Annotated in this window: 41 protein-coding genes and 1 other RNA gene (1 of these 42 running past the window's edge); 28 read left to right on the top strand and 14 right to left on the bottom strand. The window is 46.4% G+C overall.

Annotated features, from left to right (window positions below):
* On the bottom strand, window positions 1-1,325 hold the 5' end (the start) of the coding sequence (locus QUA45_RS05825; RefSeq protein WP_333219911.1) for an EAL domain-containing protein. The gene continues 1,573 nt to the left of window position 1, outside the view; the window shows 1,325 of its 2,898 coding nt (coding positions 1-1,325); the start codon lies at window positions 1,323-1,325; its stop codon lies beyond the left edge, outside the window.
* A gap of 790 nt (window positions 1,326-2,115) precedes the next feature.
* Here QUA45_RS05825 and QUA45_RS05820 point away from each other — a divergent pair.
* The 5 genes from QUA45_RS05820 to QUA45_RS05800 all read left to right on the top strand — a co-directional run bounded on the left by QUA45_RS05820 (window position 2,116) and on the right by QUA45_RS05800 (window position 8,875).
* A complete protein-coding gene (locus QUA45_RS05820) occupies window positions 2,116-2,694 on the top strand; it encodes a hypothetical protein (protein ID WP_333219909.1) in 579 nt (192 codons plus the stop codon).
* Between the two features lie 351 nt (window positions 2,695-3,045).
* Window positions 3,046-4,083 carry a M28 family peptidase gene (locus tag QUA45_RS05815; RefSeq protein ID WP_333219908.1) on the top strand — a complete coding sequence of 346 codons (1,038 nt, stop codon included), beginning with the start codon at window positions 3,046-3,048 and terminating at the stop codon, window positions 4,081-4,083.
* 168 nt (window positions 4,084-4,251) lie between these two features.
* Window positions 4,252-5,991, top strand: a complete 1,740-nt coding sequence (locus tag QUA45_RS05810) for an ABC-ATPase domain-containing protein (RefSeq protein WP_333219906.1) — start codon at window positions 4,252-4,254, stop codon at window positions 5,989-5,991.
* 77 nt (window positions 5,992-6,068) lie between these two features.
* Window positions 6,069-8,429, top strand: a complete 2,361-nt coding sequence (locus tag QUA45_RS05805; protein ID WP_333219905.1) for an FHA domain-containing protein — start codon at window positions 6,069-6,071, stop codon at window positions 8,427-8,429.
* Window positions 8,426-8,875 carry an EVE domain-containing protein gene (locus QUA45_RS05800; RefSeq protein ID WP_333100060.1) on the top strand — a complete coding sequence of 150 codons (450 nt, stop codon included), beginning with the start codon at window positions 8,426-8,428 and terminating at the stop codon, window positions 8,873-8,875. Before QUA45_RS05805 ends, QUA45_RS05800 begins: the two co-directional genes overlap by 4 nt.
* Window positions 8,876-8,959: 84 nt before the next feature.
* Here the strand turns inward: QUA45_RS05800 and QUA45_RS05795 are convergent, their stop codons facing one another.
* Together QUA45_RS05795 and QUA45_RS05790 are read right to left on the bottom strand one after the other, a co-directional pair.
* On the bottom strand, window positions 8,960-10,000 hold the full coding sequence (locus tag QUA45_RS05795) for a glucokinase (protein ID WP_333219903.1): 1,041 nt from the start codon (window positions 9,998-10,000) through the stop codon (window positions 8,960-8,962).
* Between the two features lie 35 nt (window positions 10,001-10,035).
* Window positions 10,036-12,096, bottom strand: coding sequence for an amylo-alpha-1,6-glucosidase (locus tag QUA45_RS05790; RefSeq protein WP_333219901.1), 2,061 nt, complete (start codon window positions 12,094-12,096; stop codon window positions 10,036-10,038).
* A gap of 317 nt (window positions 12,097-12,413) precedes the next feature.
* Here QUA45_RS05790 and treZ point away from each other — a divergent pair, with 317 nt between their 5' ends.
* The 7 genes from treZ to QUA45_RS05755 all read left to right on the top strand — a co-directional run bounded on the left by treZ (window position 12,414) and on the right by QUA45_RS05755 (window position 27,133).
* Complete coding sequence (gene treZ / locus QUA45_RS05785) at window positions 12,414-14,237, top strand: malto-oligosyltrehalose trehalohydrolase (protein ID WP_333219899.1); 1,824 nt, start codon at window positions 12,414-12,416, stop codon at window positions 14,235-14,237.
* 174 nt (window positions 14,238-14,411) lie between these two features.
* Window positions 14,412-17,207: a malto-oligosyltrehalose synthase gene (treY, locus tag QUA45_RS05780; protein WP_333219921.1), complete on the top strand. Its 2,796-nt coding sequence runs from the start codon at window positions 14,412-14,414 to the stop codon at window positions 17,205-17,207.
* A 538-nt stretch (window positions 17,208-17,745) separates the two neighbouring features.
* The gene (gene dnaK / locus QUA45_RS05775) at window positions 17,746-19,653 is read left to right on the top strand and encodes a molecular chaperone DnaK (RefSeq protein WP_333100045.1); all 1,908 of its coding nucleotides are present in this window, start codon (window positions 17,746-17,748) and stop codon (window positions 19,651-19,653) included.
* 197 nt (window positions 19,654-19,850) lie between these two features.
* Window positions 19,851-20,363 (top strand): DUF4112 domain-containing protein, encoded by a 513-nt coding sequence (locus tag QUA45_RS05770; RefSeq protein ID WP_333219897.1) that lies wholly within the window; start codon window positions 19,851-19,853, stop codon window positions 20,361-20,363.
* Between the two features lie 722 nt (window positions 20,364-21,085).
* Window positions 21,086-21,694 carry a PadR family transcriptional regulator gene (locus QUA45_RS05765; protein ID WP_333219895.1) on the top strand — a complete coding sequence of 203 codons (609 nt, stop codon included), beginning with the start codon at window positions 21,086-21,088 and terminating at the stop codon, window positions 21,692-21,694.
* A gap of 270 nt (window positions 21,695-21,964) precedes the next feature.
* Window positions 21,965-23,746: an efflux RND transporter periplasmic adaptor subunit gene (locus QUA45_RS05760; RefSeq protein ID WP_333219893.1), complete on the top strand. Its 1,782-nt coding sequence runs from the start codon at window positions 21,965-21,967 to the stop codon at window positions 23,744-23,746.
* Between the two features lie 183 nt (window positions 23,747-23,929).
* Complete coding sequence (locus QUA45_RS05755; RefSeq protein ID WP_333100049.1) at window positions 23,930-27,133, top strand: efflux RND transporter permease subunit; 3,204 nt, start codon at window positions 23,930-23,932, stop codon at window positions 27,131-27,133.
* Window positions 27,134-27,176: 43 nt separating this feature from the next.
* On the opposite strand, the gene QUA45_RS05750 is transcribed toward QUA45_RS05755, so the two are convergent.
* On the bottom strand, window positions 27,177-27,311 hold the full coding sequence (locus QUA45_RS05750) for a hypothetical protein (RefSeq protein WP_333219891.1): 135 nt from the start codon (window positions 27,309-27,311) through the stop codon (window positions 27,177-27,179).
* Between the two features lie 116 nt (window positions 27,312-27,427).
* On the opposite strand from QUA45_RS05750, the gene QUA45_RS05745 reads away from it, so the two are divergent.
* Window positions 27,428-28,456 (top strand): hypothetical protein, encoded by a 1,029-nt coding sequence (locus tag QUA45_RS05745; RefSeq protein WP_333073773.1) that lies wholly within the window; start codon window positions 27,428-27,430, stop codon window positions 28,454-28,456.
* A gap of 60 nt (window positions 28,457-28,516) precedes the next feature.
* Here the strand turns inward: QUA45_RS05745 and QUA45_RS05740 are convergent, their stop codons facing one another.
* The 3 genes from QUA45_RS05740 to QUA45_RS05730 form a co-directional block, all read right to left on the bottom strand.
* Window positions 28,517-28,765 (bottom strand): transporter suffix domain-containing protein, encoded by a 249-nt coding sequence (locus QUA45_RS05740; RefSeq protein ID WP_333100051.1) that lies wholly within the window; start codon window positions 28,763-28,765, stop codon window positions 28,517-28,519.
* Window positions 28,766-28,960: 195 nt separating this feature from the next.
* Window positions 28,961-29,779 carry a carbohydrate ABC transporter permease gene (locus QUA45_RS05735; RefSeq protein WP_333100052.1) on the bottom strand — a complete coding sequence of 273 codons (819 nt, stop codon included), beginning with the start codon at window positions 29,777-29,779 and terminating at the stop codon, window positions 28,961-28,963.
* Between the two features lie 235 nt (window positions 29,780-30,014).
* Entirely contained in the window at window positions 30,015-30,212 is a 198-nt protein-coding gene (locus QUA45_RS05730; RefSeq protein WP_333067170.1) for a hypothetical protein, read from the bottom strand.
* 64 nt (window positions 30,213-30,276) lie between these two features.
* On the opposite strand from QUA45_RS05730, the gene QUA45_RS05725 reads away from it, so the two are divergent.
* The 7 genes from QUA45_RS05725 (at window position 30,277) to rdgB (ending at window position 38,001) form a co-directional block, all read left to right on the top strand.
* Complete coding sequence (locus QUA45_RS05725; RefSeq protein ID WP_333100053.1) at window positions 30,277-30,969, top strand: aldehyde oxygenase (deformylating); 693 nt, start codon at window positions 30,277-30,279, stop codon at window positions 30,967-30,969.
* 170 nt (window positions 30,970-31,139) lie between these two features.
* Complete coding sequence (locus QUA45_RS05720; protein ID WP_333035377.1) at window positions 31,140-32,162, top strand: long-chain acyl-[acyl-carrier-protein] reductase; 1,023 nt, start codon at window positions 31,140-31,142, stop codon at window positions 32,160-32,162.
* Between the two features lie 551 nt (window positions 32,163-32,713).
* Window positions 32,714-33,694, top strand: a complete 981-nt coding sequence (gene accA, locus QUA45_RS05715) for an acetyl-CoA carboxylase carboxyl transferase subunit alpha (RefSeq protein WP_333073767.1) — start codon at window positions 32,714-32,716, stop codon at window positions 33,692-33,694.
* Window positions 33,695-33,936: 242 nt separating this feature from the next.
* The gene (locus QUA45_RS05710; protein WP_333100054.1) at window positions 33,937-34,662 is read left to right on the top strand and encodes an SDR family oxidoreductase; all 726 of its coding nucleotides are present in this window, start codon (window positions 33,937-33,939) and stop codon (window positions 34,660-34,662) included.
* Window positions 34,663-34,765: 103 nt separating this feature from the next.
* Window positions 34,766-35,500 carry a GTP cyclohydrolase I FolE gene (gene folE / locus QUA45_RS05705; RefSeq protein WP_333100055.1) on the top strand — a complete coding sequence of 245 codons (735 nt, stop codon included), beginning with the start codon at window positions 34,766-34,768 and terminating at the stop codon, window positions 35,498-35,500.
* Between the two features lie 274 nt (window positions 35,501-35,774).
* Window positions 35,775-37,199: a phosphoglucomutase/phosphomannomutase family protein gene (locus QUA45_RS05700; protein WP_333219889.1), complete on the top strand. Its 1,425-nt coding sequence runs from the start codon at window positions 35,775-35,777 to the stop codon at window positions 37,197-37,199.
* Window positions 37,200-37,413: 214 nt separating this feature from the next.
* Window positions 37,414-38,001, top strand: a complete 588-nt coding sequence (rdgB, locus tag QUA45_RS05695) for an RdgB/HAM1 family non-canonical purine NTP pyrophosphatase (protein WP_333219888.1) — start codon at window positions 37,414-37,416, stop codon at window positions 37,999-38,001.
* A 161-nt stretch (window positions 38,002-38,162) separates the two neighbouring features.
* Here rdgB and QUA45_RS05690 read toward each other — a convergent pair whose 3' ends face one another.
* Entirely contained in the window at window positions 38,163-38,501 is a 339-nt protein-coding gene (locus tag QUA45_RS05690; RefSeq protein ID WP_006633346.1) for a P-II family nitrogen regulator, read from the bottom strand.
* Window positions 38,502-38,851: 350 nt separating this feature from the next.
* On the opposite strand from QUA45_RS05690, the gene QUA45_RS05685 reads away from it, so the two are divergent.
* The 6 genes from QUA45_RS05685 to QUA45_RS05665 all read left to right on the top strand — a co-directional run bounded on the left by QUA45_RS05685 (window position 38,852) and on the right by QUA45_RS05665 (window position 46,916).
* On the top strand, window positions 38,852-40,150 hold the full coding sequence (locus QUA45_RS05685) for an MFS transporter (protein ID WP_333100058.1): 1,299 nt from the start codon (window positions 38,852-38,854) through the stop codon (window positions 40,148-40,150).
* Between the two features lie 434 nt (window positions 40,151-40,584).
* Window positions 40,585-42,420: a biosynthetic-type acetolactate synthase large subunit gene (gene ilvB / locus QUA45_RS05680; RefSeq protein WP_333219886.1), complete on the top strand. Its 1,836-nt coding sequence runs from the start codon at window positions 40,585-40,587 to the stop codon at window positions 42,418-42,420.
* A gap of 325 nt (window positions 42,421-42,745) precedes the next feature.
* Complete coding sequence (locus QUA45_RS05675) at window positions 42,746-44,173, top strand: serine/threonine-protein kinase (protein ID WP_333219884.1); 1,428 nt, start codon at window positions 42,746-42,748, stop codon at window positions 44,171-44,173.
* 26 nt (window positions 44,174-44,199) lie between these two features.
* A complete protein-coding gene (locus tag QUA45_RS29100) occupies window positions 44,200-44,319 on the top strand; it encodes a zinc-ribbon domain-containing protein (protein ID WP_445305237.1) in 120 nt (39 codons plus the stop codon).
* A 500-nt stretch (window positions 44,320-44,819) separates the two neighbouring features.
* Entirely contained in the window at window positions 44,820-45,311 is a 492-nt protein-coding gene (locus QUA45_RS05670; RefSeq protein WP_172190982.1) for a TerB family tellurite resistance protein, read from the top strand.
* A 330-nt stretch (window positions 45,312-45,641) separates the two neighbouring features.
* On the top strand, window positions 45,642-46,916 hold the full coding sequence (locus tag QUA45_RS05665) for an FGGY-family carbohydrate kinase (protein ID WP_333219882.1): 1,275 nt from the start codon (window positions 45,642-45,644) through the stop codon (window positions 46,914-46,916).
* Window positions 46,917-47,055: 139 nt separating this feature from the next.
* Here QUA45_RS05665 and pcrA read toward each other — a convergent pair whose 3' ends face one another.
* The 5 genes from pcrA to purD form a co-directional block, all read right to left on the bottom strand.
* The gene (gene pcrA / locus QUA45_RS05660) at window positions 47,056-49,422 is read right to left on the bottom strand and encodes a DNA helicase PcrA (protein WP_333219881.1); all 2,367 of its coding nucleotides are present in this window, start codon (window positions 49,420-49,422) and stop codon (window positions 47,056-47,058) included.
* Between the two features lie 209 nt (window positions 49,423-49,631).
* Complete coding sequence (locus QUA45_RS05655; RefSeq protein WP_333097965.1) at window positions 49,632-50,015, bottom strand: YkvA family protein; 384 nt, start codon at window positions 50,013-50,015, stop codon at window positions 49,632-49,634.
* 101 nt (window positions 50,016-50,116) lie between these two features.
* The gene (locus tag QUA45_RS05650; RefSeq protein WP_333219879.1) at window positions 50,117-51,313 is read right to left on the bottom strand and encodes an NF041680 family putative transposase; all 1,197 of its coding nucleotides are present in this window, start codon (window positions 51,311-51,313) and stop codon (window positions 50,117-50,119) included.
* 225 nt (window positions 51,314-51,538) lie between these two features.
* The gene (locus QUA45_RS05645; protein ID WP_333100946.1) at window positions 51,539-53,704 is read right to left on the bottom strand and encodes an ATP-binding protein; all 2,166 of its coding nucleotides are present in this window, start codon (window positions 53,702-53,704) and stop codon (window positions 51,539-51,541) included.
* 170 nt (window positions 53,705-53,874) lie between these two features.
* Window positions 53,875-55,155, bottom strand: coding sequence for a phosphoribosylamine--glycine ligase (purD, locus tag QUA45_RS05640; protein ID WP_333100947.1), 1,281 nt, complete (start codon window positions 55,153-55,155; stop codon window positions 53,875-53,877).
* Window positions 55,156-55,492: 337 nt separating this feature from the next.
* Between purD and QUA45_RS05635 the strand changes: the two genes are divergently transcribed.
* Together QUA45_RS05635 and ssrS are read left to right on the top strand one after the other, a co-directional pair.
* Window positions 55,493-56,755 carry a 5-(carboxyamino)imidazole ribonucleotide synthase gene (locus QUA45_RS05635; RefSeq protein WP_333219877.1) on the top strand — a complete coding sequence of 421 codons (1,263 nt, stop codon included), beginning with the start codon at window positions 55,493-55,495 and terminating at the stop codon, window positions 56,753-56,755.
* A gap of 50 nt (window positions 56,756-56,805) precedes the next feature.
* Window positions 56,806-56,992, top strand: a non-coding RNA gene (ssrS, locus tag QUA45_RS05630) — 6S RNA.
* 296 nt (window positions 56,993-57,288) lie between these two features.
* On the opposite strand, the gene QUA45_RS05625 is transcribed toward ssrS, so the two are convergent.
* Window positions 57,289-57,414 carry a hypothetical protein gene (locus tag QUA45_RS05625; protein WP_333100951.1) on the bottom strand — a complete coding sequence of 42 codons (126 nt, stop codon included), beginning with the start codon at window positions 57,412-57,414 and terminating at the stop codon, window positions 57,289-57,291.
* Window positions 57,415-57,671 lie beyond the last annotated feature (257 nt).

Raw genomic sequence — 57,671 nt, 5'->3', positions numbered from 1 at the left:
TCGTTGAGTTTATATCCAAAAACTTTTTCAAATTCTTCGCTCAACCAATACTCATTTTTTAACAAATCAAAATCCCATACGGCGTCATTTGTCGCCCGCGTCAGCAGGTGAAAACGTTCTTCACTTTTGCGGAGTTTTTCTTCGGATTGCACCCGTTCCGTTACATCCCGAAAACTGAATACTCGACCAGTAATTTTGCCTCCGGTGCGCTGGGGCAACGAGTAGCGCTCGAAGATTCTGCCATCTGTCAACTCAATGAGATCGTAACTTTCTTCTGTGGGGCTATTAGACAGTTCTTTAGCACGGTTGAGAAATATTTCCGGATATTTTAACTGGTTGATTCCAAACCCCACAATTTGGTGGTTATCTCTCGAATCAACCAGCAGATCCGGCAACTGCCACATTTCGGCAAATTTGCGGTTAAAGGTGAGCACTGTGCCCCCACTGTCAACCGCCAGAATACCGTCAGCAGTAGATTCAATGGTTGCTTGAAGCAATGAAACAGATGTTTCTAGTTCTAACTCTGCTAATTTGCGATCGCTGATGTCAAATGCTGTGATTAAGATGGAAGCTTTTTTTTCAAATTTTATAATATCTACAGTTGCTTCAATCCAGCGCATTTTTCCGCTTTTCGCGACTATTATTAATTCATATTTTGACTCTGCATTTGAGCGTGCGTGGCTGGATTTACCCCAGTTTTTAACTATTTCTATAAAATCTCGATGAATTATGTCGTATAAATCCAATGCTAGTAATTCTTCGCGAGTATATCCTGTCAGAGCTTCTGTCTGAGCATTGACATAGCGGAACTGTCTGCGGTGATAGATAAACGCAACAGCATTAACAGTTTCTATCAGTTGGCGAAACTTTTTTTCACTGCGCCGCAAATTTCTTTCAGCTCGCTTGCTATCGGTAATATCTTGTGCTATGTATAACTTGCCGCTGACCTTGCCTTGACTGTCGCGAATAATTAAAATAGAAAGGTGTACAATTATTTTTTTTCGGTGTTTAGAAAGATAAACTTTTTCGACGTGGCGGACAGAACCTTCGACTGTTAAACTTGCTAACTCTAACTCGGGTGGCGGTGATTCAGTTTTCTTAAAAAGTCCAGCTATTGGTTTGCCTAACAACTCTTTTTTAGAGTATCCCAGAAGTTGACAGGTAGCTTGGTTTAACGACAGGATATGGCCGCCCGGGGTGGTCGCAATTATAGAGACGTTCATTTCCTCGCAAATATCGAGAGCATATTCGGCAGTTTGCTGCAAATCGTGGGTCATTTGGGCAATAGTATGCCAGATATCCAGTTCTTTTTTTGGATACAACACTTTTTCTCCTTTTGGTAGCTTGTCCTTATCTGTTTCAGACTTCGTTTTAATTAACCTCATAGTCTTGGATAATATATTTACTGTTTTACCCCTAATCAATAATGAGATTAATAAAAAAATAAAAACCAGATAATTACCGATTATTTTTAAGCTAAAATTAGGTTCTTTTATCTGGCTTTCGTGAGATTGTATATAATTGTAAGTCGGTAATTGTAGTGGCTCAATGGGGGATAATTTATCCAAAAATAATGGGGCGCTTGCAGAAGTAAGGGGGGGAGATGCCGAGCGCAAATAGCTATGTTTCTGAGACCTAATCAAAATCCATTCTACAAGGAGAGTGCCATGCCCATCTCCTAGACTTGTCGGTAACATTTTTGGATTTATGCCACATTCCACACCAAAAATAGCAACCGTGAAATATCCCAATATTAATTGAAAAATTATTTTCATTTGCTCTATTTCCTAATTTTAAATATTTTTTTTAGCTCTCATAAATCTCCAAAATTTTAGGAGAACTTTATCTACCATAGGAAAACCCAGCCACCCGGAATTTATGTGGATTTGTAAATTAAGTATTACAAAAATAATAATTTAGCTTTATAACTAATTACAATTTTAATCTTAATCTAAAATATGTCATCAGCCATTGTGCCACAAATTATCCGCCATTCTGCCTAGACACCGGGTGGGAGCGCTAAAATTAGATAATTCCCGCAAGGAGGCGACCGGGACTTGTTAGAAAAATAAACAATTAGCTTAAAATCTATGCAGAGGTCCACTAATTGAACCCATGAGTCAGACCATCCCAGAACTCCAAAAAGAAGTCCGCGCGCTGCAAGCAGAAGTTGCCACCCTGCAAGAGGCGCGGGAAAAACTTGCCGTACAGCGCTCAGAGTGCCGAGTGGCAGTCAGTTTTCCCAAAAATAATACTCCTGAAGCCATTGCCGAGTTCCACAAGCAAACTGCTGCTTTTGGGGAGCAGTGGTTACAGCAAATCCAGGAAATTGACCGAGAGACTAAAAATATTGAAAAGCAACTGCAACAAAAACAGGGTTTACTCAATTACAAGCAAGGTGAACTAGAAAAATTGCTTGCCGGACAGCACTGGCAAGAAGTGGAAAACCACGTTCAAACCGGGGAAAAACGCTTGCAAGCACAAGCTCGTAGAATCAATCAAGCAGCAGCGCATCTAGAGGCAGAAATTCAAGCTTTGAAAGCACTGTACGACCAACTCAACCCGAGTTATTCCGAGTGGTTTCAACAACCAACTCAAATAGTTGAATTTTCTGCAAAAACTATTCCTTATGCTTTTCCCAGTAGCAGTGGCTTAATCTTGGATAATAAGGAGATTGAGTGGGAAAAAAAGTAGTTTTGACTTGTAATTTTTAAAGGTAAATTAGTGACTTGAATGTCGCCGTCGAATGCCCAATAAGCAAGACAGATTCGACGGCAACATCCCAAGACTTTTACCTGTTTGTTGAAAGCAAAAATACAAAACTGCCTCTGGCACACCTAATTTTAATATTTTTGAGTTTCATTTTTTGAAACAGGTTTATTTGTAGCTCTGGTGTCAACCTACAATCTAAAATATAACAGTTCTGGACCCATCAACCGGGTTTGACAAAAAGACTTTGTTGCAGCCCTCGCTTCTGCTAAAACACCCGGTTGATGAGAGCAAGGAGTACGTAAGCTCTGTCTAAAATCTCACATAGACTTACTGATGAAACAATTGATTTGGATAGCGCTATTTATTCTAGTTGCGGTGGTAGCTGTGGGTTGGCATTCTGACTCGTGGCAGCGGTTGTCGGCTGTACCCGAAGTTGGGATTGATCGCAATATCCACACTTCTCAAAACCCGTCTCCCTTAACGCTTCCGGCTGAAAAAAATACTTTTTTTCAGCCGCAAATTGACCCGTCCAGGCTGTGGAAACACGTCGAGACTTTAGCAGGAGAACGCGATGGAGAACGATCTCGCTCCTTTACTAGAGACTACATTTCCCAGCAATTGCAAACATTAGGATTTTCCGCAGATTTGCAGCGGTTCGATCGCGGAATCAACGTCTTCGCTGAGAGAAAAGGCACTGACTCAAACGCCGGTGCAATTTTAGTCGCAGCACACTACGATACTGTACCCAACTCGCCCGGGGCTGACGACAATGCGACGGGAGTCGCTGTAGTTTTAGAAGTAGCAAGATTGCTGGGTTCTCGGCCCACGCCTCGGACGCTGCAATTAGCATTTTTCGACCGGGAAGAAATGGGACTTTTAGGCAGTTTAGCATTCACAGGTAGCGACGCGCGGTTAAAAAATTTGCAGGGAGCGATCGTCCTGGATATGGTAGGTTATGCCTGCCGCACGCCCGGATGCCAGCAATATCCCGAAGGATTAACAGCGCAACCTTTTTTAGAAGCATCGGGGGTAAAATCTCCCGACAAAGGTGAGTTTATCGCTGTGATTGGGGATGCGGAACATCCGCTGCTATTGAAAAGTTTTGCAGATTCTGGAAAAGCCGATTTACCTGCGGTGGTGGCGCTGCCGGTTCCCCTCAAAGGGTTGCTGACTCCCGATGTTTTACGCAGCGACCACGCGCCTTTCTGGTATAAAGGAATTGGTGCTGTGTTGGTGACGGATACTGCAAATTTGCGATCGCCCCACTATCACCAATCTAGCGATACATTAGCAACTATCGATCGACCTTTTTTCGCCGGTTCTGCTCAAATTGTTGTTAATGCCACGGCTAAATTATTGGAAATTAGATAATTGGTAACTACTCGTTACCAGGCAGAGCCTGGTAACGCATATCCGGAGGATCTGCCTCCAATTTTCCCACGCCAAGCAAGCGAGGCAGATCCTCTGAAAATCGGTTCCTAGGCTCTGCTTAGGAACTAGGTAAATAACTAATAACTAATAACTAATAATTAATAACCAATGATTAAGAAAGAAAGCCTGCAACGGCATTTACTGCAACTAGACAATCGAGGCTACAAAGCCTACAAAGACATTCAAGGTAACTACGACTTTTCTGAATTCACATTAATTATTGATTACGTGCAGGGAGATCCGTTTGCTTCTCCCAGTAAATTTAGAGTCATAGTTCCCCCCAACATTGCTCAAATTCCCCGCGAACTTTTCAACTCTCGCAGTCGAGAAATAGCCCTGCGAGATTACCTGACTCGGCAGTTTGACCGAGCAGCACACAGCATCAGCAGCAAACGTGGCACTGGGAAAAGTGGTATGATTGCAGTGACTCGCTTCGGACAAGAAGTTTTAGAGCGAACTTCCGCATTTATCATTTCGTCAAATACATCCGATATGGCAGATTTAGGAGGAGTTGAACTGCGGTTTGCCGTCGGACTTCCAGCGGGAGGGCGCAGTATCTTAGGGCGACAAGCTGCTGAAATGCTGTGCGAAGATATTCCCCAAATTGTTAGCAATTCTCTCAAATATTCTCACTTAAATGCGGCTGAATGTCGCCGTCACGTTGAAACTGTAGAAGATGCTGACTGGCTGCGGGAACAGTTAGCTGAAAAAGGATTAGTTGCGTTTGTGGCTGACGGTTCTATTTTGCCCCGCCGCACGGGTGTTGACGAGCGCCCTTTGTTAAATAATGCTGTGGCTTTTCAGTCGCCGCCGTCATTAAAAGTTGAGTTTAATTGTCCGAATCGCGGTTTGATTTCCGGTATGGGTATTCCCGCTGGCATTACTTTGGTTGTTGGAGGCGGCTATCACGGCAAATCTACTTTACTCAGGGCCATCGAGTTGGGAGTTTACAACCGAATTCCGGGAGATGGTCGGGAATTTGTGGTGACTAATCCTGCGGCGGTTAAAATTAGAGCGGAAGATGGCAGAAGTGTGGCGGGAGTTGATATTTCGCCTTTTATTAACCACTTGCCGCAAGGTAGAGATACTGCACAATTTTATACTGAAAATGCGAGCGGTAGCACGTCGCAAGCTGCTAATATTATTGAGGCTTTGGAAGTGGGGAGAATGCCTATTTTATTGGTGGATGAGGATACGGCGGCGACGAATTTCATGATTCGCGATCGCCGAATGCAGGAACTCATCGCTAAGGATAAGGAACCGATTACACCGTTTATTGATAAAGTGAGAGAATTGTATGCAGATTATGGCGTATCGACTATTTTAATAATGGGGGGAAGTGGCGATTATTTTGATGTGGCAGATACTGTGATTTCAATGGATAACTTTCACGCATATAATGTGACGGAAAAAGCTAAAGAAATTGCTAAAAAATACTCGACTAGCCGTGCTGCTGAAGGGGGAGAAAATTTTGGTGAGATTACTCAAAGAGTGCCGATTCCTGCTAGTTTAGATCCGAGTCGGGGACGGCGAGATGTGCGGGTAAAGGTGCGGGATGTTGATAAATTGGCTTTCGGAACTGAGGATATTGATTTGGGTGCTGTTGAACAAATTGTGGACAGCGGACAGTTAAGGGCGATCGCTGCGGCAATGGTTTATGCTAAGCAGCAATACATGGACGGGAAACGCACTTTGTCGGAAATCATAGATTTGGTGATGGCAGATATTGACGCGGAGGGGATGGATATTTTATCACCTTTTCCTGAAGGGGATTTTGCCATGTTTCGACGGTTTGAATTGGCGGCGGCAATTAATCGGCTTCGCAGTTTGTCGGTTGTTGCCAAATAGGTTTGCTTAATATAAGTGTATTGTTGTCCTACTTTTGATATGCTGACCAAAGTGAGTGCAAAAACTGCGATTGAAGTATGACAGGCAATATAGGACAACTGACTGCTTTAAGCGATCGACCTTATATAGTATTAAGCAATCAAGGGGAGGTTTTACAGTTAGAGTTAAAACAGCAGCAGCACGTATTGGGGCGCGATCGCACTCGTACTGATTTAGTCATTCCCGAACCCTGGCGCGCAGTTTCCGGCGTTCACGCTGTTTTGCGCCAAATTGGGGATAATTACTGGATTTACGACGGTGACGGCCAGCGGCCGAGCACTAATGGCTTATTTGTCGATCGCACTCGCATCACTCCCAATGACGGTTATTGTCTGAAAAACGGTACAGAAATTAAAATCGGTCTCGATCATCAAAATCAAATTTTGCTGAGTTATTTTAATCCGCTGGCGAATCAGGTTGCTGTCCCTAGCAAGCAGTCACTTCTTCTTAAGAATCGGTCGGTTTTGTTGGGCCGCGATCCAAACGCTTCGCTGCAATTAGATGCGCCGCTGGTTTCTAGACGCCACGCCACAATCGACCAAGACAGCCGCGGTAATTATATTTTGCGAGACCACAGCGTTAACGGAGTTTTGGTTAACGGTCAGCGAGTGACAAATTCTGTACAGTTGTCCGAGGGAGATGCAATTCGGATCGGCCCGTTTACTCTAACTTACCGCAGCGGTGAGTTGCAGATGCAAGACTCCGGCCATCAAATTCGTTTGGATGCTGACAGTCTGGTGATTCCGAAGCGTTTGGATAACATCACTTTGGCGATCGAACCGGGGCAGTTTGTGGCTTTAGTCGGCGGTAGCGGCGCTGGCAAATCTACTTTAATGCGGACGCTTTTAGGCATTGAAAAAACTACTAACGGCGCTGTGTTTCTCAATGGCGACAACCTGCGCCAAAACTTCAATATTTACCGCAATCAAATCGGTTACGTACCTCAAGATGATATTGTACACGCAGATTTAACAGTAGAAGAAGTCTTGAGTTATGCAGCTCAATTGCGCTTACCTCCCGATACAGATGTCCAGCAGGTAGTCGCAAAAACTTTAGAAGATATTGAAATGACTCACCGCCGCAAGGCTTGGGTAAAACAGCTTAGCGGCGGACAGCGGAAGCGGGTCAGCATCGGAGTCGAACTGTTAGCAGATCCGAAACTTTTCTTTTTAGACGAACCGACTTCAGGACTCGATCCGGGTTTGGATAAGAAGATGATGCAACTGCTGCGAAAGTTGGCAAATCAAGGCCGGACGGTGATTCTGGTGACTCACGCGACGGCAAATATCACGATGTGCGATCGTATTGTGTTTATGGGTCGCGGCGGACGCCTTTGTTACTTCGGCCCGCCCAGGGAAGCGCTGGATTTTTTCGATGTCAAAACAAGTGATTTTGCAGACATTTACAACGAATTAGAAACAGGAGAAACTAACCTTCAAAGCTGGGCAGAAAAGTTTAACAAATCTCCCTACTATCAGCGCTATATTGTCAACCACTTCAGCACAGGCCAGGCTAATGCACAAATACCTTCAGCACCTTCTGCACCAAAATCTCAATCTTTTGTCAAACAACTCGTTTTGCTTGCCCAGCGCTATTTTCAACTCGTTTCCCGCGACTTAGTTAACTTGAGTTTAGCTCTTTTAACGGCTCCGATCGGCATTAGTTTGCTGCGGCTAGCGGTCAGAGATAAAGACCCGTTAATTGGCGCACCGGAGGCAACTTTAGCACCTTTAGCCCTCAGAGTTTTATTTGTATTTACTTGCGCGGCTATTTGGGTGGGGCTGGCAACTTCTCTCCAAGAAATTGTTAAAGAATCTGCTATTTATTTGCGCGAACGTTTGGTAAATTTAGGATTGTTTGCTTATTTGGGTTCAAAGTTTTTCATACTTTCTGGTTTGGCAGTATTGCAAACGCTGTTAATGGTAGGAGTTATTCTGAGTGCGTTTAAATCCCCAGAACCGAGTTTTATTTCCTGGTTTCTGGGAGCAAGTATTACCACATTCCTAACTTTAATGAGCTGCATAAGTCTCGGATTAGTCGTTTCCGCGATTGTTAAAAATAGCTCTCAAGCTAACAGCGCTTTGCCTCTCTTATTGCTGCCTCAAATTATTTTTTCTGGAGTTTTGTTTAAGATGGAAGGTGCGGCGAGCAAGTTTTCTTGGCTGATGTTAAGCCGCTGGTCTGTGGGTGCTTACGGCTCTTTAGTTAATGTGAATGGGATGGTTCCCGCGCCTACTACATTGCCGGATGGGGGTACCCTTCCTCAGCCGTTTGAGCCTACTCCGGTTTACGATCCAACATGGGAAAATTTGGGTTTGAACTGGGGTATTTTGTGCGTGCATATTTTTGTTTATTTGATGTTGACTCTATGGTTGCAGAAGCGGAAGGATATTTTATGAATTATTGGCTGATGAAGTCGGAACCGGATGTTTACAGTATTGCCGACTTGAAGAGCGATCGCACTTGTACTTGGGACGGCGTTCGCAACTATCAAGCTCGCAATTTTCTGCGAGCAATGAGTCGGGGAGATTTAGTATTTTTTTACCATTCCAATACTAAAATTCCGGGAATAGTTGGGTTGGTGCGCGTCGTTGAGACTGAGATTGCTGACCCGACTCAGTTCGATATAAATAGCGAATATTACGATACTAAATCGCAGTTAAATGCTCCTCGCTGGCAAACTGTGAAAGTGGAGTTTGTTGAGGAGTTTGCTAAATTAATATCTTTGGATGAACTGAAACAAAAGTTTAGCGCTGATGAGATTTGGGTGGTGAGGAAAGGTAATCGGTTATCGGTAATGCCTGTATCTGAAGGTGCTGCTGAGAAGATTTTGAAGATGACATAATTATAGCTAAGTAGGGTGCGTCAGCAGAGCATTATTTATTCAAAAATTTATAAGCTGAAAGCTGACGCACCATACAATTATTAACTAAAGACCTGCTGCACAAACCGCCGCTCCAATTAACCCTACATTATCATTCAAAACCAATCGAACTGGCATCATTTCTAACAGCGAATCCATCCGGCCTTTGTGCCTAAAAGCTCGCATAAAACCCCCTTCTAGAATCAGCGGCAAAATTTTAGCAGCAATGCCGCCAGCTACGTACAAACCGCCGTAAGGTAAAAGTGTCACAGCCAGATTTCCCGCCACAGCGCCGTAAGCTTCTACAAACATTTGCATTGTTTGTTCCGAAAGCCGATCGCACTTTTTGAGTGCCGCCTGTGCAATTGTCGCCCCCGGATCGACACTCTTCTCGCTTTTACCGATTTCTGACTCCCATTTTTTGATAACTTCCCCTACCTCCGGCGATTCAGGAGCGAACTTTCTGTCCCGCAAAAACTGGTAAATTGAAACAATCCCTTGTCCCGAAACTACACGCTCGATCGATATTCTTTGAATGTCGTGTTTTGCTAACAAATATTTCAGCAATTGAAACTCCAACTCCGAGCGAGGGGCAAAGTCACCGTGTCCCCCTTCCGAAGAAAAAACTCTGATGCCATTTGCTTCGGGAATTGCAAAACAATTTCCCAAACCAGTACCCGCACCAATCACAGCAATTGGATCGTGTTGGCGGGGTTTTCCTACTTGCAAAACGTGCAAATCTCGATCGTCCAAACCCCAAACGCCGTAGCCAACCGCAACAAAATCATTAATTAAACTGACGCGGGATATTCCTAATTCTTGTTCCAGACGCTTTGCTTCCAGCACCCAAGGCAAATTAGTCAGTTTTGCACTGTTGTTGACTACCGGCCCGGCGATCGCAAAACAAGCTTTTTCAGGTTGTGGTGCAAAATTTAACTTAATAGCAGCTTCCGTCAAAAACTGCCGCACCATCGGTACTAAATCAGGGAACTCCCCGCTCGGATAGCGAAACTCGTAAAGAGCGTTCATTTCACCGTTAACAGTCCTTTCCACCAAGCGCAAAATCGTCTTTGTTCCGCCAATATCGCCCGCTAATAATAATGCCATAAATCTCTTTTTCCACCAAACATAACATTCCCCATTTAAACACCCACAGTATTAATTGCCAACCAAGCCCGCAGCACCTCAGCCACAGTCCAAGCTTGAGCCGTGCAGCCTCGGGGCGAGTGGGGGGCGTCGCCCTCAAAAATTTCGCCCAGACTGCCAACTCCGCCGCTCATTATATGATGTGTCATCGGTTGGAGGAATTCGCGAGCTTGTCCTGGGTCTTTGTATACGTGCAAGTGCGCCAAGACAAACGGGCCAATCAGCCAGCCCCAAGCTGTACCCTGGTGGTAGGCACTGTCGCGCTGCAATTGGTTGCCTCCGTATGCGCCGCGATACTGCGGGTGCTGCGGCGAGAGGCTGCGGAGGCCGTGAGAAGTTAGAAGCTGTTGGGCGCAGCCGTCCACCACGCCGCGCTGCTGGATGGGCGTCAGTAACGGTGTATAGCGGGTTTCTTGGCGCATCCCCGCTGACAATGAGTTGGCGGAGTGAGGAGGAATCGAGTCTAGGGGCAAGGATACGGCGAATATTTGGTTGGGCCGCAGGGAGCTATCGTGTCCGTCGGGGCCGTCTAGAACGTCGTAACAGTAACCGGTTGAGGCGTTCCAGAAGCGAGGGAATCCGGCGGCTGTTCGATCGCCCAATTGCTGGTATTCATTGTGAGGCTTGCCCAGTTTTCGAGCAAAACTTGCCATAGCTTGTATAGCATTGTACCAAAGCGCGCTGAGTTCGATCGGCTTACCAATCCGAGGCGTCACCACCCAATCGCCGATTTTCGCATCCATCCAAGTCAGTTGCACCCCGGTTTCGCCCGCGTAGACTAAACCGTCATCGGGATCGACGCGGATGTTATACCGAGTACCCTGCAAGTGCCAGTCAACAATCTCACATAACACAGGCCAGAGTTCGGTCAAAAGTTCGTCGTCGCCCGTGGCATCGATATAAGCGCGGATTGCCTCAAAGTACCACAGCGTGGCGTCTGCGGTGTTGTATTCCGGTTCGCCGCCCGCATCCGGGAAGCGGTTCGGCAGCATTCCCCGATCGACATACCGTGCAAATGTCCGCAAAATCGATCGCGCAATTTCCCATCGCCCGGTACAGATTGTGAGGCCTGGCAGGGCGATCGTCGTATCGCGCCCCCAGTCGCTGAACCAGGGATATCCGGCGATAATCGTTTTGCCTTGGGGTTCCTCCGGTAGCGGGCGGCTGACGATAAATTGGTCGGCGGCGAGCACTAAGGTATTGATCCAGTCGGGAGATTCGCTCACTTTTGACCAGTTTTGCAGCAGTTCTCCCTCATAAGTGCGGCGCACTTCTAAAGCTTTACCGCCGTTGAGTTCGGGATTTTTCTCGGTGCTGGCTATCAATGTGAGAGAACTTCCCGGTGCGATCGTCATGTGAAAAGTCGCCGCGTGCAAGTGATCCTCGCAGCAATCCAATCCCCGGCGCTTTTCGGCTGCTAGATCCAATCCGTAATGCCAATTGTATAAGGGCGCAGAGACTCGAAATTTGGCTTCGGGTGTGGCATCTGTCAGCAGGTACAGGGGTGCAGCCTTGGGAAATGCAGTCACGCAAACCCCGCTTTCCAAGGGTTCTAGGCTCATCTGCCAGTCGCCGGCGCTCGTCGTGTGGTGGTAGTCGCGGTAGTTGACTAGGGCTTTGACAGCGAGGGCGATCGGTTGTGAGGCGCGGTGCAAGCGGTATTGAATATATGTTGTGTTAGCACCTTGCTGCATCCAAATCCGCTTTTCCAGGATAGCGTCGGCGAGAGCAAACTTCCAAACAGGCGTCGTGCCTTCTAGGTGAAAGCTTTCGATGTATTTGTAGCCGTGGGGTTCCATCGTCGCGTCGGCCCAGCGGTTTGTATAAAGCGGATAGGCGCGATCGTGATACACAGCCGTCTCGTCCAGCTTGGCCAGCATCAAAGTGCGTCCCAGCGGAGGTTTGAGGGCGGCTACCAGCAACCCGTGATAGCGGCGGGTGAGGAGATTTGCGATCGTCCCGCTAGCGTAACCGCCGATCCCGTTTGTGACCAACCACTCCCGAGACTCCGCCGAGTCGAGATTGCAGCAGATTTCCCGTCCAAAAGCCATAACCATACAGTCCACACTCGCGCTGATTTTTGACCTACCTTTAGGTAGATTTTCGACATGATATCAACCAGAAATATTAACGCTTCCAGACCGTTAATTTGGCGATCGCCCCCGTGCCGATTCCTGCTCTAATTTAGACACAACCAACCGCTAATTTTGCCCTTTACACAACTTTTGCTTTTGATGCCTCTGTCTAAAGTTAGTTGTTTGTTATATTAAGTAATATTACCGTCTAAACAGGCGCTGAACGTTAAGGGCAAAGCATTTGATGGCGCGTCGGGCGATCGAACTACCAACCTATTTTATAAGGAGAACAGCTCAAAGTGAAGATAGGAGCAAATTACCTCGGCAATAACCAATGTGAATTCACCGTTTGGGCGCCCACCGTCAAACAAATCGCAGTCCAAATTGTTTCCCCAAACAAACGCCTCATACCCCTGCAACAATCGGCAGAAGGTTATTGGCAAACCACAGCTACAGACATCGAACCAGGAACCCTTTACACTTACCAAATCGAAGGAAAAACTGAGCGACCAGACCCAGCGTCAAAATATCAACCCCAAGGCGTACACGCTCCGTCGCAAGTAATAGATGAAAGTATCTTTACTTGGACTGACAGAAATTGGCAAGGCGTGCCACTAGCCGAAATGATTATCTACGAACTGCACGTCAGCACATTCACCCAAGCCGGAACATTTGAAGCAATAATTCCCCAGCTAAAACAACTTAAAGAATTGGGAATCAACGCCATCGAAATAATGCCAGTATCCCAATTTCCTGGCGAGCGAAACTGGGGATATGACGGCGTATATCCCTACGCCGTTCAAAACTCCTACGGCGGCCCCCAAGGCTTCAAAACACTCGTCAATGCCTGCCACGAACATGGTATTTCAGTAATTCTCGATGTAGTTTACAACCACCTCGGCCCCGAAGGAAATTATCTCAGGGACTTCGGCCCCTACTTTACCTCAAAATACGGCTCGATTTGGGGAGACCCCCTCAACTTCGACGATGCCTACAGCGACGGCGTACGCAACTACTTTATTGAAAACGCCCTCTACTGGTTTCGAGACTATCACATCGATGCCCTGAGATTAGATGCAATTCAAGCAATATTTGAAGTAGGTGCAAGACCTTTTTTACAAGAACTATCCGATGCCACAGCCGATATTTCCCAAGAGCTAGGACGAAAACTTTACTTAATAGCCGAAAGTGACTTAAATGATGTCCGCACTGTACGTCCCAAAGAACTCGGTGGCTTCGGATTAGACGCTCAATGGTGCGATGATTTCCACCACGCACTGCACGCCTTGCTCACCGGAGAAGACGACCGATACTACCAAGATTTCGGCAAGTGCGAACACTTAGAAAAAGCCTTCAAAGAAAGCTTTGTTTACTCCGGCCAGTACGCCCCCCACAGAAAGCGGAGACACGGCAATTCTGTTAAGGATGAACCGGGTCATAAATTTCTGGTGTTTGCCCAAACCCACGACCAAATCGGCAACCGCATTTTGGGAGACAGACTATCCAAAATAGTTGACTTTGAAGGATTGAAACTTGCAGCCGGCACAGTCTTAATTTCTCCCTACATTCCCTTCTTTTTTATGGGAGAAGAATACGGAGAAGAAGCACCGTTTTTTTACTTCGTTTCCCACTCGGACGAAAACTTAATTGAAGCTATCCGCAAAGACAAACAACAAGAATTTAAAATCTTTGAAGGCAGAGGCGAGTTTCACGACCCCCAGAGTCCTGAGACTTTCCATAAGTGTAAGTTAAACTGGGAAAAACAAACCGAAGGCAAACACAAAATCCTTTGGGAATGGCATCAACATCTGATTCAACTGCGGCGGACAATACCAGCCCTTAAAAAACTCGACAAAAACAGTCTAGAAGTATCCAGCATTGAAGCGGAAAAAATCTTATTTCTACGTCGCTGGACAGATGACAGCCAGCTCTTCTGCATTCTAAACTTCAACACGCAAGATGTAGCTTTTACGGCTGCACTGCCCCAAGGCAACGGTCACAAAATTTTAGACTCGGCTGATGAAAAATGGATGGGTTCAGGTTCTAGCTTGCCTGAAAAAATAAATGCAGAGCAAAAATTGATCGTTAAACCGCAGAGTTTCGCACTTTACGAATTAGAATAATTAAAAGTCGAGGCAGAGCCTCAAATACAGGCGTTCCTAAGCTCTGCCTAGGAACAAGAAACGGGAGGCAGAGCCTCTCTCATTCCCAGGCTCTGCCTGGGAATGCAGTAGAGGAGGCTCTGCCTCCTATATTAAAAGAGAAAACCCTAAAAAACCAGGAGTAAAATTAACATGATGAGAATTCCCACAACAACTTATCGGATTCAATTTCATGGAGGTTTTAACTTTGAAGCCGCCAAACAAATCCTTAGCTATCTGGAAGATTTAGGAATTACCGACCTTTACGCTTCACCAATATTTAAAGCCAGAAAAGGCAGCTCTCACGGATACGATGTCGTTGACTCAAATCAGATCAATCCCGATTTGGGAACATCAGAAAATTTTGAAGCCCTCACATACGAAATCAAGAAACGGAACATGGGATGGTTGCAAGATATTGTTCCGAATCACATGGCTTACGACACTCAAAACTTGCTGCTGTTAGACGTATTGGAACACGGGCCGGATTCCGACTATTTCGATTACTTTGATATTGAATGGAATCACGCTTACGAACATCTCAGGGGTCGAGTGCTGGCTCCGCTGCTGGGCAATTTTTATGGAGAGTGTCTGGAAAATGGCGAGATTCAACTCAAATACAGCGAAATTGGGCTGACCATCAATTATTATAGCTTACAATTGCCAGTAAGAATTGAATCTTATGCTAAATTTATCAGTCATAATTTGGGGCATTTAGCCAGGGAATTAGGCAGACGCCATCCAGATTTTATAAAATTTTTAGGAATTCTTTATTTGATTAAAAATACACCTTCAGAAACTAAAGGTAAAACCCGATACGATCAGATAGCTTTTGTCAAAGGACTGCTCTGGGAACTCTACAATCAAAATCCCCTTGTACAGGAATTTATGGATGAAAATATCAAAGTTTTTAACGGAGAAAAGGGGAATGCCGAAAGCTTTAATTTGCTAGACGATTTGCTTTCCGAGCAGTTTTACCGTCTGTCTTTCTGGAAAGTGGGGGCAGAAGAAATTAACTACCGAAGGTTTTTTACAGTCAACGAACTTATTTCGGTAAAAGTTGAAGAGATTAAAGTTTTTCACAAAAACCATGCTCTGATATTCGACATGGTTGATGAGGGAAAGTTTACCGGATTGAGAATCGACCACATCGACGGACTTTACGACCCCACAGAATATTTGAAACGGCTCCGGGAGAAAGTCGGAGACACTTATATTACTGTTGAAAAAATTCTGGAACACGAAGAAGATTTGCCGTCATATTGGCCGATTGAGGGAACTAGCGGCTACGACTTTTTGAATTACGTAAACGGCGTTTTTTGTCGGTGCGATCGCGAGCAGCAATTTAGCGAAATATATCAGAGATTTACTCGCTTGAACGTTCCCTACGAACAGTTGTTTTTAGATAAAAAAGGACTGATTGTTGAGAAAAACTTGGCTGGAGATGTAGACAATCTAGCTCAACTTTTGAAGAATATATCAGGTCAATCGAGACAGGGAAACGACTTTACTCGTCCCGGTTTGGAAAAAGCACTGGCGGCAGTTTTGACGATTTTTCCAGTCTACCGAACTTACATCAATCAAGATGGTTTGAGAGAGTCCGATCGCACTTACGTAAAATATGCGATCGCCCATGCCAAAGAACAAGTACCGCGACTCCTCAAGGAACTTAACTTTATCGAAACGGTGCTGTTGCTCGAAGAAGAAGAAACTCTAACACCAGAACAAAAAGAGCAGCGCAGGCACTTCGTAATGAAACTCCAGCAGTTGACAGGCCCATTAATGGCAAAAGGCGTTGAAGACACGCTTTTATACGTCTACTATCGGCTTTTATCCCTCAACGAAGTGGGAGGAAATCCCAGTCAGTTTGGCGTGTCGCTGGGAGATTTTCACGAGTTCAACAAACAACAGCAAGTCGCTTGGCCGCACAAAATGAATGCCACAGCTACCCACGATACCAAACGCGGCGAAGATGTGCGAGCCAGAATAAACGTTTTGTCAGAAATTCCCGATGAATGGGAACAGCAAGTCAGGTCTTGGAGAGAGGTAAACTCTTCTAAGAAAGTCAACTTTGTGAATCGAATGGTTCCAGATACTAATGACGAATACTTCCTGTACCAAACTCTGCTAGGCAGTTTTCCGTTTGAGGGAATTGAAAACACCGATTATGTCGATCGCCTGAAAGATTATGTGATTAAAGCTGTCCGTGAAGCAAAAGTTTATACGGCTTGGCTGAGACCGGATAACGACTACGAAGCTGGTTTTATGACATTTGTCGATAGCGTTCTCGAACCTTCGGAACAAAATCAGTTTCTCAACAAATTTATACCTTTCTGCAAAAAAGTAGCTAATTACGGAATTTTCAATTCTTTATCTCAAACGCTGCTGAAAATCACGGCTCCGGGCGTTCCCGACATTTATCAAGGGACGGAATTCTGGGATTTAAGCCACGTCGATCCTGATAACCGCCGTCCCGTTGATTTTGAGCGCAGAATCGAGGTTTTGCGGGAAATTAAAGAGCAAGCTCAGACGGATATTTTGCAACTGGTTGAAGATTTGATTGCGACGCGAGAAGACGCTAGAATTAAGTTGTTTTTGACGGCAAGAGCGCTAGACGCGAGAAAAAAATACTTGCAAGTTTTTCAATCAGGCGACTATCTGCCCCTGCAAGCAGTTGGCACGTTTAAAGATAATGTTGTTGCCTTTGCCAGAAGCTTTGGAGAGACTACCGTTATTGTCATTGCTCCCCGGTTTTTGACGGGAATTGTCAAACCGGAAGAAATGCCGATCGGCAAACAAGTCTGGAAAGATACTAATTTGAAATTATCCGAGCAAATGCCGTCGGTTTGGAAAGATGCAATTACAAATCAGGCGGTAGAAAGTAACGGTACGTTGGCAATTGGTGAAGCTCTGAGTTACTTTCCGGCAGCTCTGCTGATCGGTAAAAAATAGCAATGAAAAGCGGGAAAATTATTGAATTTTCCGAGATTCCCAGGAGGTGGAATTGAGGCTCTCCCTCAATAAATATTCCTTCCCAGGCACAGCCTGGAAGTAAACGGGTAGGGACAGGGCATTGCCGTGTCCCTTTTCAGAATTGATATTAAACCTGATTTGAAGTCAAAAAACCGATCGCCCATACCAACCAAACAAAATTTATACAACAAAGACGGCAAATACAACACAACGTATACGGTTTGCCACAATACCCGAATCCATCGCACACCGTACATTGGGAAGAGTAAAGAAAAGCAGTCAACAACTGTAGCGGTGCAAGCCTCACGGATGCAACCGTCCCCCAACAGGTTCGGTAAATACCCCTTCATCGCAAGGTCTACCGCCCGCAGTATAGAGATCAGCACCCTATCGAAGACTGTATTAAAGCAGGACTCACTACCCGTAAACCGCGAGGTAAAATCGCAGTCCTGAATAACCAGACTATCGCACAGATAAAACACCAAAATTTTGTAGAGATTGGAGCCGGAACACCCCTATGGGAAAAGTAGTTGGAATTGACTTAGGTACGACAAACTCCTGCGTCGCAGTTATGGAAGGCGGCAAACCCACCGTCATAGCCAACGCCGAAGGGGGTCGCACCACACCTTCTGTAGTAGCATATGCTAAAAATGGCGATCAACTTGTCGGACAAATCGCCAAGCGTCAAGCCGTGATGAACGCCGAAAACACCTTTTACTCAGTAAAACGGTTTATCGGGCGTCGGGTTGATGAAGTAGCCCATGAAACCACTGAAGTTTCCTACAAAGTCCTCAAAGTCGGCAACAGCCTCAAACTGGACTGTCCCGCCCGCGGCAAGCAATTTGCCCCAGAAGAAATTTCTGCACAAGTTCTCCGCAAACTCGTAGAAGACGCCAGCAAATACCTCGGCGAAACTGTTACCCAAGCGGTAATTACTGTTCCCGCTTACTTCAACGACTCCCAGCGCCAAGCTACGAAAGACGCAGGAAAAATTGCCGGTATAGAAGTGCTGCGGATTATTAACGAACCTACAGCAGCAGCTTTAGCTTACGGGTTAGATAAAAAGAGCAACGAAACCATCCTCGTATTTGACTTAGGTGGCGGTACTTTCGACGTATCTATTCTCGAAGTAGGCGACGGCGTATTTGAAGTGCTAGCAACTTCTGGAGACACTCACCTCGGCGGTGACGACTTCGATAAAAAAATCGTAGATTACATCGCTAACGAATTCCAAAGAGCCGAAGGCATTGACCTTCGCAAAGACAAACAAGCACTGCAACGCCTGACGGAAGCAGCAGAAAAAGCCAAGATTGAACTGTCAAGCGTTACGCAAGCAGAAATCAACCTGCCGTTTATTACCGCGACTCAAGACGGGCCAAAACACTTGGACACGACTTTGACGCGGGGCAAGTTTGAAGAACTGTGCTCGGATTTGATCGATCGCTCCCGCATCCCCGTCGAAAATGCGATCCGCGACGCCAAATTAGACAAATCTGCAATTAATGAAGTCGTCTTAGTTGGTGGTTCTACCCGGATTCCTGCCGTGCAAGAACTGGTCAAAAAACTCCTTGGCAAAGAACCCAACCAAACGGTAAACCCGGACGAAGTGGTTGCAGTCGGTGCAGCAATTCAAGCCGGCGTACTCTCCGGCGAAGTCAAAGACATCCTGTTGCTCGACGTTACTCCGCTGTCTCTCGGCGTCGAAACCTTGGGCGGCGTGATGACCAAAATCATTCCCCGCAACACCACTATTCCTACCAAGAAGTCGGAAACTTTCTCGACTGCTGTAGACGGCCAAACAAACGTGGAAATTCACGTTTTGCAAGGCGAACGGGAAATGGCGAATGATAACAAGGATTTGGGAACCTTCCGCTTAGATGGAGTTCCACCAGCCCCCCGTGGCGTACCTCAAATTGAAGTTACTTTCGATATCGATGCTAACGGTATTTTGAATGTAGCTGCCAAAGATAAAGGTACTGGCAAGGAGCAATCGATTAGCATTACTGGTGCTTCTACTTTGCCCAGCAATGAAGTCGAGAAAATGGTCAAGGAAGCCGAGGCAAATGCGGCTGCTGACAAAGAGCGTCGCGAAAGGATCGATCGCAAAAACCAAGCTGATTCTCAAGCCTATCAAATCGAGAAGCAGTTGGCAGAATTGGGTGATAAAGTCCCCCCTGCTGACAAAACTAAGATTGAAGGGTTGCTCAAAGACTTGCGCGAGGCCATTGGCAGTGAAGATGACGATCGGATCAAAACCTTGACAACAGAGTTGCAGCAAGCATTCTACGCTGTCAGCAGCAACCTGTACCAGCAAGCAGGCGGCCCAACTGATGGCCCTGGCGGCCCCGGCGGCTACGGAGACGGCGGCCCAACAGGTGGCGGCGACGACGTGATTGACGCCGACTTCACTGAAGGCAACAAATAACAGGCTAAATTAAAAGCCCCCAGCTAGAAGCAAGAAACCCGGTTTTGAACAGAAACCGGGTTTCTTTGCATTCAAAAACAAACAAAAGGCGATCGGCCCAAATCAGTAAAAATCTGCTTGAGGCAGAGTGAAAAAACTTGAATATGGTTCAATAAATATCATAAACTAGCAGTAATATAGCAATCGAGAGCAATTAAATGTCACGTTCTCCTATACAGAATTCCTCCCCAAATACTCCCAGCCCATCTCAGGTAGCATCCTTGCGCCGACTCCGCCGCATCAGCCATTTACTAGACAATGCAATTCCGATTCCCGGCACAAAATACCGCATCGGACTCGATCCGATATTGGGACTGATACCGGGCGGCGGCGATTTAATCAGTTCAATCTTTGCAGGTTATGTTGTCTTTAAGTCCGCTCAAATGGGAGTGCCTCAAGAGACTTTAGTACAAATGGCTGCTAACATCGTGTTTGATACAGTTGCCGGCATGGTACCAGTGGCCGGAGACTTGTTGGATGTTGCTTGGAAAGCTAATGTCAAAAATATAGAATTGCTGGACGCTCATTTAGGTTCCCCGGAACAAGGCAAAAAAGCCGATTGGCTATTTGTGGCGGTGTTGCTGTTGGGTTTGATGTTAATTGTCGGAGGCGTGATATTCTTGAGTGTGATGCTTTTTGGCTGGCTATTTCAAGTGATTGCAGGACGTTGAGTTTTGGTTGGAGGAGCGAGATGAATCACTCTACCTGTGTCATGTCAAGAGCATCTTATTTGAGATAATTTGTGCTTAATAAAGTATATTTGATGATGATTGTTCGCAGGTAATAACATCTAATTTTAAGTGACGCATAGAGTGCATTCTTATTCTTTAATTACTCAATAAAAATCGACAATCTCACACACTCTAACCTTAGAAACAGGCTACCTTAAAATCCACTCAACAATTGTTTCGTAGCAAAAAAATACATAAATGATATGACTATCAGCTACGAAAAAACAGCGGTTGCGATAGCTCCTCAAGAAATACTAAAATATATGAGGGTTTTAAAATTCAACCAACCCATGCCAAGAAAAGTTCTGGTGCTTTTACCCAAAAGAGATATGTGGCAGAAATCGCACCTATTGAGCAGAGTCTATTAAATCATTTCGGAGACATCCAAGACCAGGCAGAATCTCACTTTGAACACAAGTGAGATTCTGCCCTTCCTGTGACCGAAATCGAGGTAAATCAGCACTATTGTGATTTCTCAAATGGATTCTATAATTATAAAGCGATCGCCCTTTATTGAAACACAAAAAATATATATTAAGGGTATTGACAAATATTAGTTTCCGTGCATCGTGATGTAATTTCTTTCAAATTAGCTATTGACCAGATCGCCCTTGAGTCAGATATAGTTATATAATTCAGACTATAATATCAATTTGATATAAATGCTTGAATTATCAGCCCTTGGGCTGCTACAGTTGCAACCCCTGCACGGCTATCGGTTAAAGCAACAACTGGAGCTGTTTATGAGCAGTTGCATCAGCGTCAACTACGGAGCAATTTACCCGCTGCTGAAGCGCTTGGAAGAGCGAGGGGAGATTTCGGTAATTGCCGAAGAAGCCGGAGATGCGGGCTGTCCGCGCAAAATCTACGGAATTACCGCCAAAGGGCGCGAACTCTGGCGGCAAAAAATGCTCGAACACCCTCAAGAAAGCTGGGTTAACAGTGGTTCCCGGTTCCAAATCAAGTTTTTCTTTTTTGGCGACTTAGAACCCGCAGAACGGCTGAAATTGTTGGAACACCGCTTGCGAGCCTGTTACACCCGACAAGACTACATCGAAAGCCTCAAGAGCGAATATCCACTAACCGACGACTATCAATTCGCCTCTCGCGATCGCTGCAAGTCAGTGCTGGCATCAGAGATAGAGTGGTTAACCGACCAACTAGCCAAGGAAAAAAGCGCGATCGCCGGAGTGCGTGAGTCCCCAACCTCCGCTGAATCCGCCGACTCCCAGGAAAAATCCTTCCAACTCACCCACTCAGGTGAGTCATAAGAAGGATGTGTAATCTTCCCTGCCATCGTAACTTTTGAGAGATAACAAGAAGCTTTCCTAAAAATAATCACTCCCTGGCTTGGCTAACTGCGATGAGACTAAAGCCCTGCACATACCCCAACCCCATTAAAAAGGGACTTTCCCGATTCCATCCTGTTTAAAATCGCTTGTCCTTATTCCCCCTCTGTTTGAGGGGAACGCCGGAGAATCAAATATTCCGCCCAAGTCTCAGTAAGTCAGAAGTTAAAAAAAATCTAAGTGGTGCTGCCCATGAGTTATTCTAAATCCCCAGAATCCGTCGTTGAAGCCCAAGAGCAAAAATCTCTCACACCGGAACTGCACCCAGCCGATGCAGACAGCGAGCAACTGCAGGATTCTGCGGCCGTTGCCGATCGCCCCCAACCTGTTGGTAAACCAGGATCGCGCTGGCCCCTAATTGCAGCGATCGCGATCGCCACAGGCGCAGCAGGTATCGGCTGGTACTCGTGGCAATCGGGTCATAATCGCGCACAGCAACCCGCAGCAGCAGCCCAACCCCCAGGCATACCAGTCAAGCTCGCAGCCGTACAAACCAGCTCAGTCCAAGATGCCTCAGAATTTGTCAGCAGCTTAGAAGCCAAGCGTTCGGTAGAGATCAAACCCCAAGTAGAAGGGCTAGTCACGGAGATTTTTGTCAAATCCGGGGACTTCATAAACAAAGGGCAAGCCATCGCCCGCATGAAAAGCGACAGCGCCCAAGCTGACTTGAGGGAATCCCAAGCCAACCTGATTCGCGCTCAATCCCATTTAGCCGAATTGCAAGCAGGAGCAAGGCCCGAAGAAATCGCTCAAGCTCAAGCCCAAGTCGCCCAAGCCCAAGCCAACCTCGCCCAACTGCGATCGGGCTCTCGGCCAGAAGAAATTGGTCAAGCCCAAGCCCGCGTTAGCCAAGCTGAAGCCGACCTCGCCGACGCCCAAACAGGTAGCCTCTTAGAAGACATTGCCCAAGCAAGAGCGCAAATAGAAGCAAGCACAGCCGAAGCAAAATTAGCCAGCCAGCAGCTTGCCAGATATCAGGCATTGGCAAAAGAAGGCGCAGAATCCGCCAACACCCTCGAACAATACGCCCAAAAAGAAGGCACAGCCAAAGCCAATCTCCGAGAAGCTCAAAGGCGGTTCGAGCAGCGGCAAAAGAACAGACAAGCCGAGATCGAGCGCCGGACAGCGGCATTGCAACAGCAGCGGCAAGCTTTGCGGCAATTGCAAAACGGTTCGCGCCCAGAGGAAATAGCCAAAGCGGAAGCAGAAGTCGCACAAGCCAAGAGCAGATTAGCGCAGTTAGCCAACGGTACGCGCCAAGAACAGCTCGATCAAGCGGAAGCGCAAGTTGCCGAGGCCGCCGCTCAAGTGCGCGGCTTTGAAGTACAACTGCAAGAAACTGCTGTCATCGCGCCTTTCGCGGGAGTCATCGGCGACATACCAGTGAAAGTAGGTGATTACTTGCAAAAAGGTAACGCCATTGCCACCCTGACAGAGAACCAATTGCTAGACTTGCGGTTATCAATTCCTTTGGAACGGCAGCCTCAATTACGCTTAGGGCTGCCAGTACAAATGCTCGACGCTCAAGGTAAGGCGATCGCCCAAGGTCAAATCAGTTTTATCTCCCCAAACGTCAGCGCGAATTCCCAAACAATTTTAGCTAAAGCCACCTTTCCCAACCCCGGTGGCGAACTGCTTAATCTCCAGTTTGTAAAAGCTAAAGTCATCTGGAAACAGAACCCCGGAATTTTAGTTCCAGTAACAGCAGTCACTCGCTTAGGCGGAGAAACTTTTGTATTCACAGCTCAAAAGCCGGAACAGCAAAAACCTGGAATGCCACCTTTAGTAGCGCACCAAAAAGCTGTGAAATTGGGAGCGATTGAGGGAAATAATTATCAAGTTATCGAAGGTTTGCAAGCCGGCGAAAAAATTGTCACCGCAGGCATCCTTAACCTGACAGACGGCGCCCCCATTATGGCTCAAGAGGAAGGGGAAGGAGCAGGGAAAAAATTACAAGTAGAAAGCAAAAAATAAGGTAGTTTGTTGCGCTTCAGCGCTCTTAAGATAGGAATTAAGAGTGCTAAAGCGCAACAACTACCTTACGTGAAACTACTTGATTGCTCCGCTCTCAAAAAGAGGGCTATTTTAATTTTTGACTGAAGTTCATGCAATTAGGAATTAGCAATTATCAACTAACAACTACCCATTACCCAAATAATGTTTGCAGATTTCTTTATTAAACGACCAGTCTTTGCTAGCGTCTGCGCCTTAATTATTATTTTGGTAGGCGCAATCAGCATTCCCAGCCTGCCGATCGAGCGCTTCCCCGACATCAGCCCTACCCAAATAAACGTCACAGCTAACTATAGCGGGGCTAGTGCTGAAATTGTCGAAAATGCCGTTACCAACATCCTAGAAAGACAAATTAACGGCGTTGAAGGACTCAAATATCTAACTTCTAGTAGTAGTAACGATGGCACTAGCACCATTACAGCTACCTTTGATTCCTCGCGCAACAAAGACATTGCCGGGGTCGATGTTCAAAATCGAGTTGCAGTTGCTCAACCCCAGCTACCCGATGCCGTACAACGCACAGGAGTTAGAGTTACCAAACAATCTACAAGTCTCCTACTAGCGATCGGTTTATTTACAGAAAATAAAGAATACGACACCATATTTTTAAGCAACTACGCTGACCTATATTTAGCAGATGCTTTAAAGCGGGTAAAAGGTGTTGGCGACGTGCGAATTTTTGGGGAAAGACGCTATGCAATGCGTTTATGGATAGACCCAAATAAACTAGCAGCTCGCCGTCTCACAATGCAAGATGTAACGACGGCTCTCAACGAACAAAACTTGCAAGTTGGTGCTGGGAGAGTTGGTCAAGAACCGGCTCCCCAGGGACAAATGTATCAAATTGACTTGCGTGCTGAAAGTCGCCTGAAAGAACCAGCCGAATTTGAAGAAATCGTCCTCAAAACAGAGACCAATGGAACGTTAGTTAAATTAAAAGATGTGGGGAGAGCAGAACTAGGGGCAGAGAATTACAGCTCATTTCTGCGATTTCGAGGCAACGATGCAGTAGGTTTAGGGATTTACCAACTGCCTGGAAGTAATGCTTTGAATGTTGCCCATGCCGTCAAAACAGAAATGGAAAAACTAGCGGTTGCTTTCCCTCCGGGTTTGATACATAGAGTAGCGCTGGACACGACTTTGTTTGTAGAAGAGTCGATGGCAGAAGTAGTCAAGACATTATTTGAAGCAGTCTTGCTAGTGGTGATAGTGATTTTTGTTTTCTTACAAGACTGGCGCACCACTATTATTCCTATCATCACAATTCCAATTTCTTTGATTGGGACGTTTGCCTTTATCAAAGTTTTCGGATTTACGATTAACAGTTTATCTCTGTTTGGTCTGACATTAGCGACGGGATTAGTGGTTGATGACGCTATCATTGTAGTAGAAAATATTGACCGCCTCATCCGCCAAGGAATGAATGCCCGCGAAGCAGCTTTTGAGTCGATGCGGGAGCTTTTTAGCGCTGTAATTGCGACTTCTTTAGTGTTGATGGCAGTGTTCGTACCTGTGGCATTTTTCCCCGGAACTACAGGAGCGCTTTACAAACAATTTGCACTGACAATTGCTTTTTCAGTTCTGCTTTCTACCTTTATTGCTATTACTCTCACGCCCTCACTTTCAGCTATATTGCTGCGTCGAGGGCCCAAGTTTGGGGGTCCGCTAGGTTGGGTTTTTGACCGTTTTAATGGAGTTCTCAATTGGGTACAGCGGCAATATCGGAAATCGTTAATATTTCTCACAGGAATTAAGACTATTGTCACCCTCGTGTTCATCGCTTCTCTAGGAGTAACAGCTTGGCTTTATTTATCAGTGCCCACAGCATTTATCCCGGAAGAAGACCAGGGCTATTTTATGACAATTATTCAAGGGCCCCAAGGTGTTTCGCTGCAATACACTCAGAAAGTAATGGATCAAGTGGAACAAGAAATCCTCAAACTTCCTGAAGTTGTCGGGACTTTTTCAGTCGGTGGATTTGGTTTTAGCGGTAGCACTTCTAATCAAGGCATTATATTTACTACCCTGAAACCCTGGGAAGAACGTCACGGAGAAGATCAAACCGTACAAGCGATTATTGGTAAGTTGCGGGGTAAGTTTTTCTCGATTCCCGAAGCTAGAATTTTCCCAGTGAATCCGCCTGCTATTCAAGGTTTAGGTCAATTTGGGGGTTTCCAATTTCAATTGCAAGACCGCAAAGGTAACGGCGGTTTAGATGGCTTAGTCCAGGCTATGGGCGGGATTTTGAAGCAGGCAAATCAGACACCGGGATTGCAAGCGGTATTTAGTACATTTGCTGCGAATACGCCTCAGTTAATTGTGGAGGTTGACCGCAATCGAGCTAAGGCTCTAGATATTCCCATTAATGATGTTTTCAGTACGTTACAAACGGCTCTGGGTGCTCAGTATGTCAATGATTTTAACCTCCAGCAGCGCAATTATCGGGTGTATGTTCAGGCTGATAAACAGTTTCGCGATAACCCTGAAGATATTGGGAAATTATATGTGCGTTCTGGAAAGAATGAAATGATTGCTTTGAGCAATGTGGTGAAGATCACTCCGGTGGTGGGCGCACAAACTGTTAACCACTACAATTTGTATAGGTCAATTGAGATTACTGGCTCTCCGGCTCCGGGAGCGAGTTCTGGACAGGCGCTAAAATCGATGGAAAAGGTGTCGGCTCAAGTTTTGCCTTCTGGTTTTGGCTATGAATGGTCGGGGAGTTCTTTAGAAGAAATTGAATCGGGGGGTCAAGCACCGATTATTTTCGGTTTGGGGCTGATTTTTGTGTTCTTGGTGTTGGCTGCTCAGTACGAAAATTATGTCGATCCTTTCATTATTTTGCTGGCGGTTCCTCTGGCGATTTTGGGTGCACTTTTAGCTCAGTCGTTGCGGGGCTTGGCGAATGATGTTTATTGCCAGATTGGTTTGGTAATGTTGATTGGATTGGCTAGTAAAAATGCGATTTTAATTGTGGAGTTTGCGAACCAGTTACGGGAGCGGGGATATCCAATTGCTAAGGCGGCAGTTGAGGCTTCTCAAGAGCGTTTACGACCGATTTTGATGACTTCTCTAGCTTTTATTTTGGGTATTGCTCCTCTGGTTAACCCAGAAGGTGCGGGGGCGGCCAGTCGTAGATCGCTAGGGAATGCGATCGCGGGGGGGATGGTTGTTTCTACTGTCTTGAGTTTGTTTATAGTGCCGGTTCTGTATGTGGTGGTTGTCTCGGCTCGCGATCGCTTTAAGAAGCGCGATCGATTAGAAAATCTCCCCGAAGATGGCACAATTTTGAATGGGAAAACGAATCCGGCCGAGGAGATTGAACGCGATAAAGTATCGCCGTTTTAGTGGGTAATTAGTTCCTTTAACTATCCCCTTAGTGGCTGTTTCTTCACAATACCCGACTATCTGTGCCATCGACTTTTTGATTGTTGCGACGCTGTGGGGCTACTCTCGGAGAAGACTTTTTGTGCAGGTAGCGATCGCCCGATCGCACCCCATCGTGCAATAATGATATGACTTGCACAAAAACTCTATTAGTAGGTAAATTTTGCCTACCTTACCGCTACATATAGCGTCTCAACTGTCAACCCGTGCAAGTTACCAATTAAACCGGCTGTTGCACTACACAAATTTTTCCTAATGGCTGAAGTCCCCCTAAATCCCGCAGAACTTGCAGAAGCCCTCAACGGCTTTACCGATATCAATTTCCAATTGCCAGACCCCGAAGACGAACAAATACCAGACTTTGATTTTGACAATCAGGTTGACAATGCCTGGAAAGTGTGCGATCGCTTCGACTTGCAAACCGACATTTGGCGGGGACGAATCCTCCGAACAGTTAGAGACAGAGAAAAAAAAGGTGGCGAAGGACGCGGAACAGGCTTTTTAAACTGGCTAAAAGAAAGAGAAATTGGCAAAAGTCAAGCCTATTCTTTGATAGAATTAGCTAATAGTGCCGATACTCTGATCCAGCAAGGAGATTTAGACCCCAATTCCATTAGAAACTTCAGCAAAAGAGCCTTTGTAGAAACCGCCAAAGCATCTCCCGAAGTTCAGCAAATGGTAACAGATGCCGCAGCAAGTGGCGATCGCATCACCCGCCGCGAAGTCAAACAACTCTCCGACGAATGGATGGCAATGAACTCAGATTTATTGCCAGAAGAAGTCAAAGAAAAAGCATCTACCGGTTCTCTACCTTCCCGCTACCTCGCTCCTTTAGTCAAAGAAATGGAGAAACTCTCCCCCTCTCACCAAAGCGAAATTCAAAAAGAAGTAGCAGAAAATCCCGACGTAGATACTGTCAAACAGCTAACTTCCGACGCCAAAAACTTATCAAAATATCTCGACGCAGCCGCCCAAGTGCAAGCTCTCAATCAGTCTCACTTAGACATGGAAATGGCCTTAGAAGAATCTTTGCGAGTAGGCTGTTTGGGAACTACAGCCGACGTTGTAAAACAAGCCGCACAGCTAGAACAAACAGTAGTCAAACTCTACACGATTTGGAAGCGTTTAGGCAGTTTAGCTGATAGATTATACGTGGATACAGGAGCAAGTACACCAAATTTACGCTTGCTTTTGGGATGCTTGGACAGTCTTTCGGGAGAAAAGATTGAAGTGGATTTTGGAGACGGAGAACGCTCTATTCGCTTGCAAATTTTCAGCGAATAGCTCAACCTTCACCGCAGATAAACGCCCACATCCAGGGTGAATATCTGCGTCGAACCCTGTTCATCTGCGGTTGAAATTTCGGATTTTTTTCCAAAAATAGCGGGGATGCAAATAACGCCGATATTTGGTAACTACTTCTTTCCCCAACAGCATTACGCTAATCCAAAAACAAACCTCTGCCCCAACAGCTAGAACGACAGATAAAGTAGTTTTTTGGGGAATGTCCAGTGGCAGGAAGGGCACAACAAACAAGATTGCCAGCCAGGGCAGAAAAGATATGACAAATAAAAATAAACCGAGCTTTTGCATAGATTCAAATAATACTTTGATATCTGCTTTATCTATTAGTCCGCTGGGAGTTGATTTTGTTTTTATACTAGCGAGTGGAGTCGCCGAGTGACTACAAACTCAAATCTTGTACCAATGTCAGCAAAAGGCATCTTGGCTGTTGCTGACATTGGTACGAGATGTGACTAGAAACTTAATCGCCAATCTCTCTCCACCTCAATTCTTAATCCCCGTCTCCGCAATCCCCCGAATAAACTGCCGTTGACCGGCCAAAAACAGCAATACCACCGGCACTGTTCCAATTACCACTGCTGCCATCAACAACTGCCAACTGCTAGTAAACTGTTCCTGAAACTCAGCCAGAACCAACTGCACAGTCCGCAACTCCGGCCGCGTCGTAAATACCAGCGGCTTAAACAAATCGTTCCACTCCCCGATAAACGTAAACAAAAACAGCGTCACCAAAGCAGGGCGGGCCAAAGGTAACATCACCTGCCACAACACTTGCCATCGGTTAGCCCCATCCAGCATTGCAGCCTCCTCCAACTCCACCGGAACCGTCATAAAATACTGGCGCAGCAGAAAAATCCCAAAACCGTTAGCCGCCGTCGGCAAAATCAGCGCCCCGTAAGTATTCAGCAGATGACCCCACTTCAAAACCAAGAAAATCGGAATCACCAAAAGCTGAAACGGAATAGCCAGTGTCGCCAAAACCCCTAAAACTAGGGCCTGTCGGCCGCGAAACTTCAGCCTGGCCAAAGCATAACCAGCCAAAGCAGAAGTCACAACCTGAAAACCCGTCACTGCGATCGCCACTACAGTAGAATTAAGGAATGCCAACAAAAAATTGCCCCGCCGCCAAGCCTCCTGATAGTTCGCAAAAGTCAGGCCTGTGGTCTTGACACCGACACCAGATGGTGATACAGAAACTAAAAATACAGCAGCCAGTGGCAGCAGCACCAGCGCAGCCCCCGCCAGCAACAAAATAAAACTCAGTAGTTCCAGCGCTTGAGATCTGTCAAAGGATTTACCCATAAAATTGTGAATTAACCTAAAATAATAAGCCTGTGACGTTATCCCACCCGATCGCCTCCCAAAGGCTTCCCATACAACAACATAATATGTCCTAGAGGGAAAGAAGGAGTACCTAGGGAGGAAGTTGTGATTAGGATATAATGTTAGAGATAGAGTTGGTACTGTAAAACCCTTCAAGGTGGAGACATAGACCGTATTTCTATCATCTATTTCCGGGCAAAAGATCGACTAACGACTAATTCAAGTAATTAGTAAATAGATAGCATTCTAGCGATAGTCTTTCTGGAGTGTTCGACGGCAAAAGTCCGGCAAACACGCTGAGGACGCCAGTTTTTCCCGGAACGTCAAAGAAAAGTTCTTTGTCGAAAGAATCCTCAGCTATAATCTGTGATTTAGATGGGGTGCGTTCAAAATAGGTAAAGTGTACTGTCACTGACCCCCAATTTTAAAGGGGTTTCCAAACATCCCACAAGCTTATATGAGGAGACTACATATCTATGCCCCAGCTTGAGGCCAGCCCAACAATTGACTTTCAAACCGAAACTTACAAAGATGCTTACAGCCGCATCAACGCCATTGTGATTGAAGGCGAACAAGAAGCTCACGACAATTACCTGACACTGGCCGAACTGTTGGCTGACAAAAAAGCAGAGTTAATTGGCTTGTCCAAGATGGAGAACCGCCACATGAAAGGCTTCCAAGCTTGTGGCCGGAATCTTAAAGTCACGCCCGACATGGCATTTGCCAAGCAGTTCTTTTCGGAACTGCACAAAAACTTCCAGACGGCCGCGGCCCAAGGTCAGATTGTAACTTGCTTGTTGATTCAATCGCTAATTATCGAGTGTTTTGCGATCGCAGCTTACAACATCTACATCCCCGTCGCCGATGACTTTGCCCGCAAAATCACCGAAGGCGTCGTCAAAGAAGAATATAGCCACCTCAACTTTGGGGAAGTCTGGCTGCAAGCTCACTTTGAGGAATCCAAAGCCGAACTAGAAGCCGCCAACCGGGAAAACCTGCCCATCATCTGGAGACTGCTAAACTCTGTCGCAGACGATGCCCGCGTTTTGGGAATGGAAAAAGACGCTTTAATCGAAGACTTTATGATTGCCTACGGCGAAGCCCTAGGCAACATAGGCTTTAACAACCGCGATATTATGCGGATGTCAGCACAAGGCCTCGCAGCCTAGTTAATTGGGAAATAAGGAATGGGAAAAAAATTAAAAATTAAAAGTTAAAAAGGGGATAACTCATTTTAAAAAATAAATTTTTAATCTTCCCATCTTCCATCTTTCATCTTCCATCTTTCATCTTCCATCTTCCATCTTCCATTTTCAATCTTCCTTCATTTGACAACTTAATGTTTGGTCTAATCGGTCACTTAACCAGCTTAGAACACGCCCAATCAGTAGCTAACGAGCTGGGCTATCCAGAATATGCCGATCAAGGTCTCGATTTTTGGTGCAGCGCACCGCCCCAAATAGTTGATCAGATCACGGTAACAAGCATCACTGGACAAAAAATAGAAGGCCGCTATGTGGAGTCCTGTTTTCTGCCAGAAATGCTAGCCACTCGCCGGATTAAAGCAGCCACTCGCAAAATCCTTAATGCGATGGCACACGCTCAAAAAAACGGGATTAACATCACTGCTTTAGGCGGCTTTTCTTCGATCATTTTTGAGACTTTCAACTTGCAGCAAATTAAGCAAATTCGCAATCTCAAGTTGGAGTTTGAACGCTTCACTACCGGTAACACTCACACGGCTTACATCCTCTGCCGCCAAGTAGAAGAAGCAGCCCCAAAATTGGGAATTGAACTTTCAAAAGCCACTGTAGCCGTTTGCGGTGCTACGGGGGATATTGGCAGTGCGGTGTGTCGCTGGCTCAATGTTAAAACAAATGTAGCAGAATTGTTGCTGATTGCCCGCGACAAAGAACGATTGCAAGATTTGCAATCAGAATTGGGGCGAGGCAAAATCATGGACTTGGAAGAAGCCCTGCCCCAAGCCGATATTGTAGTCTGGGTAGCCAGTATGCCCAAGGGAGTAGAAATTGACCCTAAGACATTGAAGCAACCCTGTTTATTGATTGACGGCGGCTATCCAAAAAATCTGGCAACTCAGGTTCAGCATCCAGAAATTTACGTACTCAATGGCGGCATTGTAGAGCATTCCCTCGATATTGAGTGGAAAATTATGAAGATTGTCAATATGGATGTACCGGGCAGACAGTTGTTTGCCTGTTTTGCTGAATCAATGCTGCTGGAATTTGAAAAAATGTATACCAACTTTTCTTGGGGACGAAATCAAATTACTGTGGAAAAGATGGAGCAAATCGGTCATATTTCTGTCAAGCACGGTTTCAGGCCTTTAATGTCATTTTGATGTGATGTGTTGTAGTTATTGGTTATTGAGGAAAGTTTTTCTGATAATAACCAGTAACTTTTTTGATAAGGTTAAGCGTTAACAGTCAACTATTAACATTATCTCCCAGAGCACGAGCATAATAAAAGTAGTTTGTAGTTCAGAACAAGCGGATGTGATTGGTCGCAAGAGTTTGTGTTTAATTATTCGGATATTTGATAGTTGGCGACAAAATGTAATATAGACAGGGCTGTTAAAGCTTCCGAAGAGGTGAGTTCGATCGCGCTGGTGTCGCTTTTGGACTTGGGAACTGTTCAGCAGGGTTAGGTCTTTTGTGGCGGTGGGGAACCCAGGGACGCTGGGAAATAGAGGCGTAAAAATCAGAAGCAAGCAAAAATAGTGTAGCAAAAAACGAGGCTCAAGTCTCTGGTTTTCAACAAGCTTAGTATGCCAAGCATAATTCAAAATTCAAAACTTCCCAATTTCCCCTCTTTTTCAGCATCCCCTGACAGGGTAGGATCTGGAAATAGTCGATCGACAAAACCTGACAAAACCTTATAGAAATTATCCGCGTGCCAAACCCAGACCGTAAACCCTTACTGTTAGATTTTGAAAAGCCTCTGGCCGAACTCGAAACCCGAATTCACCAGATTCGCGAACTCGCCGAAGAAAACAGCGTCGATGTCACCGACGAAATTCGCAAACTCGAAGCTCGCTCGGCCCAACTGCGACAAGAAATCTTCAGCAGCTTGTCCCCCATGCAGCGGCTGCAACTCGCCCGTCACCCGCGCCGCCCCAGCACGCTCGATTACATTCAGGCAATTAGCGACGAGTGGATAGAGCTTCACGGCGATCGGCGCGGCGGAGACGACCCGGCCCTCGTCGGCGGAATTGCCCGCATAGATGGGCGTCCCACAGTCATTATCGGCCATCAAAAAGGGCGCGACACTAAAGACAATATCGCCCGCAACTTCGGTATGGCTGCTCCCGGCGGCTACCGCAAAGCCCTGCGGTTGATGGAACACGCCGATCGCTTCGGAATGCCGATTTTCACCTTTATCGACACTCCGGGAGCTTGGGCGGGCTTAGAAGCAGAACAGCTCGGACAGGGAGAGGCGATCGCCTGCAACCTCCGAGAAATGTTTCGCCTCGACGTTCCCATTATTTGCACCGTCATCGGCGAAGGCGGTTCCGGTGGCGCATTGGGTATCGGTGTCGGCGAGCGGCTGTTGATGCTGGAACATTCCGTCTACACCGTCGCCACCCCCGAAGCTTGTGCAGCCATTCTCTGGAAAGACTCTGGTAAAGCTAACTTGGCTGCAGAAGCCCTGAAAATCACTTCCTGGGATTTGAAAAACCTCGGCATTCTCGATCAAATAGTACCAGAGCCGATCGGCGGCGCTCACTCGAATCCCCTCAAAGCTGCGTCCATACTCAAACAAGCTTTGTTAGAAAACTTAGCAGAACTAACACAGCTTACGGCTCAGCAGCGACGCGAACTCCGGTATCAAAAGTTTCGCCACATCGGTGTATTCACTGAAATTTCTGCTTGAGCCGATCGATTCAGAGTTATCAGTTATGAGTTAAAAATTCTTAACTTTAAACTCATAACTCACAGCTCATTATTCTGCCGCTCAGTCAGCAGTGTTATAATTTCTCAGGTGACACCGGCTTAACAGTTCTTAATGTTGATCTCATAATTAACTGCGATCACCCGCAGCCGACAGCTTTCTAATTTGCCGAAGAAGGCTGCAACGCTTGAGGGATTTGCCGAGCCAAAGTATTAGGACACTTAATGAACCATCCAACAACAAAGCAGGCTCTGATAACCGGAGCCAGCAGCGGTATTGGCAAAGCGACGGCTCTAGCATTCGCCGCCGAGGGCATAAATCTGGCCTTAGTTAGCCGAGAGTCGGAAAAGTTAGAAGCCGTTGCCGCAGCAGCCCGAAAAGTCGGAGTGAAAGCAGAAGCTTATCCCTTAGACTTGGCAAAAATTGAGCAAGTGCAAAGCAGCATCAGCGCGATCGCATCTCAATTGGGTTCCGTAGATATCCTCGTCAACAGCGCTGGCATGGGCTACACCGGCTCTTTGACGGAAACGCCCCTAGCCGAGTGGCAGAGCGTTCTAGACCTCAATCTAACTAGCGTTTGGCAGTGCATTCTAGGAGTTTTGCCCTCCATGCGCGATCGCGGATCGGGAATCATCATCAACGTTTCCTCGATCGCCGGCAGCCAAACCTTCCCCAACTGGGGAGCTTACTGCGTCAGCAAATTCGGTCTCATGGCTTTGTCTAAAACCTTAGCCGCCGAAGAACGGACTCACGGAATTCGCGTCACAGCAATCTGTCCGGGTTCTGTCAATACTCCCATGTGGGACACAAATACCGTGGACGCCAACTTCGATCGCAGTGCCATGTTAACCCCAGAAATCGTCGCCCAATCAATTCTGCACGCAGTTCAGTTGCCAGCAAGTGCAGTAATTGAAGAAATCACCCTCATGTCCAACGCAGGAGTTTTGTGAACTTGAGATTTTAGACTGCTGGATTTTTCTCGAATTCAACAATCTTTAAATCTCTAGCTATATCCCCAAATCCAAAATCGATTCACCCTCACACCAACTTCTTATGACAATTTCATCAAACACCAGTTCCAATGGATCGAACTCAATCTCGACTGACAGCATGACACTTTCAGAAACTGCAGACAACAACACCCCGCGCATCCCCACTAGACCCGATCGCAATTCCTCGAACGGTCAAGAATCCAGCGTGCCCAAACCCTCCGAAGTAGGCCAAGAAGAAATGATGGAGGCCGTTCGCACAATGCTGCTGGGAGTAGGAGAAGACCCCGAACGTGAAGGATTGCTCAAAACCCCAAAACGGGTAGCAGAAGCAATGCGGTTTCTCACCAGCGGTTACAGTCAATCCCTCGAAGAACTCCTCAACGGCGCTATCTTTGACGAAGGCCACAACGAAATGGTACTGGTACGAGACATCAGCGTATTCAGTATGTGCGAACACCATATGCTGCCGTTTATGGGCCGAGTTCACATTGCTTACATTCCTAACCAAAAAGTAGTGGGATTAAGCAAATTAGCCCGAATTTCCGAGATGTACAGTCGCCGGTTGCAGGTGCAAGAACGTTTGACGCGCCAAATTGCCGAAGCAGTTCAGACAATATTGGAACCGAAGGGAGTGGCCGTAGTAATGGAAGCCAGCCATATGTGCATGACGATGCGGGGTGTGCAAAAACCTGGTGCTTGGACGGTTACGAGTGCAATGTTGGGCGTGTTCCAAGAAGAACAGAAAACTCGCGAAGAATTCCTGAATTTGATCCGCCACCAACCAGCATTCTTTTAGTCAATTGACACTTGACAGTTGGCAGTTGGCAGTTGGCAGTTAATAGTAATTAGTAGGTTGGCTTGAGGGACGAACCCTCCGTTTCACTCCGCCCAACCTAATCTATCAAGCAAGGCTAATGACAGCCAACAGTCAGCAGTCAACAGTCCATAGCCAGAGTAAAGGCTGTGGCAGCAATTCCATAATCCAAAATCTAAAGTCTAAAATCTAAAATCAGATGACGATCGACTGATAAACCCATAAAATAGACGGGTGACTCATGACTTGTGACTAAATGAATCCCATTAAATTCGGTACAGATGGCTGGCGCGGCATCATTGCTGACGATTTTACATTCGATCGCGTAGCGTTAGTCGCTCCCTTAGCGGCACAAGTTCTCGCACCAACCGGCGGCAGCGATGGCAGCAGCGGTACCGTAATTGTCGGTCACGACCGCCGATTTCTGGCTGAAGAATTTGCCAAAACAGCGGCTGTGGCCATCCAAAACGCAGGATTTGACGTGCTGCTTAGCGAATCCTACGCCCCCACTCCAGCTTTCAGTTTAGCTGCCAAACAATTAAATGCTTTGGGTGCGATCGTCCTGACAGCCAGCCACAATCCCGGTCCATATTTAGGGTTAAAAGTCAAGGGAGGATTTGGCGGTTCAGTTTCGCCCGAAGTTACTCAACAGATAGAAGCAAAACTAGACAATCCGGCGGCACTTTCAGCAACTCCCGGCAAATTGGAGAATTTCAATCCTTGGCCGGCTTACTGCAAAACCTTGCGGGAAATGGTAGATATTGAGGCGATTAAAGAAGCGATCGCCAGCGGCAAAATTACAGTATTTGTAGATGTAATGCACGGTGCCGCCGCCGGAGGATTAGCTCAAATTTTAGAAGAAACAGTACATGAAATCAACAGCGATCGAGATCCGCTGTTCGGCAGCGGTGCACCGGAACCTTTGCCGCGCTACCTGTCGCAGTTATTTCGGGTGATGCGTACTCATCAGCGAAAAAGTTCTGGTTTGTCGATCGGCTTTGTATTTGACGGAGATAGCGATCGAATTGCAGCCGTTGACTCTAGCGGCAACTTTCTCAGTTCACAAATCCTAGTTCCCATACTAATCGAACATTTAGCAAAACGGCGCGGCTTGACGGGGGAAGTCATCAAAACAGTCAGCGGTTCAGACATCATTCCCAAAATTGCCAAGCTGTACGACTTGCCTTTATTTGAAACGCCGATCGGTTACAAGTATATAGCCGATCGAATGTTAACCACCCAAGTCTTAGTCGGCGGCGAAGAATCCGGAGGAATTGGCTACGGTACGCACATTCCCGAACGAGATGCTTTACTTTCAGCGCTGTACTTATTAGAAGCAGTTGTCAAATCCGGGGAAGACTTAAGCGAAATTTACAGCCGACTGCAACAAGAAACAAGCTTTACTTCAGCTTATGACAGAATCGACTTGCACTTAGCTAACATGGAAGAAAGGTCGCGTTTGCTGTCGCTGCTGCAAAATCAACCCTTAACAGAAATCGCCGGCAAAGCAGTTGTAGATTGCAACAAAGTTGACGGATATAAATTCCGTTTAGCCGACGGAAGTTGGCTGTTAATTCGGTTTAGCGGAACCGAACCAGTGTTGCGGCTGTATTCAGAAGCGGCGACATTGAAAGAAGTTATGCAAAACTTAAACTGGGCGAAAAAGTGGGCGCATAATTAATCATAGTTTTGAACCGCAGATAAACGCAGATAAAAATAGCTCAAATACTATCAGCGTTAATCAGTGTTCGTCCGCCGATATCTGCGGTCAAAAAATCCCATTATTTCCCAGCCTCCAAGTAACCGACTCCCAAGCAACCAGAAACAATATAACTTATTTGCGATCGTGCGACGTTTTTTTTGTTAATATCAAGCAGTAAGTTTTAATTGAAATAATGACCGATCGCAAATTGCTAGTTGTAGCTACGGGCAATCCGGGTAAACTCAAGGAAATGCAAGTTTATCTTCAAGATTTGGGATGGGAATTGGAGATCAAACCGGAAGAGTTGGAAATTGAGGAAACAGGCGAAACTTTTATTGCTAATGCTTGCTTGAAGGCGTCTGAAGTGGCAAAAGCAACGGGCAAATGGTCGATTGCCGATGATTCTGGTTTAATGGTAGATGCACTCGACGGTCAACCTGGGATTTACTCCGCGCGCTACGGGAAAACCGATGCTGACAGGATATCTCGACTTCTCAAAGAATTGGGTAGCCAACAAAACCGGGAAGCACAATTTGTTTGCGCGATCGCGATCGCCCGTCCCGAGGGTACAATTGCCTTGCAAGTAGAAGGAATTTGTCGGGGCGAAATTCTCCACACCCCTCGCGGTACCGGAGGTTTCGGATACGATCCCATTTTCTACGTACCCGCACAGCAACAAACTTTTGCAGAAATGACACCCGATATCAAGCGATCGCACTCTCACCGCGGTCGAGCCTTCCATGCTCTATTACCACAAATAGCGAACCTTGTCTACCCATAATGAGGAAAAAAGCCAAAACAGGGGGTAACTGTGGCATTGGATATTGAGAGTTAGGTATCAGAATTAAACAGGAAAGAGGTTTTTCCTTAGCAATGACCAGTTACCAAAGACCAATTACCAAAGACCAATTACCAATACCCAATGCCCAATGCCCCAGTATCTTAGATTGCCTCCAAGTTCTTTTCCCCAGTCCGAATCCGAATAATTTGTTCTACAGGAGAGATGAAAATCTTGCCGTCGCCAATCTCGCCCGTGCGGGAAGCCGCGATAATTTTATCAACCACCATGTCAACCTGATCGTTTTCCACAACAATCTCGACCTTGAGCTTTTGCAAGAACTCAACGGTGTACTCAGAACCGCGATAGCGTTCTGTCATGCCCTTCTGACGGCCAAAACCTCTAACTTCAGAAACAGTCATCCCCACAATACCAGCATTGACGAGTGCGATTTTCACTTCGTCTAGTTTAAAGGGGCGAATAATAGCTTCAACCTTTTTCAAGTTTTTCACTCCTAACAGTTAGTACCTTCGTTATATTACTTAATCGGCGTGACATCTTTTAATACCACTGCCAACAGCAAGTATTTTGTCAAGTATATTACCCTATCTTGTACTCGCGATGAAATGCACGCCAACCTTTAACAATCTTCTCGGATTTTCCGGGCGCGCGGGTTCTCGGCTCCGGCCGATCGCGGTACAGTTAAGAAGACTGCAGCCGTCCCCCGCCGATCTGCTAAAACAGAAAAAGAACCCAGGAGACAGGAGTTTTCCGAGTTTCCGCTTTGCTATGTGAGATTTGCACGTATTGCTGAAAACTATAATTGCCAGAGGCGGTCAGTTAAACTATTCTTATGCACCCAGCCAGCCCTCCCCCTGACCGCAGCGGGCTTGATGCCCTACTGAGAAATCGCCCCTTCCTAGCCTTGTGGACGGGCCAGTTATTGGCCCAAGTGGCGGATAAAATTTTTTACGTATTGCTGATTATTCTGCTGAAAACCGGCGACTACCGACCCTGGCCGGTTTCTTGGCAACATTCGGAAAATTCTATGCTGTCAGCGGTGATGATCGCCTACACCGTGCCGGCGATCGTCTTTGGTTCAGTAGCCGGGATCGTGGTAGACCGCTTTTCCAAAAAGCAAATGCTGATCGCCTGCAACGTGATTCGAGCCGGGTTGATTGTAGCTTTGCCGTTTTTGCCCAAAGCTTTTGTGGTTTTGCTGACGGTGACGTTTTTGATCTCTACCGTAACGCAATTTTTTGCTCCGGCAGAGCAGGCGGCAATTCCTCTCGCTGTGGGGCGAGAGGGACTGATGTCGGCAAATGCGCTGTTCGCCTCGTCCACAATGGGCGGGATTATTGTCGGGATGACGATCGGCGAACCGCTGTTTAGTTGGGTCAAACACAGCTTCGGACCAGCTTCTCAAGAGTTTTTGCTGGGCGGGTTGTACCTGATATCGGCAGGTTTGATCTATGCCATGCGGATCAAAGAAAGTCATGCCGGCAGCAGTGGCAAAAATGTCCATCCTTGGCAAGATCTCAAAGAAGGTTTGCGCTATTTGAAACACAATCACCTTGTCAGCAACGCGATGGTGCAGTTGACAATTTTGTATTCCGTGTTTGCGGCGCTTCAGGTGCTGGCGATCGCGCTTTCAGGCAAAATAGGTCTCAAAGAAACTCAATTTGGCTTTTTGCTGGCTGCGGCGGGAGTCGGAATGGTCTTCGGCGCAGCCTTTTTGGGACACTGGGGCGGTCGATTCCACCACAAACCTCTACCTTTAATCGGTTTCTTGATGATGGGTTTTGTATTAGCAATGTTTGCCTTTACCCGACAGTTGTGGGTGGGATTCGGATTGAGTGCTCTGTTCGGTTTTGGTGCTTCCTTAATTAACGGCCCGATGCAGGCTCTGATTCAAGAAAAAACTCCAGAATCTATGCGGGGCAAAGTCTTTGGATTGGAAAACAATGCGATTAATATTGCTCTGAGCCTGCCTTTAGCGATTACCGGCCCGCTGACTGATGCTGTCAGCAAAGCCGTCCGATCGGATGACCTCGGCTTGCGGATCGTGTTACTGAGTTTGGGCTTTTTGGTATCGGTGATGGGCATGGCAGCTTGGAAACATACTCGCAAAGTATTGCAGGATGTTCTCTGAGACTTTGGCAAGAAGGAAGTTCGGCAACGAGCAATGTACGGGATGTAACGGAGGTAACGGATGTAACGGAGGTCAAGAAGAAGGGAGAAGGAAGAGGGAAGAGGGCTTTATTTTCGCGATCGATCTCTAACATAGCAATCCCCCTGATAGTGAGGACGTTCTTAATTGCTGAAACGATTGTTTTTGTTGTCGAATGTCGCATGACGAATCCTATACAAGCGTCATATCGCGGTAAACCGACATAGAGGCCGCTATTTCCTCTGTTTCTTTTCTTCCTCTGCTGTTCCACAATGTCTAGATCGGGCGAACCCTCTGCGATCGCGAAATCTTTTGTAAAATCTCACCACTTAAATTTTCATAGTTTCATTAATTGAGATTAAAGTAGTATAAAAGCTTTCATTAAAAATCATAATTAGTTTAAGGAAGGAAATTCTGTGCAACTAAAAACTAAAGTGACCATCAGACGTGCAACTGGTGGATTTGCTCTGATTGACAGCTTGATCCGCCACGGCGTCAAGCATATTTTTGGTTATCCGGGCGGCGCAATTCTGCCGCTTTACGACGAACTCTACCGCGCTGAAGAAACCGGCGTTATCAAACATATTCTGGTGCGGCACGAGCAAGGTGCTGCTCACGCGGCCGACGGGTACGCCCGCGCTACCGGACAAGTTGGTGTTTGTTTTGCTACTTCGGGCCCCGGCGCAACTAATTTAGTGACGGGGATTGCGACGGCACACATGGATTCGATCCCGATGGTAATTATTACCGGTCAGGTTCCCCGGCCGGCGATCGGCACTGATGCGTTTCAGGAAACGGATATTTACGGGATTACCCTGCCAATTGTCAAGCATTCCTATGTAGTGCGCGACCCCAGAGATATGGCGCGAATTGTGGCAGAAGCTTTCCACATCGCGAGTACAGGGCGGCCGGGGCCTGTGTTGGTTGATGTACCCAAGGATGTGGGTTTAGAAGAATTTGACTATCTGCCCGTGGAACCCGGAGCAGTGAGAATTCCGGGCTATCGGCCGACGGTGAAGGGAAATCCCCGCCAGATTAATCAAGCGATTCATTTGCTGAAGGAAGCAAAGCGTCCTTTGCTTTATGTGGGGGGCGGGGCGATCGCAGCGGGGGCGCACGAGGAAATTAAGGAACTCGCCGAACTTTTCCAATTGCCGGTGACGACAACGCTGATGGGCAAAGGTTCCTTTGACGAAAACCATCCTTTGTCTGTGAAAATGCTGGGGATGCACGGCACTGCTTACGCTAATTTTGCCGTTACCGAGTGCGATTTGCTGATTGCTGTAGGGGCGCGGTTTGACGATCGCGTGACCGGGAAATTAGACGAGTTTGCCGCGCGGGCTAAGGTGATTCACATCGATATCGACCCGGCGGAAGTCGGCAAAACTCGCGGCCCTGATGTGCCGATTGTCGGAGATGTCCGCCAAGTTTTGATCGATTTGCTGCGTCGCTGTCGGGAGACTGGAGTTTCGGGGAAGGCCGGACAGACTGCGGAATGGCTGCACAGGATCGATCGCTGGAAACAGGACTATCCGTTAGTTGTGCCTCATTACCCAGACATTTTGTCTCCGCAAGAGGTGATTTCCGAGTTGGCTACCCAAGCGCCGGATGCTTACTACACAACGGATGTCGGTCAACATCAAATGTGGTCGGCTCAATTCTTGAACAACGGGCCGCGCCGCTGGATTTCCAGCGCTGGTTTGGGCACGATGGGTTTCGGGGTGCCGGCGGCGATGGGCGCGAAAATGGCGCTGCCGCATGAGCAAGTGATTTGTATTGCTGGCGATGCTAGCGTGCAAATGAATATTCAAGAGCTGGGAACGCTAACACAATACGGCATTAATGTCAAGATTGTGATTGTAAATAACGGCTGGCAAGGCATGGTGCGGCAGTGGCAGCAGGCGTTCTACGGGGAGCGTTATTCCTCGTCGAATATGACTGTAGGGATGCCGGATTTTGTGATGCTGGCTGAAGCTTATGGCGTGAAGGGGATGCTGGTTTCGCGGCCGGAGGAACTCAAAGATGCGATCGGGCAAATGCTCGCTCACGAGGGCCCGGTGCTGATGAACGTCAAGGTGACGAGGGACGAAAACTGCTATCCGATGGTAGTTCCAGGAAAGAGCAACGCTCAAATGGTTGGTTTGCCTGAACGTAGCAAGTTGCAATCTGCCGAGTTGATTTATTGTCCGAGTTGCGGCGCGAAGAATGTTTCGACGAATAAGTTTTGTCCTGAGTGCGGGACAAAAGTTTAACGAGTTTTGAGTGGGGACTTAGGCAGTGCCTATTAGTCTCAACTTAAGGTCAAACGTAGTCATAGACTGCTGTTTATCGTCGAGGCCAGATCCCCCCTAGCCCCCCTTAAGAAGGGGGGAAGCGGAGCGATCTCAAAGTCCCCCTTCTTAAGGGGGATTTAGGGGATCTGGCATCAGATAACAGCGAGAAATACAAAGGTTTCAGACTTAAGTTGACACTAATGGGTAATGCCATGTCCTTACCCGGATCTGCTGTTTCACATTTAACACCATCTCCGCTGGCATCGCATCGAGAGCTTTAATCTGTAATCTCTAAGCATATTTTATGAGCCAGTGTCTAAACCCTGATTGCTTATTCCAAAACCCGTCTGGCTCTACAAAATTCTGTCAACAATGTGGGAATAAACTGCTATTGGGCGATCGCTACGGAGCCCAAAAAATTATTGGACAAGGGGGATTTGGGCGCACTTTTCTAGCTATTGACGAGTATAAACCATCAAAACCTTCCTGTGTTATTAAACAATTCTACCCCCAACTTCAAGGTACTTCTAGTATCCAGAAAGCTGCTGAGTTATTTGAGCTGGAAGCAGTACGCCTAGAACAGTTGGGTAAACATTCTCAAATTCCCGACTTATTAGCATATTTTAGTCAAGATGGACGGCAGTATTTAGTCCAAGAATTCATCGACGGTGAAAATTTAGCCCAAACACTAGAATCTAAGGGATATTTTAGCGAAACGCAGATTCGCAACTTGCTTAATAATTTATTGCCAGTATTCGAGTTCATTCATTCCCGCCAAGTAATTCACCGGGATATCAAGCCAGAAAATATTATTCTTAGGCAAGATGGGCAAGTGGTTTTAGTTGACTTTGGAGCCGCGAAATATGCGACACAAACGGCTCTAGCGGTAACGGGAACGAGGATCGGGACGGCTGGATATACGGCACCAGAACAAGCCAACGGCAAAGCTATTCATGCGAGTGATATTTATAGTCTGGGTGTGACTTGTCTGTGTCTGTTAACTCAGGTTGAGCCGATTTATTTATTCGATGATAGCGAGTTTGAGTGGGTGTGGCGAGAACACTTAAAAACATCTGTCAGTTCGGAACTGGGTCATATTTTAGATAAAATGATACAACCTGCTATTAAAAAACGTTATCAATCTGCTACTGAAGTTTTGCAGGATCTGGGTACTGTATCACCTCAATCATCAGCTCAAACACCTCCATCGGCACCGCCACCAGACTCGCTTAAATCAGCGCAGGGTGTTGACTATACTCGTCTCCGGGATTTGTTGGTCACAGGGGAGTGGAAAGAGGCGGATAGGGAAACATTCAAGGTGATGTTAAAAGCTGCTAGACGGGAGAAGGAAGGTTGGTTCGATACGAACTCGATCGAGAATTTTCCTGGCGATGATTTGCGGACGATCAACCAATTGTGGGTAAAATACAGTCAGGGTCACTTTGGCTTTAGCGTCCAGAAAAAAATCTGGTTAGAAATAGGCGGTAAAGTTGATTATGACACTGAATGCAAGCTAGGCGATCGTGTCGGTTGGCGAAAGAGGAGAAAGGGGAGGAAAGGTTGGTTGGAGTACGATGATTTAACCTTTAATCTAGAAGCAGCACGGGGGCACCTCCCGTCGTGTGCGCGTGTGTTTGCGTGGGGGGGAGAAGGATTGGGTTGGGTTGTTGGGGTGTTGGGGTGGTTGGGGTTGGTTGTCTGGTTCTCTCTTCTCTCGCATCGAGAGCTGTAAGGTGTAATCTATAGCGATTTCAGCCCTTGGTTGGTTTGCCAGAACGCAGCAAGTTGCAATCTGCGGAGTTGATTTATTGTCCGAGTTGCGGCGCGAAGAATGTTTCGACCAATAAGTTTTGTCCTGAGTGCGGGACAAAAGTTTAAAGGATGAAAGTAGGGACACGGCATTGCCCGTAGGTGTCAACAATCGCCTGAAAACAATTGTATCTCTGGTCGATCGCCGAGTCCCAATCCCCCTGGCATCCTTAAGAAGCTACCCTGTATACACAAGTCCGAAATCTGCGAACGCAATTCCTGAAACCCAAGTCTCGCATGAATCTCAGAAAGAAAGCTTATTTTCATAAATTTTAAGTTATTGATTCGGCAAAACTAGCAATCCAGGTGCTAGGAAACAGGGTTTCTACAATATGGGTCAGCGATCGACTTGTGTGTACGCAGTAGCCTCATAGAGGGGTAGCTAACCCGCATTTAGTATAAATAATATTTTTTTAATATTCAAATAACACTTATATGTGCAACAATTAAAATTGTAAATCGCAAATCCGTGAAAAACGTCTAGCCGCGACGTATCCCAACGGTTCAGATTTATAAATCACAAATTATCTGGTCATAGTAAATAGTCAAAAAAATCAAAGGGGTAACTGATGAGCAATCTTAAAGAAGCACTACCTGCCTCACAATTTCTGAAAAACAACTTGGGTATTTCCGAAATTCCGCTTGAAGCATACCTTAGCTATGGATATGCACTGCTCGCTATTGCTGGAGCTGATGGAGAGGTTTCAGAAGCCGAACTTAATTGGTTGCTAAATCATCAGCGCATGGCTGGCGCTCCTGAAGAAGTAATAGAAAAATACAAAACATTTGAATACAAAAATGCTGATTTAGAAAGCCTGCTGACCAAGATTACAGTTGATGTTTCTACTTGGTCAAAATCAAGGTCATTGTTGTATCATGCAATTCAAATGGCTCGTGCCGATGACAATTACTCACTTGAAGAGCAAAAAGCTGTAAAAAAAGCAGCTAAACTGCTGAAGGTTGAAGATGATATTGCGCTTGCTCTCCATAGGTTGATAGAAACAGAAGAAGCAGTAACGGCATTACGTAAAGCGCTACTACAAACTGAGGTTTTAGGTTAATCGAAGGGCTTTGTGTTACTTGAAAAAAGTTTAGTTGGTTTCATTAATTTTTATGGCAGTTAGATCCCGAATTATTCAATAATTCTGGGATATAACTGCTTTTTGGTGTTGTTACTTAATCGGGGTATAAAAAAATAAGTTGAAAATCCAGAAGCTTTGTGGATACAGGTTTACATGACTTGCATATTTAGCTTTTCATACCCTAAATTCAGCAACGCCTCAGCAACTACATAGCTCAACTTTAACCCCCATTTGTGACAGTTGGTCTTAGTCCTAATGCAAATAAACTTTGTGGTTTCCTCAAAATAGGAAAATTCGCGGGAGTAACAAATGAATCTTTATTTGGGAATAGATTTCGGCACCACGGGCGCCCGATCGACTGTGATAGACTCCCACGGTACAATACATTGTGAGACAGAGTATACTTTTGCCAACAACGGGCAACAACAGCCTCAATTGCCCTCGGTGTGGCAAAACGCGCTGTGGGATTCGATCGAGCAAATTCCCCCAACAATCCGCAATCAGGTAAGGGCGATCGCCCTTGACGGCACATCCTCCACTGTCATGCTGTGCAATACCGACGGTATACCAGTATGCGAGCCGATTTTATACAATGATGCGCGCGGTGCAGCGGTGACAGAGAGGTTGCGGGCGATCGCGCCGGATAACCACACAGTATTGAGCGCAACATCCAGTCTGGCAAAACTTCTGTGGTGGCAGGAGGGCGGGCACGGAGGCACCGCCCCTACGTTTTTCCTGCATCAAGCTGACTGGCTGGCTTTCCTGCTGCACGGAAAATTGGGAATTAGCGACTATCACAATGCTTTGAAACTCGGTTTTGATGTTGATACTTTGTGCTATCCGAATTGGCTGATAGAGGGAATTGCGGGCGCTGCAACTCCTGAATTGCCACAAATTGTCGCACCGGGCACGCCTGTGGGGGAAGTGAGAGCTCAAGTGGGCAATCGCTTCGGTTTTCCCCGCGATTGTATGGTTTGTGCTGGCACAACCGATAGCATTGCCGCATTTTTAGCAAGCGGTGTCAATTTACCAGGGGAAGCAGTAACTTCTCTCGGTTCTACACTAGCAGTTAAACTGTTAAGTCATACCCGCGTAGATGATTCTAGATACGGGATTTACAGTCATAAATTAGGCGATTTGTGGTTAGTTGGAGGTGCTTCTAATACCGGAGGTGCGGTGCTGCGGCATTTTTTTACTGATGTTGAGTTGGAGAATTATAGCACACAAATTGACCCCGCACAAGAGAGTTTGCTGGATTATTACCCATTGTTGAAAAAGGGCGATCGCTTTCCGATTAATGACCCGAATTTGCCGCCGAGACTCGAACCGCGTCCCGCTGATTCTGTGGAATTTCTGCACGGTTTGCTCGAAAGTATAGCGCGGATTGAAGCGCGGGGATATCAATTATTGCAAGAATTAGGTGCAACTGCTTTGACAAAGGTTTATACTGCTGGCGGCGGGGCACAAAATTCGGTTTGGAGTGCGATTAGAAAGCGTTATTTAAAAGTCCCTGTTGAAACGCCGGTTCATACTGCCGCTGCTTATGGGACGGCGTTATTAGCAATGCGAGGTGTTACAGATTAGAGTTATTGCATAAATCTGAGATGGATAGGGAAACCGCAGATGTATGCTGATTAACGCAGATGCTTTGCAATATACTTTCCGAATGGAAGTAATCTTGTTTATTGAGGCGGTTTCAAGCGACAAACTCTGATATTTTTACTTACACTCGCTGCAACTTAGCTGTTCTCGGATCGATGATTTTTCGGCCCAAACCTGAAAACTTAATTGCCAGATTAGTTTTGTCACCCGCCCCTAAAACGTGCGTAATTTCTCCCACTCCAAAAGCATGATGAAAAACCCGATCGCCCGTTTGCCAATCCGTCGATTGTCCATTGTTTCCCGGTTGAGAACTGCCGGAATTTGCTGCTGAATTATTACTTTTTCCCTTAGATGCAGCCGTTTTCCCCGCTTTAGTTTTCTTCGCACTTCCAGCCAGCAAATGTGTCGGCAATTCTCCTAAGAATAGCGAAGGGGTGCAGTGTTCCCGGAAACCTCCCCACAAGCGGCGTTCGCGAGTGTGGGTGAGAAATAGCAATTCCTGGGCGCGAGTGATGCCGACGTAGCACAAACGGCGTTCTTCTTCGATCGCTTTCGGGTCGTCCAAACTGCGGAAATTCGGAAATAAACCCTGTTCCATTCCGACTAAAAATACTACGGGAAACTCTAACCCTTTTGCCGAGTGCAGCGTCATCAGCGACACGCGGGAATCTTCTTCCTGCAAGTCATCTAAATCGGATGCTAAAGATGCTTTTGCTAAAAATGATGTCAGCGTCGGTTCTTCGTTTTGTTCTTCAAATTGCAGCACAGCATTGTACAATTCTCTGACGTTTTCTAGGCGATTTTCTGATTCCTCGGTTCCTTGGTTTTTCAAATCTTCAATGTAGCCTGAATCTTGGATAATTCCTTGGACAATTTGCGAAGCCGGCAGGGTTTCAACTTGCGATTGCCAACGGCCAATCATTTCGGCAAACTTAATAATAGCTTTTGCCGATCGCCCTGCGAGAGTATTGACAGAAGATTCATCGCTGAGGATTTCCCACAACGGAATGCCTAACTGAGTTGCAGCGTCTTCGATTTTGGAAAATGTGGTATCGCCAATGCCGCGGCGGGGAGTATTGATGATGCGTTTGAGGCTGACGCTATCGTCGGGATTGGCCAGCGCCCGCAGGTATGCTAGGATATCTTTGATTTCTTTGCGATCGTAAAACTTCAGCCCGCCGACAATATTGTAAGGAATATCTAAACGCATTAACGCTTCTTCAAAGGAGCGAGATTGAGCGTTTGTGCGGTAGAGAATCGCAAAGTTACTGCCGTTTTCGTATTCGGAATTTTGCCGCTTCAAGGAATGAATTTGACCCGCTACAAATTCCGCTTCATCTAATTCGTTGTCGGCGCGCCAGACAACAATCGGAGCTCCCGGTTCGCGAGTCGGGCGCAGAATTTTTTCTATGCGTTCGGTATTGTGTTCGATCAAGTGGTTCGCCACTTGCAGGATGTTTTCGCGCGATCGATAATTTTCCTCTAATTTTACCATTGTCCGAGTTTTCTCGTCTGACAAACCATCTCCGAAATCCTCTTGAAATTCCAGCAATATGGTATAATCTGCCATGCGAAAGCTGTAAATTGATTGATCGACATCGCCCACGACAAAAATCGAGCGGTTTTGCCATTTATCGAATTTTTTCGGATCGGCGTTATTTGTTACCAGCATCCGAATCAAATCGTATTGAGTGCGGTTGGTATCTTGGTATTCGTCAACTAAAATATGGCAAAACTTTTTATGCCAATAATTTAATACATTTTCGTTTTGGCTCAAAAGTTTAACGGGAACGAGGATTAAATCGTCAAAATCTAGGGCATTGTTGGCTGCTAAAGCATCTTGGTAGCGACTGTAAACATCGGCAATCACGCGACCTCGATAATCGGGTTCTGCTGCTTGGTATTCTTGAGGCGACAAGCCTTTATTTTTAGCGTTGCTGATGACATAGCGGACTTTTCGCGGGTCAAATTTCTTGTCGTCTAGATTGAGGGTTTTTGTAACAATTTGTTTGACGATACTTTGAGCATCTGATTCATCAAAAATCGAAAAGTTTTTCTGCCACTTGCGGCCTTTTTCGTCTTGGTATTTTTCAATATCGTAGCGGAGAATGCGACCGCACAAAGAGTGAAAAGTCCCCATCCAAATGTGTTTGGTAATTCTTTGGTAAATTTGCGATCGCAATTTGGTTTGTACATCCGGGGCTAAGTCTACCAAAGGTTTGCCATATTCCGCTTCAGCTTGCTGAGTTGCCAGCAATTTCTCAATTCTTTCTTTCATCTCCCTGGCGGCTTTATTGGTAAATGTCACCGCCAGAATATTTTCAGGATCGACTCGATGGGTGCGAACTAAGTTAGCAACTCGGTAAGTTAGAGCTCTGGTTTTGCCGGAACCAGCGCCCGCTACTACTAACAGCGGCCCGTTATAATGGGCGACTGCTTGGCGCTGAGATGGGTTGAGGTGGCTGAGGAAATCAGTGGTTTGAGTCATAGCTAGAAAGTTAGTTTAATTTTTTAAGGGGTAAATAATAGTTGGTATGCGATACCGCGAGTTTTTTTAAGGTAAGGTGCGCTAGGCGCACCCTATATTATAACTAGAACGGTGAATTTTTGAAGTTTAAATATTTTTTTGCCAAGCGAGTTGTTTAAGGTAAGAGGCTCGGCGCGCCCCCTACACTATAAATAGATAGGTAATTTTCTTTAACGTTTAAATATCCGCGTTAGCCACATTGCTGCTAATATTCCCAAGCCAATCCAAATGGCAATAATCACAACAGCCGCAGCCCGATTTATCGGTTTTCCTCGTTCTATTTCTGCGGCTGCTTTTTCCCGACACTCGGCTAAAACCTGTGGCGGAATCATCTTCATTACCAGCCAAATTCCCAAAGGTACAATTATCAAATCGTCCAAGTAGCCGAGAACCGGTATGAAGTCAGGAATTAAGTCGATCGGGCTAAAAGCGTAGGCCACCGTAAGCCCTGCTATAATTCTGGCGTACCAAGGTACTCTCTGGTCTGTACTGGCTAAATAAACCGCGTAAGTCTCTTTTTTGAGTCGGCGGGCAGCTTGTTTTAACGATTGCATATTTTAATGACTGTAGTTTAGACTAAAAAATGAGTGCAGCTAAAAGTAGTCGCCTTTTAACAGAAGGCAAGATGTTGCTCAAAAACTCAAGAGGTAGGAGATTAAACAGCTAATTTTGAAGACTTTTTGCGTCGAGAAACCCGTTTTTTAACAGTGGGATAGTATGGTGCTTTAGTACGTGCCTTTCCTTTTTCCCAGCCGGGGGATTTTCCCCTATGTTTAGGCATTTTCGCGGGAGTACCAAGGTCAACTAAAACTGACAACATTGATTGGGCAACACGTCCAGGAGTTAAATTGATATTAGCAGATTGCCAAGGTAAGATATTCTCGACGACTAAATCCCTAGCTAGCCAGAGTTGCCAACTCATCAATGGCATTAAATCGCTCCAGCGCTCTGATTGTTCGGGAGTTCTCAAGTTAGGCAATGTCCAATGTAATCTTTGCTTAGCAAATCTATACCAATGGTCCACTCCAAAACGTCGTAAATACTTAAACCAAACAGTTTCTAGAGGGAGAGTTCGTTCTCCCACCCAAGCCAACCACAAGGGTGGAAACGGCTGACCGTTTGACATGGGATTCATTCTTTCGACCAGGATTAAATTGACTCTCTGTTCGGCGGCACGATAAAAATGTAAGTCAAGCCATTGCCTGACTCGAACTTGTCCCAACTGTGAATGTTCGTCAATTTCAATCACATTATCTGCAAGGAGCCATGTGGTTGGGTCGGAGAGCCTCATTTTCTGACCATGTTTCCGTGGCCTACCGCGACCACTATAGGCTGGTGGTGCTGACCATAAGCAGGCATTCTTTCGGAGTCTCATTAAACAATCAACTTGAATATCTGCTATAGCCAGTACCCAATTTGCATTGCCATATTCTCTATCTAAAACTGCTAAGACTGGATTGACGCTCTGTTCACAGACAAGTTTGAGTTGGGAAGCTGCTTGAAGTATGGGTGAACACCCACTACTAATTCTTTCATGGAGCAGGGGTAATGCCCAACTTCCTTGCGCTTCAGGTATCCACGCAATGGTACTGTACCCCTGCCCAAGAATTACACCCCCCTGATATTCATGGGTTCTATCTTTTAATGTTTTAGCATCTGGTCTCCCCCATGCAGTGTGGTCAATTGCCACTAACATATGTTCTGCTACGGGTACTTGCTGTTCTAATTGCTCCAGATACAGCAGCATCAGTTTTTTCCGGTCTGGCCTACAGTCTTGCAATGCCTCGTAGACGCCGAGGCGTTTGACGATTGAATAGTGGGCTGAGTGAAAATTCTGCCAAACATGACGCATTCGGAGTGCTCATCACTGCATCCATCAGCTCGAATGTGGCATCCTTGGCTTGCACCAATAACTCGTATGCTGCTTGACGAAAGTCCTTTAATCGTTCACTGTTCATTGAGGGAGGGGATAGGTTTTATTTTGCACCCTCATTCTCTCCCGGCGCGGTGGCTCAAGTTCTTCTTTGGCCACCGTTCTCATCTTTATTTAGTCTAAACTACAGTTAATGAAATGGGCTCATTTAATATGACTTGCAATTGTTTCACTCTCCACAGTTGCTTCCACTGGCCAAGAATTTTCCATCTCTACTGTTTGTTTGGGCTGGTAAACTGCCAAATCGAACCAGAAAGTCGTACCCACATTAACTTCGCTAACTAAATTAATTTTAGTGTGGTGCTTGTCAATAATGTTTCTGACAATAGAAAGACCTAATCCCGTTCCTTCTAAAGTGTGTACTCGGTTTTCTACCCGGAAAAAGCGATCGAAGATTGCTTGTTGGTCTTCAGGATCTATGCCAATTCCAGTATCAGAAATTTCGATCCGCACTACCGGAAAATGTTTGGCATCCGGTGACAAGTTTTGGTTAACGGATTGACCGTCTTTGTGGGTTGACGCCTCCGGTTCTAGCAAATACGCTCGAATTGCCACCTTGCCACCGGACTGAGTAAATTTTAAGGCATTTCCTACTAAATTTGCAAATACTTGCAGTAACAAATCGTAATGACCTAAAGCAGGCGGCAAATACGGGTCAACTTCTTGCTCTAATTCAATGCCTTTATCCTTAGCATTTAACTGATAAGTCCGCAGGGTTTGTTCGACTGCTTGCGGGAGGTCAACAGCTTCCAAGTGATAAACTCGGCAGGATTCCAGTCGCGACAAGTCTAACACGTCGTTAACTAAACGAGTTAGTCGATCGGTTTCTCGATTGGCAATTTCTAGGAATTCCCTGCGCTCACTTTCTAGAAGGTCTTCTCCGTACTCGTGGAGAGTCTCGATAAAAGATTTGATATTAAATAAAGGTGTTCTCAATTCGTGAGAAACATTGCTGATAAAATTGCTTTTAGCCTCATTGAGTTCTACTTCGCGAGTAATGTCCTGCACTGTCATTGCAATGCCTTTGAGACTTTCTCGGTAATTTCCGGAACCTTGATGCTTGGAGGTTTGCTCGTAGAAAGTACACTCTACAGCTACCGGGCGTTGTGGCTCGGTACAGGTATCTTCTTCATGGCGGATGCAGCTTCTGCACAGCGGTTCGGCACCAGGCGCTTTGTGCAGAATGACAGTAGTTAAAACAATCCGAATTGTACGGTTAACTGGTTCGCTCATTGAGATGCGAAATTCGCCGCCGTCGCGATCGCCTGCAGCTATTTCCTGCAACGGTCTAGCCAACTCCTGCTGCACTTCCGCAGGCAAAATATTTAGAACATTTACTCCGAGCGCATTTTTACCTTCCCATCCAAAAATCCGCATCCCCGTCGGATTAACTAAAATCACCTGCAAATTTGCGTCTAATAAAAGCGCGCCATCAGCAATCGTTGAAACCAAAGTTTCTAACTTAGCTTTTTCCGCTGTCAGCTCTTCAATATTTTGTTCTTCATAGCTTTCGAGTTTCTGGGCCATTTCATTAAAACTGCCTATCAACTCGCCCAATTCTCCCCCTAAAGGCAGGTCAACTCGCTGCTTAAAATTCCCGCTGGCAATGTTTTTGACCCCAAAAACTAATTGTTTGATCGGCTGAGTAATTGTCAGGGCATTAAATACAGCCCCCAAAATTACCATCACCCAAATTGTTACAAATACTGCTAAAGTGACATCCCTAGTCAGATTTGAAGAGATAACTGCTGCGGGATTTGGGTTAATGCCGATCGCCAAAACTCCCAAATATTTGTCTTCATGAATTAACGGCACAAATACATCGGTAACTTCTCCATCTGGCGTCAAATGCTGCCGCACCAAAGGCAAAGAAGTTAAATTTCTCGCCTCAATATCGGTGATAAAATTATCCGGAAGTTTGATCTGGCGGCGCAGCGTCAGGGAAGTTTCCACCTCGGATTCTGAAAAGGGTATCCCCAGGAAAATATCCCCCGCTTCGTCGGCGTAAAGCATATAGCGGACGCTAGAAGTGCTGCTGTAAAATTGGCGGGAAAAGCGAGCGACTTCGGAGCGATCGTTTTTGGCAATCAGTGGCGCCACATTTGCCGCCAATAGCAGGCCGAGGTCGCGGCCGTAGCGAGTATCGTTAAGTCGGGCATCTTGCTGGATAGTATTCACCGCCCAGAATGTCAGGCCGCTCATAATTAACGATACTACGAGGGTAGCAGCGGCCATCAGGCGGGTCTGGAGGGTAAAATCCGACCACCAGCGGGCAATAATTTCTCCGATTTTGTTTAGTATGGCCAGCATTTCACCACTTCACCCGTTCAATATTAAAAGCAAGATCAATTCAGTTGGGTCCCGATCGAATTTTTTGCTGGGACTTGTCCGCTACCGCCATCGCATAGGTACCAAATTTCATTGTTACATTTCTACATTGAGATTGCTTGGCTTTCGGATGGCGGCAGATGTCGCAATTCCTAATTTTCATCACCCAGGGCTCGGCGGCCGATGTCCCGGCGGCAGTAGACGCCTTCAAATTGGATGCAATCAACTGCTGTATAAGCCTTGGAAATAGCTTGTTCCAAAGTTTCTCCCGTCGCAGTTACACCTAAAACCCGGCCGCCGTCGCTCACTAACTGTTGCTGCTTTAACTGGGTGCCGGCGTGAAACACTTCTGCTCCTTTGGCTTCAGCTTCCTCTATACCTGTAATCACTTGGCCTTTTTGATAACTTCCAGGATAGCCCCCAGAAGCCAAAACTACGCAGACAGAGGCCCCCGACTTCCAGCGAATAGAATATTCACCGAGACGCTGCTGACAGCACGCCAGCACCAAATCTTCCAAAGGAGTTTCCAGCAGTGACAAAACTGCTTGAGTTTCGGGATCTCCGAAACGGCAGTTGAATTCTAAGACTTTGGGTTCTCCGTCGGGGGTAATCATTAAACCGGCGTAGAGTACACCCCGGTAGTCGATTTTGCGTTTTTGCAGTGCTGTAAGGGTGGGTTCAAGAATTTCTTCTTGAATCCTTTCCATGAGTTCCGGGGTGACCATGGGCGCTGGGGCGTAGGCTCCCATACCGCCGGTGTTGGCTCCCTTGTCGCCTTCGCCGATAGCTTTGTGGTCTTGGGCCGGCAACAACGGTTCCACTGTGATGCCGTCGGTGAGGGCGAGAATCGAGACTTCTTGACCTGTTAAGAATTCTTCGACGACGACTCGGATGTTGTCGGTGCCGAATTCGCCTCGGAAAATGGTGTTGATAGCGCTGTGAGCCATTTTGACGGTGGTGGCAACGGTGACTCCTTTGCCTGATGCGAGTCCGTCTGCTTTGATAACTATTGGGGTTCCTTGTTCCAGAACGTATGCTTTTGCTGCTTCTGCGTCTGTAAATACGGCAGCTTTCGGTGTTGGAATGCCTGCTTCGAGCATCAATTCTTTGGCCCAAGATTTGCTGGATTCAATTTGGGCTCCGGCTTTGGTGGGGCCGAAAATCATCATTTTTCGCTGTTGGAAATAGTCGGCGATGCCTAGCGATAGGGGCAATTCGGGGCCGACGATGACTAATCCGATGTTGTTGACCATCACAAAGCGTTCGATGCCTTGGAAGTCGTCGATGTTGAGCGACAGATTTTGACAGCCTTTGGTGGTAGCTGTGCCGCCGTTGCCCGGTACGCAGAATACTTGTTTAATCCGCGTAGATTCTAGCAGTTTTTTTGCGATCGCGTGTTCGCGACCTCCGTTTCCCACAACTAAAACTTTCACAGTATCCTCACCTATAAATTTTGTTCCCTGAATGTCTGATTTTCAGTGTTGGCATCTGTCTATCTGCTTTTTGCAGTGCTGTCAATTATGCCATGGTTGGCGCTAGGGAATTGCTAGATGTGGAACTTTTCTGGAGGGGTGGGGTTCGACGGCTGTTTCTCAATGGCTGGGAGTGTGCAATAATTAAAGACTTTAGCCACCCAATTTTTCTGGGTCTGCCTCGATTTAATCCTGCAATTAAAACTCTTTTTTGGCTTTTAAGTCTTCAATTACTGTAATTGAGCCAGGGTCAAATAGCGATAAGATAGGCAGGTTGACTTTGCGGAATTTTACTCACATGAAATCAAATCAAACTGCTGCGAGTTCGTCTGCCAAATTTAAGCGGGTGGGCGTTGTCGGCGGCGGCCAGCTAGCTTCGATGATGGGGGATGCTGCTAGGGCGCTAGGTATTGAATTGGTAGTGCAAACTCCCCATGCTACCGATCCAGCAGTTTCGGTTGCTGCTAGTGCTGTTTTGGCTGCTGTTAATAATGTTTTGGCTACGGCTCAATTGGCTGCTGGCTGCGATGTTATTACTTTTGAAAATGAGTTTGTGGATTTGGATGGTTTGCGGCCGCTAGAAGAGCAAGGTGTGTTATTTCAGCCGAGTTTGTCGTCGCTTTCTCCTTTGTTGGATAAGTACGTTCAACGCTGTTATTTACAAGGTTTAGGTTTGCCAACTCCGAAGTTTTGGGAATGGGATTGCAGCGCGGATTTGCCCCCAGAATTGTTTAAGGCGGTGGCGATCGACTTTCCGGCAATTTCTGTTTCTGACAGCGTGCAGAGTGAAGGAGACTCGGATGCTGGATCGATCGACTTTGCCTTTGTCGTCAAAGTTCGCCGCCACGGTTATGACGGCCAAGGTACTTTTATTGTTAAGGATCGGGGGAGTTTTGAGTCAATTCGTGCTAAACTTCAAGGTCAGTCTTTGCTAGTGGAAGAGTTTGTGCCGTTCGATCGCGAGTTGGCAGTGATTGCAGCTCGATCGGCAACTGGCGAAATTGCGATTTATCCGATCGTCGAAACTCAGCAGCAAAATCAGGTTTGTCATGTGGTGATTGCGCCCGCTGATATTAGTTTAGATGTGAAAACAGAAGCTTGTGCGATCGCCCGCACTCTCCTCAACAGCTTAGAAGCTGTCGGCGTATTCGGCATTGAATTATTTTTAACCGCCGATAATAAGCTGTTAGTCAATGAAATTGCACCCCGCACCCACAACTCGGGACATTTTACCATTGATGCCTGCGAAACTTCACAATTTGAACAGCATTTGCGCGCAGTTTGTCAACTGCCTTTAGGTAATTCGGCTTTGAAATGTGCAGGCGCTGTCATGGTAAATTTGCTAGGCTACGAGTCGGCTGAGTCTGATTATTTAGCAAAACGAAAACAACTGGCACAAATCAGTGGTGCTTTTGTACATTGGTATGGTAAGAAAGTATCGCATCCCGGTCGCAAACTCGGTCACGTTACAGTTGTGCTCGACGCGGACAAGGTGGATCGGGGGCGATCGCAAGCACAGGCGATCGCTCAAAGCGTTGAATCTATCTGGTATGCAAGTTAAATTGCTCGAAGCTTGCCAAAATCTGGTGAGTTGGTATATATTAAATAGAGGTTCTACTGCGACGTTGGTGACTGCCAATAATGTTTTTTTGATCTATAACTCTTAACTCTCGGGAATCAAGATGTTTGGACAGCAGTAAACTGGGCTTGTACCCAGAAACTTTAAGTCCGAGCCAACGGTACCCACCTGGTAAAATACCAGGTCAAAAGCTGAGGTAAGACGGCGTTGCGGGGAGCTATTAAAATTTGGATTGAGATAGGCGCTGTGAAATATGGCTAGCCTATTTTTTTTGAGTAAACGCCTTTACTCATACTTGGATTTTACGTATGATTAGTTGAGATTCGAGTTTAGACTAGGTACATCAAAAAGTGCGATCGCTGTGAGACTGGCGAATGTCTATAGAACCTATTTGCGATCTATTCATTTGCTATTGCCAACCGTTTCTTTGCTAAGCGTTTAAGCATGAGCCGAATGAAACACACGTTGAGCTTAGCCATGGCATTCTCCAGCGTCCCCTCGAAATTCTTACACTGTTATACCCGCGCATTTGACCGCTCAATAACCCAACGAGTCGGAATGACGACAAATCCCGTCTGCCCTTGCTGCTGCTTTTGGGCTTTGGTCGGCTTCGGAGCCACTTCAAACTGAATTTTAGTCACTGGAGTTTAGACTAAATAAGCCTTAAAGCGTTATGTGTCTCAACCCCAGAACGTTTATTTAGCAACGGCAACGGTCGCACCGCGAGCAAGCTATGAGGCTCAACGATGAGACTGATGCGGTGCGACCGTTGACGTTCTTGATAACTGGCGAACTCTCTGTGATATTGATAGGCCTCCTAACTGCATTTGAGACGAAACAAGACAGTACGATCACCCGAGCAACAGTACGATCGCTGGCGCCACAAGTACGATTGCAA

The sequence above is a fragment of the Microcoleus sp. Pol12A5 genome (assembly GCF_036701435.1).
GTDB lineage: Bacteria > Cyanobacteriota > Cyanobacteriia > Cyanobacteriales > Microcoleaceae > Microcoleus.
Note: the sequence above shows the minus strand (reverse complement) of the source record. Positions and strands in the feature narration are given on the sequence as shown.

Excerpts from the sequence above, each read along its gene's own strand:
- QUA45_RS05820 (WP_333219909.1), top strand. The coding sequence starts at position 2,116 with ATGAGTCAGACCATCCCAGAACTCCAAAAAGAAGTCCGCGCGCTGCAA.
- QUA45_RS05815 (WP_333219908.1), top strand. The coding sequence starts at position 3,046 with ATGAAACAATTGATTTGGATAGCGCTATTTATTCTAGTTGCGGTGGTA.
- QUA45_RS05810 (WP_333219906.1), top strand. The coding sequence starts at position 4,252 with ATGATTAAGAAAGAAAGCCTGCAACGGCATTTACTGCAACTAGACAAT.
- QUA45_RS05805 (WP_333219905.1), top strand. The coding sequence starts at position 6,069 with ATGACAGGCAATATAGGACAACTGACTGCTTTAAGCGATCGACCTTAT.
- QUA45_RS05800 (WP_333100060.1), top strand. The coding sequence starts at position 8,426 with ATGAATTATTGGCTGATGAAGTCGGAACCGGATGTTTACAGTATTGCC.
- QUA45_RS05795 (WP_333219903.1), bottom strand. The coding sequence starts at position 10,000 with ATGGCATTATTATTAGCGGGCGATATTGGCGGAACAAAGACGATTTTG.
- QUA45_RS05790 (WP_333219901.1), bottom strand. The coding sequence starts at position 12,096 with ATGGTTATGGCTTTTGGACGGGAAATCTGCTGCAATCTCGACTCGGCG.
- treY (WP_333219921.1), top strand. The coding sequence starts at position 14,412 with ATGAGAATTCCCACAACAACTTATCGGATTCAATTTCATGGAGGTTTT.
- dnaK (WP_333100045.1), top strand. The coding sequence starts at position 17,746 with ATGGGAAAAGTAGTTGGAATTGACTTAGGTACGACAAACTCCTGCGTC.
- QUA45_RS05770 (WP_333219897.1), top strand. The coding sequence starts at position 19,851 with ATGTCACGTTCTCCTATACAGAATTCCTCCCCAAATACTCCCAGCCCA.
- QUA45_RS05765 (WP_333219895.1), top strand. The coding sequence starts at position 21,086 with ATGCTTGAATTATCAGCCCTTGGGCTGCTACAGTTGCAACCCCTGCAC.
- QUA45_RS05760 (WP_333219893.1), top strand. The coding sequence starts at position 21,965 with ATGAGTTATTCTAAATCCCCAGAATCCGTCGTTGAAGCCCAAGAGCAA.
- QUA45_RS05755 (WP_333100049.1), top strand. The coding sequence starts at position 23,930 with ATGTTTGCAGATTTCTTTATTAAACGACCAGTCTTTGCTAGCGTCTGC.
- QUA45_RS05745 (WP_333073773.1), top strand. The coding sequence starts at position 27,428 with ATGGCTGAAGTCCCCCTAAATCCCGCAGAACTTGCAGAAGCCCTCAAC.
- QUA45_RS05740 (WP_333100051.1), bottom strand. The coding sequence starts at position 28,765 with ATGCAAAAGCTCGGTTTATTTTTATTTGTCATATCTTTTCTGCCCTGG.
- QUA45_RS05735 (WP_333100052.1), bottom strand. The coding sequence starts at position 29,779 with ATGGGTAAATCCTTTGACAGATCTCAAGCGCTGGAACTACTGAGTTTT.
- QUA45_RS05725 (WP_333100053.1), top strand. The coding sequence starts at position 30,277 with ATGCCCCAGCTTGAGGCCAGCCCAACAATTGACTTTCAAACCGAAACT.
- QUA45_RS05720 (WP_333035377.1), top strand. The coding sequence starts at position 31,140 with ATGTTTGGTCTAATCGGTCACTTAACCAGCTTAGAACACGCCCAATCA.
- QUA45_RS05710 (WP_333100054.1), top strand. The coding sequence starts at position 33,937 with ATGAACCATCCAACAACAAAGCAGGCTCTGATAACCGGAGCCAGCAGC.
- folE (WP_333100055.1), top strand. The coding sequence starts at position 34,766 with ATGACAATTTCATCAAACACCAGTTCCAATGGATCGAACTCAATCTCG.
- QUA45_RS05700 (WP_333219889.1), top strand. The coding sequence starts at position 35,775 with ATGAATCCCATTAAATTCGGTACAGATGGCTGGCGCGGCATCATTGCT.
- rdgB (WP_333219888.1), top strand. The coding sequence starts at position 37,414 with ATGACCGATCGCAAATTGCTAGTTGTAGCTACGGGCAATCCGGGTAAA.
- QUA45_RS05685 (WP_333100058.1), top strand. The coding sequence starts at position 38,852 with ATGCACCCAGCCAGCCCTCCCCCTGACCGCAGCGGGCTTGATGCCCTA.
- QUA45_RS05675 (WP_333219884.1), top strand. The coding sequence starts at position 42,746 with ATGAGCCAGTGTCTAAACCCTGATTGCTTATTCCAAAACCCGTCTGGC.
- QUA45_RS05670 (WP_172190982.1), top strand. The coding sequence starts at position 44,820 with ATGAGCAATCTTAAAGAAGCACTACCTGCCTCACAATTTCTGAAAAAC.
- QUA45_RS05665 (WP_333219882.1), top strand. The coding sequence starts at position 45,642 with ATGAATCTTTATTTGGGAATAGATTTCGGCACCACGGGCGCCCGATCG.
- pcrA (WP_333219881.1), bottom strand. The coding sequence starts at position 49,422 with ATGACTCAAACCACTGATTTCCTCAGCCACCTCAACCCATCTCAGCGC.
- QUA45_RS05655 (WP_333097965.1), bottom strand. The coding sequence starts at position 50,015 with ATGCAATCGTTAAAACAAGCTGCCCGCCGACTCAAAAAAGAGACTTAC.
- QUA45_RS05650 (WP_333219879.1), bottom strand. The coding sequence starts at position 51,313 with ATGCGTCATGTTTGGCAGAATTTTCACTCAGCCCACTATTCAATCGTC.
- QUA45_RS05645 (WP_333100946.1), bottom strand. The coding sequence starts at position 53,704 with ATGCTGGCCATACTAAACAAAATCGGAGAAATTATTGCCCGCTGGTGG.
- QUA45_RS05635 (WP_333219877.1), top strand. The coding sequence starts at position 55,493 with ATGAAATCAAATCAAACTGCTGCGAGTTCGTCTGCCAAATTTAAGCGG.